Below are 45,733 nucleotides of genomic sequence, written 5' to 3' on the forward strand. Positions count from 1 at the left end.
CCCCCCTGAAATTTAGTTGAAATTTTGTTTATTAAAGATTAAATAAATAGAAATTTTATAAGATTAATCGGACGTGGAATTTTAATCGAAATTATAGATATTTTAAAATGAAATTTAAGGTAGTATATACCCGCGTAGCAGCGGGCAAACGAATAGAATTCTGCCTGCGCGGCGGCAGGCAAAATTCTTTAAAATTTTAAATTGCAAAAATTTAGAATTTTAAAATTTACGACTTAGCGGATCTCTTTTAGCTGTACGACTTCGCCGGCGAGCATCTCCTCGGCGCTCTCTCCGGATTCTGCCGCCAAATCCCTTTTTTTGGCAAGATCGACGTTTTTTATCTGCAGGTCGAGGTCGTTTCGCTTAGAGGCCTTATCCAGCGCCTCCTCACGGGTAATGATACCATCTCTGTAAAGATCGAGCAGGTGCTGATCGAAGGTCTGCATGCCGTAGGTGTTGCGACCATCGGCGATCGCGTCTGGAATTTCATCGTCACGCGCATCAAGTATCATATCCTTAATACGCGTGTTTTTGCGCAAAATTTCAACGACGGCCACGCGCTTGCCCTCGATAGTACGGGCAAGACGCTGAGAGATGACCGCCTCTAGGACGGATGCAAGCGTCATTCGGATACGCTCCTGCTCAGCCTGCTCAAACATCGCGATAATGCGGTTTACCGTCTCTTTTGCGTCGATGGTGTGCACCGTCGAAAACACGAGGTGACCCGTCTCTGCGGCGTGAAGCGCCGTCTCGATCGTCTCTAAATCGCGCATCTCGCCCACAAATATAACGTCCGGATCCTCTCGCAGCGCGGCGCGAAGCGAATCTGCGAAGTTGTTGCAGTCCTCGCCGATAGCGCGCTGATTGATGATGCATTTATCGTCTTTAAATACGAACTCGACGGGATCCTCGATCGTAACGACGTGGCTGGTTCTTTGCCTATTTATACGATTTATCATACTTGCGATCGTTGTCGTCTTTCCGCTTCCCGTAGGTCCCGTAAGTAGCACGACGCCGCGCATAGCCGTGTCGCAAATATCTTTGATCGAAGGCGGCAGACCTAGATCGTCGATCTCTGGAATTTTAACCGGGATCGTTCGGAAAACCGCGCTGATACCGTCGATCTGAAAAAAAATATTAACGCGGAAGCGATAATCTTCGTTTAGCTTGTAGGTAAAATCCACGCTCTTTTTCTCGATAAGCTCCGGAAAGCGCGTGATGAGAAGCTCCTTAGCTAGCGTCATCGCGTCTTCTTTCAAAAATGGCGTTTTGCTAAATTTTACTAGCTCGCCGTGGATACGACCTCTGATAACCGCGCCCGATTTTATATGAAGGTCGCTACCGCCATTTTGGATTAGAAATTCCAAATATTTATTTAGCCTGTCTCGCTGCTTAAAATCCAGCGTAGAAGCGTCAACTTGATACTGCGAATAATCTATAGAACCCGCCATCATTTCTCCTTTTTAAGTGTTTTTATTATCTCTTTAAATGCCTCTTCAAAAGCCGCCAGTCCGTCATCCAGCAGCTTTTTATACGCCTTTTTCATATCGATCTTTGCCTCCGCTACGCGAGCGAAAAATTCCTCTATCTGCGCATCGCTAAGTGGCATTTTGGGCTTTTGATCGCCGCTTATAAAAACCTCTATCGTTTCAAGCGGCGCGGTGTTTACGCAGCTCGGATACATCAGCTCGCTTACGTAGTAATCCTTCGGCAGATCGTCTCCTTTTACCCCCGTGCTCGCAAACAGCGGCTTTACGTAGTTTAAATTTTCTTTAGCGATGATATTGTAGCACTTCGCGGCGTTCATTATGCCGATTTTACCGGTAGGAAGGCCTGCTGAGGCCATTTTTTCATCTAATAACCTATCGAAGCGGCTAACGAAGATGCTAATTACGGTTTTTGGTAAATTTGCCTTCGGGAAGTAGCGACGAAAGCCTGCAATTCCCTCTTTTATCGCCTCGATGCATTTTATGGTCTGCTCAGGCGAAAAAACCAAGGTCGCGTTTACACTGATCCCCTTTTTTAGCAGATCGCGCATCGCTTCGTAGCCCGCCTTCGTAGCAGGGATTTTGATCATTACGTTTGGCATGCCGATCGTGCCGTATAGGTGTTTGCCCTCGCGATACATCGCCTCGGTGTCGTCTGCGAAATATGGATCGACCTCGATACTCACAAAGCCGTCATCGCCGTTAATGAAATTTTTAAGCAGGCTCTCCGCTGCGCTTCTGATATCCGCGGTGGCTAAAATTTCATACAGCTTTTTAGGCTCTTTTTTTCTAAATTCCTCTTTAGCTGCATCGTATGCGGGGGAGCTTAGGATCGCATTTTTAAAGATCGCGGGATTGGAAGTCGCACCGTTAATTATGCCTTTTTTGATCAGCTCGTCGAAATCTTTATCGATAAAATCGCGCTCCAAAAAGTCGCACCAAAGGCTGAAATTTAGGGCTTTATCATACATATTTCATAATCTCCTTCAAATCCTTTTTTTCAATGCAGACGCTCGCGTGCTCTTTTAAAATTTCATTCGCGCAAAAGGCGATTTTAAGCCCCGCCTCGCGAAACATCGAAACGTCGTTCGCGCCGTCTCCCACGCACATTACCTCGCTCGTCTCTAGACCCATCAGCGATTTAAGCTGCGCAAGCAGCGCCCCTTTTGAGTATCCAAACATCATCTCGCCGCCGAAAAGCCCGGTTAAAATTCCGTTTTTTTCATGCAGATAGTTCGCAAAGCTCGCATCAAAGCCCAGTTTTTTCTGCGCGACGTCCGTGGCTAGATGAAATCCGCCGCTAAAGACGATCACTTTTATGCCTTTATTTTTCAGATACGCGATGATCTCGCTAGCGCCGCAAACAAAAGGCAGGCTTTCTGCGATAGCTTTGGCATCGCTAAGCTTCATCCCCTTTATAAGTGCCACTCGCTCGCTAAGGCTCTCGAAAAAATCAAGCTCGCCCGCCATCGCGCGCTTCGTAATTTCGCTAACTTGTCGCTGCGTGCCCATTTTAGCGGCGAAAAAACCTATCGTCTCGCCGTCCATCAGCGTAGAATCAAAGTCGAAAACACAAAGCTTTATCATAAATATCCTCGCAAAAATTTAGGAATTATAGCTAATTTAAGTTTAAGTTTTTTGGAATTAGCATAAATTTTTCGCTTTTTGCGACCTCGTAAATTTTGCTCCTAACCCCGAACGAGCATAAATTTATATATTTTTTTTCGCCAAAATATAAAATTTCATCTTGATGATAATGCCCCTCGATGATCAAATTTGCCGCGTAAAAATCGATCTTCGGCGCGATTATATCCTTAAAATTTGGCATTTTTTTGTATAGATTTTTCCCTTCTTGCGATTTTAAGATTACTTTTGAAATTTTAAATTTTAAAGCGCGATCGAGCAGGTCCATAAATTTCAGAAAAGCTCTGTTTCGCAGCGAAAGCAGCGCAAACTGCATTAGACGCGGCAAAAACAGATCGCCGTGCGCGATCTGTACCGCCTCGCCGCTCTCGCAGATAAGTTTCACGGGCTGCGCGCCGTTTGGATAAACTTTTGCGCGGGGAAAAATTTCGCGCAGATTAAAATCGTGGTTGCCCTCGAAGTAAAAAATTTCGCATTTTCGCGACAGCTCGTTTATTAGCGCGATCTCCTCTTCGTAGAAGCGCTGCACGTAGGTCGTATTTGCCAAAAAATCAAACATATCGCCCATCATAAAAATTTGAGGCGGCGGCGCGGGTTCGGCCTTCAGCGCGCGCAGAAATTTCAAAAATTGCGGCCTGCTCGCACCCGCGTGCGCATCGCCGATAAAGATCGCGCCGGGTTTTATCGTCTGAATTTGATCATTTTGCATCTAGGCTCCCGCGGGTGAGCGCTTTTGCGAAAAAGTTCATCGCTTAAATTCCGTGTGCGATACGCGGCAACGCCGTAGCCTCGGCGAATCCGCACATTAAATTTGCATTTGCGACCGCCTGCGACGATGCTCCGCGCAAAAGATTATCGATCGCCGAGTTGATCCAAATTTTATCGCCGGCAGTTTTTACAAAAATATCGCAAAAGTGCGTCCCTGCGACGTTTTTTATGCTCACGGGCTCGCTTCGGACGCGCACGAAAGGCTCGTTTGCGTAAAACTCCCGCAGCACCGCCTCTGCATCCACGCTCTTTTGCAGTACGCCAAACGCGCTAACTAGCATCCCGCGCGTAATCGGCAGCAAATTCGGCACGAAAAGCGTGCTAAATTCGCCGCCTTTTAAAATTTGCAGCTGCTCTTTGATCTCGTCTGCGTGGCGATGCGAGATCGGCGAGTAGGCGCCCGCGTTTTCGTTCGCGCTTACGAAATGGCTGCTCGTTTTAAGGGTCTTGCCTGCGCCGCTTACTCCGCTTTTTGCGTCGATAAATACGCCGAGGGCGGGATCTAGTAGCCGTATAAACGGCGCGAGCGCCAAAATAGAGCAGGTGGGATAGCAGCCAGGATTTGCCGTAAGGCGCGCGGTGCGGATCTTTTCGCGATTTAGCTCAGGCAGTCCGTAAACGGCGTGGGCTAAATTACGAGGGTCTAAATGCGTGGTGTAATTTTTCTCGTAAAGCTCGCGACTTAGGCGGTAATCAGCCGATAGATCGACTACCTTGACGCTTTTAAATTTTAAAATTTCGCGGGCAAATTCCATCGCTTTTCCATGCGGCAGCGCCAAGAAAATAAGATCGCATCTTTGTGCCGCAACGCGAGCGTCCGCAGCTTCTACGCTCATCTCAAACACGCCGCGAAGCTGCGGGAAAATTTCGCTTATCTCGCCCTGCGTAGAGGCGCCCAAATACGAAATTTCAAAGCCCGGGTGGGAAAGTAGAGCCTTAATCAGCTCAAGCCCTGTATAGCCGCTAACGCCGATGATGCCTACTTTTTTCACGCTAATTCTCAAATTTTATCGGCTTGTATTCGACGCTTAAAATTTCCACATCGCGCGTGCCTGATGGCAGCTGAAGCACCACCTCATCGCCCTCTGCTTTGCCTAAAAGCTGGCGTGCAAGCGGCGTGTTGATGTTGATGAGATGCCTTGAAATATCGACCTCGCTAAGCCCTACGATCGTGTAAACCTCCTCCCGCTCGGTCTCTACGTCCATAAAGGTAACGGTGGAGCCGAATTTTACGCGGTCGTGCTCGTAAGTGGAAGGGTCGATGATTTTACTGCGAGAGACGATGTCGCTAAGCTCGGCGATGCGCGAGAGCAAAAACGCTTGCTCTTCGCGCGCCGCATGGTACTCGGCGTTTTCTTTCAGATCGCCGTGTCCGCGCGCGATGTCGATCTGCTGCACGATGTGAGGCAGCTTCACGCTCTGAAGCTCTTTGAGCTCGGAGGTGATCTTTTCATATCCGTAAAGCGTCATTGGTTCGGTCGTCATAATCTTCCTTTCTTTTTATCAAATTATATAAGCTTTAGCCTTAAAATTTTAGCTCGCAGGCTGCGTTAAAATTTTTGCCACGTTTTCGCTGGAGCCGAATTTCAGATAATCTCGCAGCTTTTCGCTCGCAAGTTTAAATTTCGCGGCGTCGCAGCGCTCATATGCGGCGAGTAGGTTTTGCGCGCTTACTTCGGATTGCAAAAGCTCCTCATGTAGCGGCTCCTCGCCCAAAAAATCAAAAATAATATTCGCAAGCCCCACGTGCTTTAGCTTTACGAGCTTTCGCGCGAGCCAAACGTCAAACGCGCGAGCCTTGTAGCACAGCACGAACGGAGTGCCGATGAGCGCCGCCTCAAGCGTCGCCGTACCCGAGCAGATGAAGGCAAAATCGCAATCCTTAAGCGTGGCGGGAGTATCGTTTGCGATGCTAAAGCCGCCCAGAGGCCCGTAAATTTCATCTCTTTGATCCATCAGATGCGGCGGGATTATTAAGACTCGCTCGCTATTTTCAAATTTAGGCACAAGGGCTCTAAAAATCGGCATCAGTCTTGAAATTTCAGCCCTGCGCGAGCCCGGCATAAAGGCGATCTTGCCCTGTTTTTCGTAGCTTGATTTTTGGAATTTTATCTCATCAAGCAGCGGATGTCCCACGAAAGAGTATTTTGCGGTTTTAGCGCTTTGGCTGCTTTGGCGCGCGGCATCCTCTTTCGGTGCAACGTCTTTATCTTTTGTTTCTTGTAGTACAATGTCTTTGCCCTCCGCTTCTTGCGGCACAGCGCCTTCATCTTCCTCGCAATCCGCGCCGAAAAATTTTGCCTCAAAAGGCCAGATTGAGAGCAGATTATCGCAAAACGCCTTCAGCTTCTCCGCTCTGTGCGGCTTCCATGCCCAAACCTGCGGCAGGATATAATATGAAATTTCCGCGCGCGCGCCGCTTTCTTTGATCGCGCGAGCTAGCGGTAGATTAAACGCGGGCGAGTCAATCAAAAGCACGCGATCGCACTCCGCCGCAAGCCGCGTCATCTGCGCTACCGCGCGCTTGGCTTTTAAAATTAACGGCAAAATTTCTATAAAGCCCATCGCCGAAAATTCGCTGCTTTTGTATATCGGCGAGCCCAGCTTTTCATCGAAAATTCCGCAAATTTTGTAAGCGGGATCGAGCCTTTTAAGATGCGCTAGAACCTCTTTAAAATGCAGATTCGCCGAGGGTTCTAGGCAAGAGATTAAATATTTCAAATTTAGCCTTTTAAATTTTTGTTAATTATAGCAAAATGTGCTAAAATTAAGCCGACAAAGGATTTAAGATGAGAAATTTTAAAATTTTAGCGCTATGTGGCGCGTTCGTGATGTTGCTAGGCGGTTGCGGCGCGGCTAAATACCAAAAGCGTCAAGTCACCGAGGATCCCGCAGTAACGGCGCGTTTTGAGGCGCTTAGTAAGCTAGGCTCGCCCGCACTCGTCGCTAAAGCCGCAGCTAGCGAGATCGCAGCAGACGTAGGCGGCGCCAAGCCCCACGTTAAGGTCGCGCAGTTTGCCTTCCTCGAAGAAATTAGCGCACAAGGAAGCGATCTGATCTATGCCTACTCGCTAAGCCCTGGCTGGGCGAGCCTGAAAAGCTCCGATCGGCAAAAATATCTCAAATTGCTAGCCAAGGATATTACCGAAAATGACTGCAACGCACCTAGTACGCGAGCTTTATTGCGAAACGGAGTGCGTGAAGTGCACCGATTTTTCTACGATTATCCAAGCTCACACCTACTTGATTCGCAGGTGAGCGAGGAGATATGCCGCAAAGCAGGGTTATAGATAAGTCTAGCGTAATTTTATGCCGCGGATTTGCATCGGCGCGAAAGCGAAATTTTTCTATGAATTTTGCGATCTAAGTTTCGTGATGGAATTTTTGCGAAAAAATTTGGCGCGACGGAATTCTACGCCACGCAAGCTAAGTAGCAATTTTTGCATAGTAAAGAATTAAGCGCTAGAATTTTTGCAGATAGAATTCCGCCCTGATAGGTCTGTTGTGAAATTTTAGCTAAAGAGAGAATATGAAAGAAATTTTAATCACTAACGACGACGGATTCGAAGCGCGCGGACTTTTGGAGCTTGCAAGCGCGCTAAGAGGGGTTGCAAACGTCACTATCGTAGCGCCAAGCTCAGAAAAATCGGCATGCTCGCACTCGCTCACGCTCACGCGCCCGCTTAGATTTGTAAAGCTCGACGACGGATTTTTCAAACTCGACGACGCTACGCCCGCAGACTGCGTGTATTTGGCGCTTCGCGCGCTGTATAATCGCAAGCCCGATCTTGTGATAAGCGGCATAAATCACGGCGCCAACGTCGCGGAGGACGTGACCTATTCAGGCACCTGCGGAGGCGCGATGGAGGGGGTTTTGCAAGGCATTCCCGCGCTTGCGGTGAGCCAGTTTTACGTCGCGGACTCGCTGCAGCGATACGGATTTGATCTCGCGTGCGAGCTCGCGGTGGAATTGGTCGAGAAAATCTTTAAAAAAGGCTTTCCTCTGCCGCCGAAGCAGTTTTTAAATTTAAATGTTCCTGCCGTTTCAAAGCAAGATTTCAAGGGGCTAACAGTCGCACCATGCGGCGAGAAGCTCTACGATACCGACGCGCAGCTAAACCGCAATCCGCGCGGAATGGAGTATTATTGGCTAGGCAAATCTACGCTCAGTTTTGATGCAGGCAAAAACGAAAATAGCGACATTTCGGCACTTTTTGAGGGGCGGGCGACGCTAAGCCCGATTAAGTTAAATTTGACCGCGCACGAGCAGATGAGCGCGCTAGAAAGGTGGATGAAAAACGATGAGTGAGGTCGCAGTAGACCGCTTTTCGCGCTCGCGCCTACTTTTCGGCGAGGATTTCGCAAGGCTGCAAAGCGCTAAAATTTTAATCTGCGGCTGCGGCGGCGTGGGCGGAGCGGCGATAGAGGCGCTGTACCGCAGCGGCGCGGTAAGCTTAAGCGTAATCGATTGCGATCGCTTCGAGATCACCAATCAAAACCGCCAGCTTGGAAGCGAGCATGTAGGCGAGCTAAAATGCGAGGTTTTCGCGCGCAAATTTAAAGGCGTAACGCCGATTGCCGCTAGGATCGATGAGGAATTTTTATCTAAATTTGATCTAGCACAATTTGATTTCGTAATCGATGCGATCGACGACGTGGGCGCCAAGATCGCTCTTGCGCTACGCTGTAGCGAGGCGGGCGCGGGCTTCATAAGCTCGATGGGCGGCGCAAAGAGGCTCGATCCCGCTAAAATCGAAATCCGATCAATCTGGCAGACGCAAGGCGATCCGCTCGCGCGCAAGATCAGATATGAGCTGCGAAAGCGCGGCTTTGCGGGCGATTTTGACGTCGTCTGCTCGAGCGAGCCGCCGCGCGTCAAATCGATGGGTAGCTTCATGGGCGTGACCGCGAGCTTCGGGCTTTTCATCGCAAGCTACGTCGTGCGCAGGCTGATAGGCGAGCAGGTTTAACGCTTAAATTTCATAGCGCTTCGGCGCATGGCTCCGCCTAGTCGTGCTTGGCGGTTAAATTTTAGATATTTTGAGCTTTTGATCTGAGCGCGCTTTGCATGCGGTACGGCGCGGCAAGTGCTTCGCGGCGCACGTGCGGTTAAAATTAAAAAGCGGCGAAAGCGGAATTTGTCCGGGCGACGAAGATAAAATTTGCTCGGCACGAAGGTGAAATTTCATTGCTGCGAAGGATAAAATTTTATCCGTAAAGATCGACGCAGACTCGGCGCGAGATGAAATTTAAGGACCACGCGAGTTACACGCGCATGCCGATGTATACGGCGCGCAGTTTTAACAAGCCAGATAGCGGTCTAGGATTAAAATTTAAATACGCGGGTCGCGAGCTTGCTCGTGAGCGAAATTTAAGCAAGCTGAGTTTGAGCGGATGTTCTTTGCGGCGGATTTTCGCAGCAGCGCGATTTGAAATTTTATCGCGACTTTGCGCTTTTTGATGCAAAAAAAGGCGCGCTCAGGCAAGCAAAACCATATCTGCGCGCATCAGCCGCCGCGTAGCGCCTAAATAAGCGTAAAGTGTAAGCAGGGCTCAAGCAAACGCAGCGGCAAGCCTACTTCTAAATTCCATTTTTTGCCGCTCGCAAAAAGCGGAATTTAGAAATTTAATTTAAAGGAGTAGCGATGAATGAAATTTTTACACGCACGAGCGTGCGGAATTTTACTGAAAAAATGCCGAGCGACGATCAGATCGAGCTCGTGCTAAAAGCCGCGATGCAAGCCCCTAGCGCGGGCAACCAGCGCTCATGGGAGTTTTACGTAGTGCGCGACCGCACCACGCTTACGCTACTTAGCAGCGTCGGCACCTACGGCGGCTGCACGAAAGATGCGCCGCTTGCGATCGTGGTCTGCACGCGCAAAAGCGGCTTAAAATTCCAGCCCTACGCTCGCTACGACTGCGCTTGTGCGGCAGAAAATCTCTGGCTGGCGGCGCACCATTTAGGGCTTGGCACCACGTGGCTGGGCGTAGCGCCCGATATTTACGCAATGGAGCGCGTAAGAGAAATTTTGGATCTGCCTGGGCATTTAGAGGCGTTTTGCATTATGCCTTTGGGCTTTCCGTCTCGCGTCACAAAGGCGCATTCACGCTTTGAGCCCGCTAAAATTCACTTCGTAGGCTAGATATGTTTATTTCGCAGAGTAAAATCGATGATCTTATCGCTAGCGACGGCGCGTTTTTGGACCTTACGACCGAGCTTTTGCAAGACTTTGTGGATCTAAACGCGCCCGCGCGGCTTTCGATCGTAACGAGGCAGGATCTGATCTTTAGCGGCGGGCAGATTGCGCGCGAGGTAGCGGCGCGCTTTGGTTGCGAGACGCAGCATCTAGCGCGCGAGGGAAGCGCATTTTGCGCGGGGGATGAAATTTTTAGCGCGCAGGGGAGCTTTGAGAGCCTGCATAAAGCTTGGAAGATCGTTCAGATCGTGTTTGAGTACTCCTGCAAAATTTCGACCTACGCGCACGAGATGGTTGCGCTGATGCGAGAGGCTAATCCGCGCTGCGTGCTGGGTGCGACGCGCAAGAGCTTTCCTTTTGCGAAGGAGCTTTGCGTAAATGCGCTGATAGCGGGCGGCGGAACGATGCACCGCTTGGGGCTGTACGACAGCGTCCTGTTTTTTTCAAACCATATTCGCGCGTTTGCGAGCTTTAGCGAGTTTTGCGCGCAGGTCGCTAAATTTAAAGAGCGCGCGCCCGAGCGAAAGATCATGATCGAAGTGGCGAGCGAGCGCGAATTTAGCGAGCTCTTAAAATACGCGCCGGATGCGATAATGTGCGATAAGATGAGCCCTGGCGAGCTTAGAGCCTGCGTTTTGAGGCGAGATGAGACGGCGTCGCAGATTAAAATTTGCGCTGCGGGCGGCATAAATAAAGCTAACTGCGCCGAGTTCGCGGCTACCGGCGCGGACGTGCTCGTAAGCTCGGCGGTTTGGAATCAGGGCGTGTGCGATCTAGGCGGAAAGATAGAGTTTATCTAAATATTAAATTTTAAATTTAAGGCGCGATACGCTAAGCTAAGGGATTAAAAGTGCAATTTATTAATAAATAAGAGTATATTTTGTAGAATTCTTAAAATTTCAAAAAAAGGATTTTCATGAAAAAAATTGCTTTTATTTTGGCGCTTGCGGCAAGCGTTTCGTTCTGCGCGGATCAGCTGATAATCGCAGCCGGCGGCGGGTACAAAAAGCCCGTCTCGGCCGTGATCGAAAATTTGAAAAAAGAGGGCATGGACGTGGCGGGATCGTTTGCCAACCTCGGCCAGCTCGTCATTCAATCGCGCGAGAATAAAATTTCATTCATCGTGGGCGACGAGGCGTTTTTGAAAAAAAGCGATCTAAATATCACTAAATTTGAGCGCGTCGGGCGCGGCACGCTTGTTTTGGTGACGCCGAAAAATATCAAAATAAACGACGTCTCGGAGATCGAAAAGTTCGATAAAATCGCGATGCCAGATCCTAAAAAGGCGATTTACGGTATCAGAACGAACGAGTTTTTACAAAACGCCAAGATGGATGGGGTAAAAGATAAAATTTTAGCCGTCGCAGGCGTGCCGCAGGTAGTCGCTTACGTCATCAACGGCGAGGTGCAAGCGGGCTTTATCAACAGCACCGAAGCGGTCGCCAAAAAAGATGAGTTCGGCTCGATCATCTACATCGACGAGAGCCTCTACAGCCCCGCATACATCGGCATCGCAAGGCTTAGCGCGTGCAGCGATGAAGCGCTTTGCGAAAAGGTAATGAAGGAATTTCAATCGGACCGCTCAAAAGATATTTTTTCAAAATTCGGTCTTAAATGAGCGACATAGCTTGGCCTTTACTTTTAAGCGTCAAAGCCCTGTTTTGCAGCTTTTTGCTACTGATTTCAATAGGGCTAGCAATTTCGTATTTTTTAGCTTTCAGTAAAGCCAAATTTAAAAAGATCGTCGAAATTTTGATAATTTTTCCGCTCATCTTCCCGCCGATCGCGACGGGATTTCTACTTCTTTATATCTTCGGAAAGAGCGGATTTATCGGCTCTGCGTTAAATTTAGACATCGTTTTTAACTTTTCTTCATTGGTAATCGCCGCATTTTTGGTAGGGCTGCCGCTGTTTGTAAAGCCGGTGTGCGCGAGCTTTGAGCTCTTTCCTAAAAGCCTAATCGAAGCCGCGCAAATTTTGGGCAAAAACAGAGCTCAAATTTTCCTCTTCATTATCCTTCCAAGCTCGCTTAAAACGCTCGGCTCCGCGCTTATTTTAGCGCTCTCGCGCGGGCTTGGCGAAGTGGGTATCACGCTGATGCTGGGCGGAAATATCGTGGGCAAAACCGACACGCTAAGCCTTGCGATCATGGGCGCCGTGTATGACGGCGAGAATGAGCGGGCGCTGATTTTAAGCGTTTTGCTCGTGATTTTTAGCTTGATTTTATTCTTCGCGATAAGTCTTTTAGATAAAAAGCGAAATTTATCTAAATAAGAAAAATTATTTTTTAAGTATTTTTGGATAAAATTGCACTCACATTTCACTTTAAAGGATTTTTCATGAAGAAATTTCTAATTTCATCAATTTTAGTCGCAAGTGCTTTGATCGCTCACGATCACGGCGATATGCAAAATTTCGACCCTAAGACTGGCAAGCACCTCGTCATCGCTATGGAGCAGCTGGGCGAGAAGGGCAACGTAACCGTCGGCGAGGTCGTAGCGGTCGAGACGAACTACGGCGTGGCGTTCTTTCCAAATTTAAAGGGTCTTGCTAGCGGCGTGCACGGCTTTCACGTGCATCAAAACGCCGACTGCGGCGCTACCGAGAAGGGTCTAGGTATGAAAGCGGGCGGCCACTGGGATCCAAGTGATACCAAAAAGCACTCGTTTGCTTGGGACGATAGCGGCCACAAGGGCGATCTGCCTGCGCTTTTTGTCGATGTCGAGGGTAATGCGGTCTATCCGGTGCTAGCTCCGAAGATCAAGAGCCTAGATGAGCTAAAGGGCCACTCGCTAATGGTTCACGTAGGCGGCGATAACCACAGCGACCATCCGAAGCCTCTTGGCGGCGGCGGCGCTAGAATGGTCTGCGGCGTTATAAAATAAGCGCTCGACAAAATACTTTGCGGAGCTTTCGCGCTCCGCAAATCTTTTCGATAAAATCAACCTCGCAAATTCAAGACGAAAGATGATCCTCGCGCTCAATCAGCATAAGGGCGTAAATTCCTGCCGTTACCGCCAAAATCACCGCCGCAATTAAAATCGTATATAAACCCAAGATCTTTTGTAAAAGCGCCGAAGCGATGCCGCCCGCAACGAAACTGATTACGAGGGCTGCGTATATGAAAACCGAGCGCTTATCTTCGCTTTTACGGTGCATTACGTATTCGCCCAAAGAGATCATCGTCTTTTTGAGATTGCCCGTAGTAAAGGCATTGTTATAGCCTCTGCCGGCGACCTCGCTAAACGCCGTCGTTTGCATCGCCATCCCCAGTGCAAGCGGCGGCACAATATAGATATCTGGCATATCCGCAGGCAAAAATCCCACGATGGCGCAAAACGTAATCAGCGGCACTATCGTAGCAAGCCGCCAAAACGCGCTATGAAGTTTTGTATGCAGTATGCTTACCGCAAAAACGCCCGCCATAAAAGCAAGCATCGTAACGCCCTTCGTAAGCGCTCCGTCAAAATTCCGCGTCGCCAAATCCACCGAGAGAAAGGTAACGTTGCCCGTCTGCCCCGCCACTAGCGTGCCGCCGCGCTTTATGAAGGTATAAGCGTCGATAAAACCGCCGCAAAACGTCATCGCGATGCCAAAACCCATGCCCTGATAGATGTTTGCGCCAAGGCTCGTCCGCGCAAAATTTAAAATTTTCATCCAGCTTCCTTAAATTTTTGAAAAATTATAGCGATTTGAAATAATTTTAAAATTTAGCCTACTTGCATATGCTTATAAAATGAGCTTACGCGTGATTTCTATGCGCTTAAAAGCGGCTTCGCGAAAGAACGAATTTGCACGCCCGAGCGCACGTAAATTTAAAATTTACGCATAAATTTAAGCTCGTATGTCAAAGGCAAACTTGTCGGTAGCGCTCGCAAAATTTCAAAATTTAACTCTCTTTGCGACTTTTGCGAGGCTTAACTTTTTCTTCACGACTTTTTATTACAATCACGCCAACTTTCACAAAGGAGAGAGAATGAAAAAGATTGTTTTAGCAAGCGTTTTAGTCACTGGCGTGCTGTTCGCTGCAGATTTTAGCTCAAGCAGCCCCGAGCAGATCAATGCCGCAGTCGCAGGCGCCGATGCCAAGAGCTTAAGCGAAGCGGCGTTTGAGATCGATAAGCGCGCGGGCGAGCTAAGAGCGCAGGCAAGGGATCTCAAGCGCGGATTTAAGACAGAGTTTAAAAAGAAGCTGGACGCTATGAGCGTCGAGGATCGCGAGAAATTCCTAGACGAGTTTAGACAAAACTATAACGCCCAGGCGGGCAAGTTAAGCGTCGAGCAAGCAGATAGGCTGGATATCGAGCTTAAGGATCGCGGTAATTTCGGCAAATTTAAAAGGCCTGCTCACGGGTTCGGCCCGCACGGATCACATGCGGCTCCAGGCGAGCGCGGTCATATGCCGCATAGAGGAATGGGCGACGGTGCGGATCCGGCAATGCCGCCAAGAGGCGAGATGCCGTGCAATCAAAATGCGGGCGCCGCTCCGTGTCCTATGGCGCAGTAGTGCCGCTTACGCGCAAGCTACGTAGTTCCGCGCAACACTTGCGCGGAATTTTGTTTTATCGAAATACGGCGCGAGAATTTTAGAATTTTAGCTTGAAATTTATGCGGCGTAGCGCCGATGAAATTTCGCAAAACCTTATCGGCGCAGGCGAGGTTTTTGAAATTCTGCGCCGTAAAATTTTATGTCGCGGAATTTAGAATTTCGCAGCGGCGGAATTTTAAAGCTTTAGCGTTGCTTTGTAAATTTTAAAATTCTGCGGTATAAAATTTGCCGTGAAATTTCGCAATTAAATTTTACGTGGAATTTTACAGGGTATAATTTCAAAAATTCTACGCAAGGAAATGAACTATGGCAAGGGTTTTGATCGTCGAGGACGAGGGAATGCTGCTAGATATGATGTGCACCTATATGCGCGGCGCGGGGCACGAGGTAAGCGGCACCAAAAGCTACGACGAGGCGCTCTCTTTAGCGTACGAAAAGAGCTTCGATCTGTGGATCTTCGACGTCAAAATCATCGGCGGCAGCGGCTTTGCGCTACTTCGCGAGCTACGCGAGGCGGGGCGCGGCGCACCGTGCATTTTCACGACGTCGCTAAATACTCTGCAAGACGTCGAAAGCGGCTTTAAAAGCGGCTGCGACGACTACCTCAAAAAGCCCTTCGAGCTAAAAGAGCTGGCTCTGCGCGCGGATAATCTGCTAAAGCGCACCTTTGTCCACAACGCCGCTTTGCGCGAAAATATCGGCGGAAACTTTAGCTTCGATATGGCTCAGCACGCGCTTTATCGCGACGGAAGAGCCGTGTCGATGCCGCAAAAACAGGCGAGGCTTCTTGCTCTGCTTTTGAAAAACCGCGATAAATTCCTTAGTAAAGATGAAATTTTCGCCGCGCTGTGGGACTACGACGAGAGTCCGAGCGAGCTTAGCCTGCGCGTTTATATCGCGGAGCTGCGAAAAATTTTAGGTAAGGATCGCATCATAAACGCTTCCAAGCTCGGCTACAAATATCTCTAGGAGCGCGCCGTGTCCAAAATGCGTCAAATTCTACCGATTTTTTTGCTCTATACGCTCACCAGCGTCCTGTTTTTGGCACTGGTAAGCAGTGTATTTTACGAGCGGGAGAAGTTTTTTATCGCGGATCGCGATGCCTTTGCGATCAGGGATTTCAAACACGGCTTAGAGGCTAAGCTCGCACGCGGCGGACGCCTAAACGAGGGCGATTTCGACGCTATGCAGGCATACGCTGCGGATTTGAATAGTAGCGATGAGATCGCACGGGATTTCGAGCCGAAGGATGACGCGCCGCGCGTGTATATGGAGGGAGCCAGCAGGATCGAGCAGTTTAATCTCACCGGCAAGGACGGCACGGAGTACTACGTAGCGATCAAAACGGAGGCGCTTGAGGGCAAGCTAGCGGCGCTGAAGCTTAAAATTTTAGCCGCGAGCGCGCTTGTTTTGGCGCTTATTTTGCTGATCGCATATTTTATCATCCGCCTTTCGCTGCGCCCGCTTTATGAAAAGATCGAGTTTCTTGACGGCTTCATCCGCGACACCACGCACGAGATAAAAACCCCGCTTAGCGTGATTTTGATGAGTATCGAGCTTTTCGATACCGATGCGAAAAAATATCTGAGCAATATCAAGGCGGGCGCAAATACGATAAACGCGCTATTCGAAGACCTAACCGCGTTAAGCTTAAACAAAAGCGGCAGCGGGCGGGAGGTAAATTTAGGCGAGCTACTGCAAAGTCGTATCGAGTATTTCGGCGTCTCTGCGGAGCAAAAGTGCATAAATCTACGCGCCGATCTGCGCCCGGTAGCCTTTTGCGCGGATGAGTTTAAGCTGCGAAAAATCATCGACAATCTGCTTGGCAACGCTATAAAATATTGTGATGAGCTCGGCTGCGTCGAGGTGAGCCTAAGCGAGCGCTCGCTTCGCATCAAAAATAGCGGCGCGGGCATTGCGCAGCAAAATTTGCCGCATATTTTCGAGCTCTACACCCGATTTGACGAGCGCAACGGCGGCTTTGGCATCGGGCTTTTTATCGTGAAAAAATACTGCGACGAGCTCGGGCTTAAAATTTCGTGCAGAAGCGAGCCGGGCGAGACGGAGTTTCGGCTGGAATTTTAACTTTACACAAATGAAATTCTGCGCGAACAAAATTTTAGCAGGCGGGCTTGCTGGGCTTAACCGCGCGGGTTTAAATTTAGCTAGCGATTCCATCCACGAAATTTGCGCCCTATTATAATTTGACGGCGGAATTTACGCATATAATTCGGTCGCGTCCGCAAAATTTCGCCGATCGGTTTGCAGAATACACAGCGTAAAATTCTACGGAATTTCGTGAAATTTTATTTGGATGCGAGCAGAATTACGGCGGCTACGGAAAAAATTTGCAGCATCTTAGATAAAATCGCACGCGACAATCGGCAAAATTCCGCGAATTTCGCCCGCGCACCGGTTGGGTTCGCCCTTGCTCTGTTGCTTCATACACACCGTATTCATAGCTAGTGCAAAAGGCGGTATCGTTTTGGGTTTTGATACTCGAACGGAAGCTATCCCTCCTCCCATTCTTGCCGCTCGGCGAGTTGCGCGGACTACACGCGGATAAATTTTAAAATTTAGACAAGCTCTACTCTGCCGAAGCGAAGCTTTATTAAAACGGGCGGTGCAGCTATTTTAAGCGCATAGCCGTCCTTCAAAATGCACACCGATCTTTTTAAAGCACGCGGCAAATTTTAAAATTTGCGCGGAGGCAAAAGGCAAGCGAGGCAATAGAAGCTAAATTTGAGCGGTGAAGCTAGGTTTTATCGCTTTAAAATTTGACTTCGTATTTATGTATAAAATCAAATTCTGGGATTTTTGAATAAGCCATTAAATTTAACCAAATTTGACCCCGCCCGAATCAAAATAGGCGGGATCAAATTTGATCTTTTCTTGCTAAGCGCTTCTCTGCTTTCTGCGCTATCTGCTAAAACCGATCATTTCTCGCCTAGCGGCCAGTAAACGATCGGTTTGGCTCCGAGCCTTGCTTCGCCGTGATACATTCCGAGCTTATCTTTCGTCCACGCAAAGCCCGTGTGTCCGTGCTTGTCGATAAAGATACCGCCGAGCGCTTTGCCTATCCCCGTATTATGCGGGTGCTTTTGCAAGATATTGCGGCAGCCTGCGCTTAAATCAATGCTGCGGCTGTCCGTGTTTAGCCAGGATCACAAATATCTTGCCGAGATTTGCCTTTGCCCTAAAATTTGCACGATCTCATCTAAGCTTAAAATTTTGCCGTGCGAGTCAAAGCCTACGTTTAGTATGCGCCCCTCTAGGCTGGAAGCGCGGTCGTGCAAGTGTCCGTGAAGCATAAAAGAGCCTTTCGAGGCGCGGTTGTGCTCCTCTACGGGATAGTGAAACATACAGATGCTGATTCCCGCTTTGCCGTCCTTTATTGCGCCCGCGCCGCCGTCAAAATTTAGCTCCTTGTAGTGCAGGATATCGCTAAAGATAGGATTTCCGTCGTCTTTTAGCTCGCGTAGCAGCGCTTCTTTGTTTTGGCTAATGAGCGTATCGTGGTTGCCTAAAATCAGCACATGCGAGCCGTTTAGCCTACGCGCGACGCTTTTTAGATCCTTTAATTTATTACAAAATGCAAAATCGCCCAGATCATAAACCGTATCTTCGGGCCCCACTACGGCATTCCAGAGCTTTATTAGCTTTTCGTTCATCTCGCTTACGTCGTTAAAAGCCCTAAATTTAGGGCAGTATTTCATAATATTGCCGTGATAAAAATGCAAATCGGAGGTAAAAAATATCATCATTTTTCCTTTAAGCTTTAATCGCCGCATCGAATTGCGCTTTACGTTCAAATTTGCGCGGCGCCAAATATTCGCACGGTAAACGTTAAACTTTTTCTAAAAATTCTTTTATAAAGCCTAGCTTGCCCTGCTCGTCAAGGGATTTGAATTCTCGCTCGTTTGCTTTGATATGATCGATCAAGGGGTGAAATTCCTCATCAAGCTTGGTTTTATCGAGTTTGCCGGAAAGCGCCTCGTTTTTACTGCGAGCGAAAAATTTATTCACGAGATAATAAGGCGTTTTCATCTTAAAGCAAAAATCGTTTTGGCTCGGGATATACACCATAAAGCCCTCGAATTTCGCCTCTTTGACTATATTTTTTAGCTCCGCAAAGCTCGTTTTTAGATACTGCTCGCCCTCTTTATAAAAAGGTCTTTTTAGCGCTCCGTCAGTACTTGCGGCGATTTTATCCAGTTCAAATTCGCTCTCTTGCGCGCCAGTTTTAACGTCGATAAGTCCAATAAAAGTCTCGCCAAGCTCCTCTTCTACGATGTGTGGGTCGCTCTCGTCGGTGATCTCAAATAAAAAAGTTTTATTTGGATAGCGTTTGAAAATCTCTTCAAATTTGCAGCAGTGCTCGCGCGCCATCTGTGCAAATCTACTATCGGTCGATCCCGTCGTAGAGTAGATGACGCGGCGGTTAAAGCTCGCGCCGCTTTCGTGGGTATCTACGTAGGTGCAACACCCTAAAAACCCGTTTACCTTTCGCACGGCAAGCACGGGCGTATCGTCTGTGATGTCGATAGGATAAAGACTTTTGTGCGAGGTAAATTCCGAATAGTTATAGACCTTTTTAAACGGACGCACAATGATATTTAAATTCTCGTCCATTATGAGCCCGCGCATCTCAAGCAATGCCTTATCCCAATCGGCTTTGAAAAAGACGCGTTTTGAGTATTTGTAGGTGCGAAGCTCGGGATAAAGCTCGCTTTGACGCGCACTCCAGAGCCTTTTATCCTGCGTGGCGGCGATATATTTTTTCGTTACGTAGGTATTTTGCGCCGCATCAAAGGGCAGATCGCGCCTGTTTAGAGCCGCCGCGTCTTTGATCTTTTGCGCTACACTTTCGCTCATAGGATTGACGGGCGGGATCAAAATTTCGCCCTCTATTTTGTTGTTTGCGACCTTGATAAACATCGCTATCACCGTGTCTTCATCGACGCCGTGCTCGGAGGCGAAGAAATTTTGCATTCTAAAGCATTCGAAAATAAATCCATTTTGTGCGGCTTGCTCTTTTAGGCTTAGCAGCTCTTTGGTGCGCGCACTCACGTTGCTAAGCACAATAAGAACGTCTTTAGCTTTGTTTTCCAGAGCAAATTTATACGCCTGCTTTATCTCGCGGGCGACCTTGCGCTTCGCGTCCTCCAAAAGCTTCGGCGACCAAGTATAAACCCCCGCCTCATCGGTTAGAAACATATCGTTTTCCAGATGATAAATTTGCGCCTGCGGATATTCGTTTTGAAATTCTTTAATTTTCTCTTTTGCGAAAGTCGTTTTACCCGAGCCCGCGTGTCCGCGAACGACTATAAATTTTCTCATTTTACCGCCTTGATTTTATGTGGCGATATTCTACCTGAAATTTGCATATTTTGCTATCATGTGCAAAAATTTAAGGCAAAAGTTAAATACGGATGAAAGTAAATTAAAACAACCGAAGTTTTATTGCCTGAGATAAAATTTAGTATGTAAATTTTCAAATTTAACTCGTATTGTAAAAATTAAATTTACGTTATTTTTTTAGCAAAATAGGCCTATTGGGTTTTATGTGGCATAAAGGCGAGAAATTTTAGTGACTGAATGTAGCTTGTTAGTTTAAAAAAGCAAAGCGTTCGCTAAAACCGTCGCAAATTTACCTCAATCTTCTATCTCAAAGTAGTAAGAAATAGGTAAAATTCGGCCCTTTTTGTTGATAAACACGCTTTTATAGTCTACACTAGCGGCCGTCGCGTTGCCCTCAAAAACAAATATGCTATCGAATTTTGGTTCTATGGCGACCTTGCCGTCTATGCCTAGGCAACCGCTTTTTCTATTTACCTTGAAATTTAACATTCCGCCGTAAAACTCGTCAAATATATAGTCGAATTTTTGTGGCTCAAGGATAAATTTACCGCTTTTATCTATGATACCCCACAGCTCGCCGATCCTCACTACGGCACGTTCTTCTTTAAATTTATTTACTTCGTCAAAACGCGGCTCTATCGCGAAATTTCCGCTTTTGTCTATGAAACCCCATTTACCGCTCGATTTTACGGCCGCTAGCCCTTCGCTAAAGAGCGACGCTAATTCAAATTTAGGCTCTATAACGATGTTTGCGTCCTTATCCGTAAAGCCGTAAAGTCCGTTAAATTTTACGGATGCTAAGCCTTCTGTGAACTTTAATGGGTAGTTAAAATTTAGCTTTGAAACGGTAGCGCCGCTTTTATCTATCACGCTCCATTTATCGCCGGTGCGCACCGAGGCTAGTCCATCGGAAAACGACCTTACCTCGTCGTAGCGCGGGGGAATGATTGTTGTGCCGCTTTTATCCACGTAACCGTATTTCATCCTGCCGTATTTCATCTCACCCACGACTATCGCGCCATCTCTGAAGGCTATACCCATATCGTCAAATTTGGGTTCTACTACGACCTTACCTGTTTTATCTATGAGGCCGAATTTACCGTTTTTGGCGATGCCTGCTAGCCCCTCGGTAAAGCTAGTTTTAAAGCCCGTACCGGGCGCCAAACGCACGACAAGTCTGCCGTTTTCGTCCATAAAAAAGGTCTGTTCGCCTATAAAAACCACGCAAAGACCGTCAGAAAAGGTTCCTGTGACCATAAAATTTTTACCTACGGCTTTTATGTTGCCGTCTTTATCTACGGCGTTACCGTCCGCAAAGACCAACCCGTAGTCCGCTAACTCGCCCTGCCCAATTATCTTAGCTTCAAGACCTAGCAAGCCTAAAAGTAGCATCGCTAAAATTTTTTTCATTTTTGTCCTTTTGTAAATTTGAGGCTAATTTATCCCGCCCAGCAGCTCTTGCGTCTGCTCGAAGCTAAAGCCTTCTTCGGCGTCTTGTTTGAGGAAGTTATCTATAAATTCTTTTTTCGAGATAGCAAGGTCTAGCTCCTTGTCGCTGCATCTTTGATATGAGCCGATGCGGCCGGTCATTTTATTTGTCATGTCGCCGGTGCTGGTCGCCGCGGCTAGGTTACCATTTTTATCCATCGCGACCGCACCCGCTTTTTTGGTCGAGCCGTCCATGATCGAGGCATCAAGCTCGTTAAATCCGTCGGCTGTAAATACCGCGCCCTTGCCCGCGTTGAAATTCGGATCGTCCTCAAGCACCATAATAGCCGCCGTTACGGCATCCATCGCGCTGCCGCCCCGTTCAAGCACGGCTTGACCCGCCAAAAGCGCCCGGTTCATCGGCTCTTCGCGGATTTTAAATTCCTCCTTGGTTAGATCAAGCCCGCTGGTGCCGCCGTGAATGACGATGACGGGGGAAAATTTCTCCTGCGCATTCGCAGCCGTTAGTCCGAGCAGGGCCAAACTCGCCGCCATAAAAACGGTCTTTGAGAGTGAAAAGTGCTTCATATCTCATCCTTTCGAAAAAATTGCAGAATTTTAAGAAATGATATAACTTTGCGCTTTTTGTTTCGCTTAATCAAATGCGAATTCAGCTGGATCTAAATCTAATGCTTTGAGCTTAGGATTAAGCTCTCGCTGTCAAAATTTAACGCGACTCAATTTATGGCACAATCTGATGGATCGATTTAAATTTTATAAATTTGAGTTTGAGCGTCAGTAAAATTTAATTACCGCAGCTCAATAAATTTCAACCGCGCGTCATAAAATTTTAGCGCGCGGCCGTATTTTAAACGGCGCTACGCAAGCAAGCTCAAGCACGCACCCGCAGGCAAAGCAGGCTTTAAATCAAAACGCCTCAAGCTCGCCGTGCGCGATCATTTAGTGTTGCGTCGGAACCGACGCCAGTATGTTTTGACGGCTCAATCGCAGCTTTTTTCTCCGCGGCAAAGGCGCGCCAGGTCGTATTTTAGCAGCACCAAGCCAAGGCCTAGCAAAAAAAGGTCTTTAAAGATAAAGCCGTCGATCTTGCCCAGCTGCGGCAGTAGGCTGAGCGTGCTCAGCGCCATGACGATCACGATGAGATCGCCCACGATGCCCGCCTTCGGCTTGAAAAAGCCCGCGATGAGCGAGAGATAGCCCACGGTCTCCACCACGCCCAAAAAATAGCTCGCGCCGGCGTCCCCGAGCGCTGACGGCAAAAACGAAAGCCACGTCTGCGAAAAGAGCGGCTTTAAAGCCTCCACCTCGAACTCAAACCACTTGTAGTTGCCCATCACGGCAAGCACGATGATAACGGAAAGTCTGGCGAATATAATATCCGCGTCGCCTGCGACAAATTTTTTTACGATCTCCCTCATACGGCTCCTTTGTAAATTTTGTAGCGGTATGATAGCGAGCTTGCGTGTAGGCTACGTGAAGGGGCGAAATTTCAAATTTCAAATTCCGCGGCTTCATAAAATTCTACGCCTCCACAAAATTTCGTAGCTCCGCGAAATTTCAAATTCCATGCCACGCGCCTTAAAATTTAAATCAGTCGCGGTAAAATTTCAAGGAGCGAAGTGATGCGAGCTGCCGTGAAATTCCATCGAGCTTTGCGGCGTGCGCGGGCAAACCTCGGCGATAATATTGATCGCGACGCCCGCCTTAGCGGCAATCGCGTAGATTTTTGGTAAAAACTTTGGCGCGAAGCTAAACAAAATCTCGTACTCCTCGCCGCTTTGCAGCGCAGCCTCGCTAGGGCGGGCGATCCAGCGCGCACCCACGCCGCTAGCCTCCAACAGGCGGGGCAAATCCTGCGCGAGCCCATCGCTAATGTCCATCGCCGCACTAATGAACTTCGCCGCCTTGTAAAAAAACTTATCGCGCAAGACGGGCCTAACGAAGCGCGAATTTTTTGAAATTTTTGCGCGCAGATCCTCGCGCAAGCGATATGAGCCGCTACCCGGCACAGGATTTTCGCCTGCAGAGCTTTGCGACGTAGAATTTTCGCATGCGAGGCTTTGCGCCGTAGAATTCTTGTGATCCTCTCCGCTTCGTGACACGGAATTTTGCGCCGAAGTTTCAGCGTCCAAGCTCTGCGGCTCGGCGCGCGCAGGTGAAATTTTATCGCCCGAGCTTTGCACCTCATCGCTTGGGCCTTGCGCCGATGAAATTTTATCGTTTCGGTTTTGCATCTGCGAGCTAGCGGGCGAAATTTCATCTCTTAAAAGCACCGCCAGATCGCGCCCGACGCTACCTAGCTCGCCAGTATGCGCGATGAGATCTCCCACGCGCGCGCCGCTGCGAAACACTGGGTGTTTGCACTTGCCGATCAGGCTCACGCTAAGCGCGATGCGATCCGAGCCGATCGTGTCGCCGCCGATGATCCGTATGCCCCACTCGCGCGCCGTTTCGCTCACGCCCGCGCACAGCTCGTCGATCTCGCGCGTGCCGATCTCGCGCGGCAACGCAAGCCCCAGCAAGGCGTATTTGGCGCGCGCATTCGTCGCGATCATGTCCGAGGTGTTTACGAGCATCGCCTTTGCGCCGATCTCGCGCAGGCTCAGCCAGCCGCGGCGGAAGTGCACGCCCTCGACGAAAAGATCCTTGCAATACGCTCGTTCGCCGATTACGGCGCAATCATCGCCGTTAAGCTTCGATCTAAATTTCTCAAAAATATACCGCTCTTTATCCATACGCCCTCCGTTAAATTTAACGTTACGCCGCAGCCGTGCGAAAGCCAAGAAGCCCGAATTTGCGGGCCTTTGTTTAAATTTCGTCGCACACGCGCAGCAGGAGTTCTACGCTCCGCTTTGCAAGATTATAGCGTAAATTTAGATTTTCTCCGTGTGAGTTTGGCTGCGGTTCGGTGCGGCTCGATAGCAAAATTAGTAATCGCATGAGCTTTGGGACTTGGGCGCAATTCGGTATGACTTGATGCGGACGGAGACCCGCGATAAAACAGCGCCCGAGGCTATTTTTTGCATGCGCCTGCTACGCACACTCGCGCAGATGACGGCTCTTTAAAACGGCAAGCTTGAAATTTTAAAATTTAGCGTAGCCGCAACGATATTAAATTTAAACGCTGCGTAAGCGCAGTAAGGTTAAAATTTAGCGCTAAATTTAAAGCAATAATGCAAACGTAAGCAAGGAGATAAAATGAACGATACGAAACCGAGCGAGCCGCTACTAATCATAAAAAGGGCGAGGCGTTTTTATGGACCTTTTTATGCGGTAGTTAAAATTTTACAATTTTATATCTCCATTATTTTTATAATGCTCGATAAACCTTATGCGCCTATCGCAGGCTGGGTGATGCTGATCGGTCTTTTTTATACGACGGTTATTCCGAATTGCTTTAAATTTATTGCGTGCTATGATGATCGTATGGTAGTGAAATATTTTTTCTGGGAAAAAGTTATCATGCTTACAGATATAAAGGAATTCACCGCATATAAAATCCCTATATCATTTAAACAAATTTTAGCCATAAGACTTAAGCCGAAGATTTATGATATATTGGTTTATCTAGGCTCAATCTCTATACCGATGGACTACATAGCGAGCGATGATTTTGAAAAGCTGAAAATTCTACTAAAAGAACGCAATGTAAGATATTTCAATTTTAAAAATTTTAAATATGAATAAATTTTATATAAGGAGCGAAAATGGGTTGCTATCGTAGTTATCAAACTATAAAAACAGGCGGGTATTTTAATTTCGCCATGAAATTTCTTGTTGCAATATTTTTTGCGATTATTCTATTCGGCTGCGACGGTAATGAATGCCGCAACGAATACAATAATAAGGCGTTTTCTATTATAACTGATAATTTAAAGGATAAGAAAAATAGAGATTGGACGTGCGGGTCTATTGACAACCATGAATACTTCATAAATTTTTACGGACCTAGCAACGATGATTTAGAAACTTTATTAAAGAATGTAGCAGAAGCGGCACAAATTCCAAATGTCAAAATTACTATATCGGTTTATGAGAGATATTGGAAATGGGGCAGCAAAACTCCGCCACCATTTAGCAAGAATATATTAACCGTAAAATTAGACACAAAATCAAATTAAGGAAAATGAAATGCTGAAATTTACAAAGTGTTTCTTTTTGATAGTCACCGCATTTATATTATTCGGCTGCGACGGTAGGGAATGTCGGAATCAGTATAACGACAAAGCAGAAGAAATAATATTTGAAAGAATAAGAGATTTAAATCATCTAGGCGGTTCTTGGTCTTGTGGAAAAATTACCGATAGATATGAGAGCATAGTAAACATTTATGGCGCTAGAGATGATGATATAAAGTTGCTCTTAAATAATTTTTCAAAAGTTACCGACATACCAAATGTTAAAATCACGATAAATGTTTATAAAGGCATAAGGTTGGCAAATAAAAATTTACCACCAAATGATGAGCCTATATTAATCTTAAAATTAAATACTCAATCGAGTCAGGCAGAATAAAATTTCGGGCGGCATAAACCGCCCGAAATACCACGCTAAGCCTTACTGCTCGTAAAAGCCGCTCGGTTTGGAGATCGTGTCGATGTAGATGTTTTTGGTCTGGGTGTAGTGATCCAGGATCATCTTGTGCGTCTCGCGACCGATGCCCGATTCTTTGTAGCCGCCAAACGGCGCGCCTGCGTGAATCTGGTTGTAGGTATTGACCCACACGCGACCCGTCTCAAGCAGGCGTGCGACCGTGAGCGCTTTTGCGATGTCGCGCGTAAATACGGCGCCGCCTAGTCCGTAGAGGCTGTCGTTCGCCATGCGGACGAGCTCGTCTTGATCTTTAAATTTAATCACGACGCCCACAGGACCGAAGATCTCCTCCTGCGCCACGCGCATGTCGTTGCGCACGTCCACGAGTAGCGTAGGCTCGACGAAAGCCTCTCCCGCGCTATGTCGCTTGCCGCCCACGGCGATCTTAGCGCCCTCTTCTACGCCGATTTTTACGTACTCTAAAATTTTATCGGCTTGCTTTTTGTTGATCTGGCATCCCATCTGGGTGTTCGGATCGAGCGGATCGCCCACCTTGATGCGCTTAAATTTCTCCACGAGCGCCGGTACGAATTTATCGTAGATGCCCTCCTGCACGAAAATTCTACTTCCCGCGCAGCAGACCTGGCCTTGGTTGAAAAGAATTCCGAGCTGCACGCCGTCGATCGCAACGTCGAAATCGCAATCGTCAAAGATAATATTCGCGCTCTTGCCGCCAAGCTCAAGCGTAGCAGGGATGATCTTTTGCGCCGCGGCTAACGCGATGCCTCTGCCGACCTCGGTAGAGCCCGTAAATGCAAGCTTATCGAGCCCTTTGTGAGTGCGGACGAACTCGCCTGCCTTGCTTCCCTTGCCAGTTACGACGTTGATGACGCCCTTTGGAAGTAGCGGCGCGATTAGGCGGATAAACTCCAAAATGCTAAGGCTGGTCTCGGAGCTTGGCTTAAATACGCACGTATCGCCCGCGGCAAGTAACGGAGCGAGCTTCCACGCGCCCATCAAAAACGGGAAATTCCAAGGCACGATCTGTCCTACTACGCCGATCGGCTCGCGCAAGACGACGGATAGATAGCGCTCTTTTAGCATATTGGCGCTGCCCTCCTCGCCCAAGATCACGCCCGCAAAATAGCGGAAATGCTCGATCGACCACGCTACGTCTACCGCGCGCGTCTCGCGGATCGGCTTACCGTTGTCGATAGTCTCTACGGTCGCGATGAACTCGGCGTTTTGCTCTAGGACGTCGGCGATCTTATTTAGCAGCGCGCTGCGCTCATAAACGCTAGTGCGACGGAAGCTCTCAAACGCCTTGCGGGCTGCGGCGACCGCTCTATCGACGTCGGCCTTGCTAGCATCTGCGATCTTTGAAATTTTCTCGCCGGTAGCGGGATTAAAAACGTCTAGGCTCGCGCCGCCTTCGGCACCCACAAACTCGCCGTCGATGAAAAGCTTATAGCTTGGTTGGATTGTAGCCATGCTTACTCCTTACGTGAAATATGACATTCACTATTATATATCCGCGGCGGTTAATGCGGCATAAATTTCGGAGCGAAAATCGGTTAAAATTTCGTAGTGTGTAAATTTAAGAAGTAACGCGGCGCGTGCGAAATTTTAAAATTTGATCTGCGCGCGCGACAGCGGAGGGTTTGAGGAGTTTTGAAGCCGCGTGAAATTTAAGCCCTCGCGAGCGGCGAAATTTCAAAAGGTAACGTTTATGAAACGAGAGCGGAAATTTGGCTACGATAAAATTTCAGAATTCGGCTTTGCTAAATTTTAAAATTCGGTTGCTTTGAAATTTTAAAATTTAGCTCCGTCGGAATTTTGAACTCGGCTTCGTTAAAATTTTGAAATTTTGTAAGGTAAAATTTTAGAAGCATTTTGCGGAATAAATTTCTAAAACTATCTTTAGCGGAGCGGGCGGTTTAAATTTACGGCGCACGGCGATCGAGTCCGCACCCGCAGCCCGAAAGGAAGCCTCCGATAAAATTTTAAAATTTTACGGGATTAAATTTCTAAAGCATTTTTGAGATGAAATTTCTAAAACTGGCTTTCGCGCAAGCTTTACAAGCCTCTTAACGCTCGCCCGTAAAGCTCGCTTGGACACTGGGACATCCGAGCAAGACGAAAGTGCGGCGCCGAAAGTAGCCGCAGCTGTTTTGCAAAAGTAGATACAGGCGGCACAACCCGCTTTTGCTCGTAGCTTCTCGGACGCAGAGGGCGTAATCGCTCTGGCATACAGCCCAAGCTCGTGCGCGTAGTTTGGACGCAGGGGGAGGGATAGCTGTTTGCCGTGGCTCGCACACAACTCAGATGCAGAAGCCTATCACTCTAGCGCACAACTCAGATGCAGGAGTGCAATCGCTTGTGCTGCAACTTAAACGCAGTGATCCAACTGCTCACGCTGCGGCTCGTTCGGGCTGGAAATTAAATCCCGCGTGCGAAGTTTCCGTCGCAGCAAGGCTATGCGCAGGCTTTTATAGCCGAGAGATCAAACCGCTTAAAATTTTAAAATTTAGGCTCGAAAAAGGTCTCTTCGTGGATGTTGGCAAAGGCGGCTTGCAGGCTGATAAAAAACCTCGGATGGGCCTTTTCGTACTGCGCTAAAAGCTCCTTTGTAGCGGCGCGAGCGGTGGGTTCCTTGCCGCCGTATTGCCTCGCGGGACAGACATCCTCCTCGCGCATGATCGGAAGCTCGTTATCTCTGGCACAGGCGGCGATTTGGCGCTCGCGCGTGAGAATGAACGGACGGATGATCACAAGCCCGTTTTCGGCGACATAGCGCGGAGCGAGGGTGCGCAGCGCGCCGTTGAAGGTAAAATTCATAAAAAAGCTCTCCGCGGCGTCGTCGAGGTGGTGGGCGATGGCGATCTTATTAAAGCCGTGCTCAAGCGCGTAGGAGTAGATGTATCCGCGCCTCATACGCGAGCAAAAGCTGCAAAACGTGGTGTTTGCGCGGATCTTTTCCTTGCCGAATTCAAAAATTTTAGTATCGATTATCTCGTAGGGGATCTCGTGCTCTTTAAAATGCGCGCTTATCTCGCGCAGATCCTCGCCGATGCCGTAGGTGACGGTGACAGCTCGAAACTCCCAATCTAGCGGGCTTACGCTTTGGAAGTGCTTCAGCACGTGCGCCAGGCTCATGCTGTCTTTACCGCCGCTAAGAGCTAGTAAAATTTTATCGCCGCGCTCGAACATCTTGTATTTGGCGTTGGTTTGTCCGACGCGGCGAAGTAGCTTTTTGGAGAGGTTTATCATAACCTTTCGATCATTTTTAGGACAAAATTTGCGCTCGTCTGCGCGCTTTTTACCATAAACTCGTCAAAATCGAACTCGGCTTTGTGTCCCGCCTCGTCGCTTATCGCGCGCAGCACGCAAAACGGTACGCTCAGCGCGTCGCACACCTGCGCTACGCTAGCCCCCTCCATCTCGACCGCGCTCGCGTCAAACGTCCGCTCGATCCAGCTCTTGCGCTCCTCGCTGCTTACGAACTGATCGCCGCTAGCGATGATGCCAGATTTTAGCGTGATGCCTAGCTGCTCGGCGACGCTTTGCGCGATGGAATTTAACTTCGCGTCGGTTTGGACTGAAATTTTACTTCCAGGCACGAATCCGTGCGGATGCCCAAATGCCGTGATGTCCAGATCGTGCTGCACGAGCGAGGTAGCGTATAAAATTTCGCCGATCTTAATGCCGCGCTTCAAAGCTCCCGCAACGCCCGTAAAAATGAGCGCGCGCGCGCCGAATTTCTCGATCATGACCGTAGCCGTTAGAGCGGAATTTACCTTGCCGATCTTCGAATATGCGATCACTAGATCGTGACCGTTAAGCTTGGCGGCGTAGAATTTATTATTCGCATGCTCTACGGCCTCCACGCTCACGCCCCGCTCGCGCAGTGCGGACAATAGCGGCTCGATCTCTTCGGGCATAGCCCCTAAGATCGCTACTTTCATCCATTCTCCTTTGCAAATTTCAGAAACTCGTCTAGGCTCGCAAGATCCGTGATGCTAAAGGTCGGCTTTTGCGTGATCTTTTTGTTTATCCCTTTTAAAACCGCCGCGCCGAACTCGACGAAGCAGTCCGCCTCGCCCTCGTAATTTTTGATGCTTTGCTTGTAAAGCACGGGGCCGATAAGCTGGGCTTTAAGCAGTTCTAGCGCTTCGGATTTCGTCGTGTATGCGCGCGCCGTGGCGTTAGCGACGACTGGAGCGAAACTCTCTTTTAACGCGGGGCGTAAAAATTCCAAAAGCTCGTCGCTAGCACTCCCTAGCATCGGGCAGTGGCTCGCGACGCTCATATTCAGTAGCATTGCGCGCTTTGCGCCCGCGGCTTTAAACTCGCCCTCGAGTGCTGCGAGATCATCTTTTTTGCCCGCGACTACGATCTGCCCGTCGCAGTTATAATTCGCCGCCCAAACCTGCTTGCCTGCGCTCGTCGCATCTGCGCAAATTTTTTCGACCGCCTCGTCGGCAAGAGCCAAGATCACCATCATTCCAGCGCCTTTGCCCTCGCAGGCGCTCTGCATTAGCCTGCCACGAATATTTACTAGCTTTAGCATCTGCTTCGGCTCTATTCCTCCCGCAGCGCTTAGCGCGCTAAACTCGCCCAGCGAATGGCCAAGCAAAAACTGCGGAGCGATGCTAAGCTTTTCTTGATCCGCTCTTGCTTGCAGCGCCGCAAGCGCCATCATAGAATTTAATGCAATCGCGGGTTGCGTAAATTCCGAAACGTCGAGCTTGTCGCCGGGCTCAAACAGTAAATTTTTAAAATCGATGCCGGTAAAGTCTGAAGCCTCATCCAAAAGTGCGCGCGTAGAGGCGAAGTTTTCGTAAAACTTCCTGCCCATGCCTACACTTTGGCAGCCCTGCCCCGGGAAGATAAAAGCAAATTTCATAAAAAAGTCCTAATGCTTGTGATGGTGCCCGCCGCAGCACTCGTGATCTTTTTCGTGATCGTGGCCTCCGCAGCATTCATGACCGTCTGCATGTCCATGGCCTCCGCAACACTCGTGATCCTCTGCGTGATCGTGTCCGTGTCCGCCGCAGCACTCATGCCCCTCGTGATGGTTGTGTCCGCAGCCGCAGCTGTACGCACCCTCCGGCTGCCCGGTAAGAATTTCGTCCGCCGTCGCTTCGCGGTTCTCGACGATTTTTACGTTAAATTCCAGCTCCTTGCCCGCGAATGGATGGTTAAAGTCGATGGTAACATCCTGCTCGCCGATAGCTTTGACGCTCACGCGGGTAGTCGCGCCGTCCTCCGCCTGACCGAAAAGCTCCATGCCCACCGCCAGATCGATACCCGCAAACTGCTCTTTAGGCAGGATCTGCACGGCGTCCTGCTTATACTCACCGACCCCGTCGCTCGGGCTTATGCGAACCGTTTTGCTCTCGCCTGCTTGTAGATTTAAAATTTCATCTTCCAGCTTTTGGATGATTTGATCTTTGCCGCTAAGAAAGGCGATCGGGTCGGAGTTTAAATTTGACTCTAAAATTTCGCCGGTTTTACCGTCTTTTAGCTCATAATGCATCTTTATAACTCGGTTGTTAGCCATAGTTTTCTCCTATTTAAAATTTTATTTTTGATTTTGTATTTAAATTTAGGTTATCTAGTGGGCGCGGCTTTAGCTTCTTTGGAATCCGGGTATGAAGCTTTTAGCGCTTTGTAGAATTTATCTGCGCTGTCTTTATCGCCGATCTTATCGAAGCTGATCGCGGTGTGATAGAGTAGCTTTGGGGTGTAGTCTTGGCTCTCATTGTGCGAGATGCTCTTTTTATAGTAGTTTATCGCTTCTGCGTATGAGCCGGAAAAATATGAAATTTCGCCCAGCATATAGTTTGCCTTAGCGGGCTTGTAGTTCTTAGATACTAAATAATTATAGCGCTCTTTTGCGCCGGAATAGTCTTTTTTGGCATATAAAGCGTCAGCCTCTTTCAATACTGAAGCTTGATCTTTTGATTTAAAATCGGAGTCTGATTTTGTACTAGCAGGGACTGAAGCAATACCTGCGTCTAATTCAGCGTTTTTTTTTACGCTGCCGCCGCTACCTAATTTTTTATTGATTTCAGCAATTTGGGCTTTTATAGTTGCGATATCTCGTTTCATCTGATCTAGCTCACTGTTGCCTTGGCTTTTGCCGGTAGCGCGAATTTCTAGATCCGCTACCCTGTTTTCCAGGTTCGAAATTTTAGAATTTGTTCCTTCAAGGACGCTTCGCAAACCTTCGACACTCTCGCGTGTATTATCTACACTAGTTTGCATCTCGCTTATACGCTTGCGGTTATCGCGCAATACTTGTTCGTTTTCAGTTAACCCGTAAGAGCTACCTGAATCAATATTGCCAGCATCAAATGCGGAAGTTTCTGCATTTAAAAAAGTGGCAGCTCCCAAAAGAGCCGCCACCGTGAAATTTTTAAATTTCAAATTAGAATCCAACTTTGAATTCGTCGCGTCTGTTTTGAGCGTCGCACTCTTTAGAATGCTCTGTGCAAGCCATATTGCTCTCGCCGTAGCTTACTACGGAAATTCTGCTCTCATTTACGCCCTGAGCAACCAATGCGTCTTTAGCTGCAGTGGCTCTCTTTAGACCAAGAGCATAGTTGTACTCATCAGAACCCCACTCATCGCAGTTACCCTCAACTTTAACGGTTAGAGACTCTGCGCCTGCTTGGTTGAATAAAGCTGCGTTATTATTGATTGTGCCTTGCTGATCGGCTCTAATATTAAATTTATCAAAGTCGAAATAAACAGTACCAACTTCACTTTGGATCTGAGATGCCAAAGCAGCTAGTCTATCTGCATTACTTGTGCTTGTAGTATCGGCCTCTGGGGTCTTTTTAGAACAACCGCTCAATAATAGAGCAGCAACTGCTATCGAAGATAAAACTAAATGTTTCATTTTCTATCCTTTCAAAAAAAATTGAAGTCATTATATCACGAGATTTTTTAATATTTTACCAATCAACCGATTGAATTTTACCTACTCTTAACGGAAATTGGAAACTTTTATTCTCGTTAACTCTGATAATACCTACCGAGCTTCCGCCACCGTCTTGCTTGATAAACATAATGCTGCCGCCATCGCTAGAAAATCTAGGAAACATATTTTTGCCACTAGCCGTTAACTGGCGAATCATATCGGTTTGAGTAGAGATTAAATATATATTAAATCCGCCCCCGCCGTCGCGACTAGAGTAAGTAACATAATTGCCATTTGTGCTGATGGAGTTATTATTTTTGCCGTGATAGACGAGCTGCTGAACGTTGCCGCCGTTTATGCTAGTGGCAAATACGTTCGGATAGCCCAGACGATCGCTCACAAAAGCCACGCGCGAATCGCCGTCAATAAAATTTCCATTTACATCAATGCCTGCATAATCAGTAATTTGCTTAGCGCTGCCCGAAGCTATATCATATAAATAAATATCGGGTTGATCTTTAGGCGCATTGGTGATTAGAAGCTTTCTGCCGTCGGCGCTTACATCTGAAGCTATCGTCATGCCATGACCGGTAAAAATTTTACTCTTGCTACCGTTGGATAGATTAAATTTATAGATAGCGGGCGTATTTTTATTGACGTAATAGGTATAATAAAATTCGTTCTGCGCCGCGCTTGCCCATTTAGGGAAGATATTTAATCCGCCGCGAAGCACCACCTGCTGGTAGGTAAGCGTATAGTCAGCCACCATGATCTCGCTCTCACGCGTCGAAGTGTAGCGAGAGAGCAAAATCATCTCCTTCATCCAATCGACGTTTGAGTACCCTAGCTGCTTGACGATCTCAGATACCGCCATATGGGCTAAAAACGGATATTTCTCGGCATTTGAAAGCGTAAAGCTCTTCTCGTACATCACCCTGCCGCTGTTTGCCTCAAGCACTTTGGCTTTTAGACTCATCGGCGAGCTTTTATCACTTACCGCGTAGCGCACGATCAGAGCGGCACCGCTAGAGCCTAGATTATCGGAAGCACCCGCATCATAGCTGCTTTGTAGATACTCGTCGCTGACTTCAAAAGTCGCGCCGACCTTTAGATCGCCCACCATAAGTTTAAAGAATTTGTTGCCAAATTCTGAATTTGCAAGGTTCGATGCATCTTGAACGACGATTTTAGGTAGATTTACCCCTTCGTTTACGATAGACATAGTCGCATCTGCCGCGAAAATGCTACTACAAAATGCAAGAATCAAAAGTAGTTTCTTCATCTTTTCTCCTTAATTTGATCTGATTTAACATTATATTTTAAAAAAATCGCAAATTTACGAGGCTTGTTGTCTGGCGCTTTTACAAAGCGTTGTTTCGAAAGCCTCACCAAAAAGTTCTTAAGTTTTTTGCGGAATATTTCATCACCCTCCAAATAATCTGTGCTATAATCAATAACTTCCCCATCAGCACTTAAGCTTACGTTGAGTAGCACGCTGCCTTCAGCAGGAGTCATTTTTTGCGCCCACCACAAATAACCCAGCTGCTTTTTAACATCATTATAATAAATTTTAATTTTATAGGAATTTTGAATTTCAGTGTTTAAATTTGAAGAGGTAGAATTTTTAGCAGAATCCACATCTTCTGCAAAAAGCATACAGCAAAACGCAAAAATACAAAAAAGTCTCTTCACTTTTTTCCTTACAAAATTCTAATTTGTCTTCATTACGTCGGACATCCTAGTATCAATCTCGTGCGACGCTCCGTCGGGAGATTTCGGGAAACTCTGAGTCGATAGATTATCCAAAAAATCTCGCAACTTCTGGTTAAATTCCGTCTCTCGCCCCAGCTCTATAATAGTATAATCCGCTACTCGCCCATCTGCGCTAAAGACTATCTTAATCCTTGCGTCGTCCTTCGCGGTTGCCACATATCTGCTCCATAGAACTTGAAGCTTCTTCTCGATAGCGCCGTAATAAGCGTTATACTCGCCCGTCCTTTGAGTCCTGCCGCCAAGCTTATCGGATTTGACGATAGCATTTTTAGATGCCGCTTTATCCTTAGCACTAGAGGTGGCGGTTTCTTTATCGGATTTTTTATTGCTCTGAACCGCATCGCTAGCCTTGGCGCTTTCCTCTACTTTTGGTATATTAACGCCGTTAAAAAGATCGCTCAAGCTCGGTTTTTCCTCTTTTTTTGGCTCCGGCTTAGTTTCCTCTTTTTTCTCTACTACTTTTTCGGAAGGTTTATCTTCCAACTTAGGCTCAGGCTTGGGCTCCTCTTTTTTGGGCTCAGCTTTAGGCTCGTCCTTTTTAGGTTCCGGTTTTGGCTCTTCCTTCGGCTTTTCGGGCTCTTTCGGCTTTGCCTGCACCGGAGGCGGCGGAACTACTTGCGCCGTAGTCTTAATTTTATCCTCCGGCACGTCCTTAATATTCTTATTTTCAAACTCGCCCTGCTTCGTTTCTTTAGCGATTTCAGGCGCGGACGGAAGTTTATCATCTATTTCGAAATCAAAAGTAACATCCATATAATCGTTGGGATTGTCGGTATATTTTTTAAATTTTTCCTGCGGCTTTGAAATTTGATATAAAAGAACGAAAATCACCAGCAGATAGGCAAAAAGGGCGATTAAAAACGATTTAAAATTATCGTATTTAACCCCCGTAAAATTTGAATAATTAGCCATTTGTTTGAAGCGCGACTTTAGTAAAACCCGCTTGTTTTAAGCTTTTTAAGACAAACATTACATCGTCATAAACGAGTCTCTTGTCGGCTTGGATATAGACGGGTTTTTCCAAGCTATACTTGCCGGTGCCTTTAAGCAGCACGAGATTATCTGGGAATTCAGCTAGGCTCATCGAGCTTTTGTCGATATAAACCTTGCGATCTTCGCCAATACGCACAAGCAAGAATTCAGCGGTATTTTCCGAAACCTGTGCTTTTGAGCCACTAGGCAGTTCGATCTTTTCATCGTAGATAATCGCCGTTTGCGCGACCATTAAAATCGCTAGCAAAACAAGCATAATATCGACGAGCGGAGTGATATTTAACTCTGGATTTTCGTCGAAATTATACATTAAATAGCTTTTCCAGTGTTTGCTTTAAATAGCAAAATATCCGCTGTACGATTTATGATGCTCATAACTTCGTATGCTTTGCGTTTTATAAGTAAGCTAAAGGTGTATGCGGGGATCGCTACAAAAATTCCACATCCTGTGGCAACTAGCGCCTCGCTGATCGCAGGAGCGATAGTATCGATGCCGGAATTTCCGCCACCGAGCTTGGAAAATGTGTGAAGTATACTAACGACCGTACCAAATAGCCCGATAAACGGCGAAGTGGAGGCGACGATAGATAGCCAAGTAAGTCCGCTAGTGGAGTCGCGTTCGGCTTTGCCTTTATAAATTTCCAGGGCTTCTTTTGAAATTTTATCGGTATTTACTTTTTGAAAAATAGAGCCCGAAAGCGAAATCCTACCGCCCATCAGCAAGGATTCGAGTGCCTTTGCTTCGCGGTGTTGCCATGCACTAAGCCCTACAAATCTGGAGATCAAAATCGTAAAGGTTACGATAAAATAGATGGATAACCAAGAAAGCACGAATATCGTAATAAACGTGCTTCTTGAAAAATAACTTAAAATTAGATCTAGCATATTTAACTTTGCCTTGCGAATTCGTCAACTCTAGCCATAATCGCTGCGGAATTTGCCGCATCGGAGCTAATGGACGCAAGCATATCTTTGGCGCGCTGCAAAGACTTCGCTACGGCGCTTTCGCTATCGCCCCCGATAGCCACGGCTTGAGTGGCTAGAATAGTAGTTTTTTCTTCGGTAACTTCCAAAAATCCATCGTTTACCAAAACAAGCTGCTTTTTACCGTCTTTATCTACGATCTCAACGACTCCGCCTTCACTTTTGTCTTTAAGTCCCGTCAGCAAACTCGCATGCCCTGGCAAAATACCCATTTCGCCAGTAATGCCGGGGAGTTGGACGGATTTGACTTCGCCCGAAAAGACCATCCCTTCGGGCGTAACGATATCTAAAAGCAAAAATTCTTTCATCTTAAAATTCCTATGCTTTCATCTTCTCAGCTTTTGCCACTACCTCGTCGATATTTCCTACCATATAAAAGGCATTCTCCGGCAGATCGTCGTATTTGCCCTCTAAAATTCCCTTAAAGCCAGCGATAGTTTCCTCTAGCGAGATATATTTACCCGGACTTCCGGTAAATACCTCGGCTACGAAAAACGGCTGAGATAGGTAGCGTTCGATCTTTCTAGCGCGCTCGACTACGAGCTTATCCTCTTCGCTAAGTTCGTCCATACCCAAAATCGCGATAATGTCTTGCAAATCTTTATATTTCTGAAGCACCGCTTGGACGCCGCGAGCGACCTTGTAATGCTCCTCGCCGATGATTTGTGGATCAAGCATTCTTGAGGTCGAATCAAGCGGATCGACGGCAGGATAAATTCCTTTTTCGGCGATCGCTCTGTTTAAAACGGTCGTCGCATCAAGGTGCGCGAAAACGGTCGCAGGCGCAGGGTCGGTAAGGTCGTCCGCAGGCACATAAACGGCCTGAACGGAGGTGATGGAGCCCTTTTTAGTAGAAGTGATGCGTTCTTGCAGTTTACCCATTTCGCTAGCAAGAGTAGGCTGATAGCCGACCGCCGATGGAATTCGTCCCAAAAGCGCGGACATCTCCGAACCCGACTGCGAGAAACGGAAGATATTATCGATAAACATCAAAACGTCAAGCCCAAGCTCGTCGCGGAAATACTCAGCCATCGTAAGGCCGGTTAACGCAATACGATTTCTCGCCCCCGGCGGCTCGTTCATCTGACCGTAGGTTAAGGCGACTTTATCCAAAACGCCCGATTCTTTCATCTCGTTATAAAGGTCGTTTCCCTCTCTCGTTCGCTCGCCGACGCCCGCAAATACGGAGTAACCGCTGTGTTTGAAAGCGACGTTGTGAATCAGCTCCATGATGATGACGGTCTTACCAACGCCAGCACCGCCGAATAGTCCTACCTTGCCGCCCTTTGCGTAAGGGGCGAGCAGATCGACTACCTTAATGCCGGTTTCAAAAATTTCACTCTTCGTGCTTTGATTTTCAAAGCTAGGCGGATCTCTGTGGATCGACCAGCGGGTTTCAAATTTTTCATCCTCGCCTTCGTCGATCAGATCGCCCGTGACATTAAAAATTCTACCCAAAACCTTCTCGCCCACAGGCACCGTAATAGGCGCGCCAAGAGCCGTAGCCTCAAGCCCTCGCCTAAGTCCATCGCTCATATCCATAGCGATCGTGCGGACGCGGTTGTCTCCAAGGTGCGCGGCTACCTCTAGGATCAGCCTGCGATGAGCGCCCTCGACGTCAAATTTAACCTCGATAGCTTCATTAATCTTCGGCAAGTAGTCCTTGAAATCGACATCGACCACGGGACCCATTACCTGAGAAATTATTCCTTTCATCCATTTTCCTTTCATTTCATTGATTCGACGCCGCTTATGATCTCGATAAGCTCAGTCGTGATAGAGCCTTGTCTGGCTTTATTGTATGCTAAATTTAACTGGGATACGCGCTCCTTGGCGTTGTTTGTCGCATTCTCCATAGCATTCATTCTCGAGCAGTGCTCCGCCGCTAAAGAGTCAATAAGCGCGTAATACATGCTGTAGCTAAGATAGCTTTGGATTAAATTTAACATCAATGTTTCTTCATCCTCAGGACTTTCAACCTCTACTTCCAATGTAGATGTTTTTAAAGCATCCTCACTAATTGCAGGTTCACCGATCGGCACCAGCGTATTTACCCGCATCTCTTGGGTAATCATATTCAAATAGCCGTTGTGGATAAGTATGACTTCATCGGTCTTACCTTCGTTAAAATCCTTAACTGCGGCTTGGACGATCTCGTTAGCTTTCTCGGACGATGGAGATGAGCTCACGCCGATATATCGCTCCAAAAGCTCAATGCCTTGAAAATCAAAATACTCTATCCCCTTTTTGCCGACGGCGCGAAGGCGAACCTTGATCTTTTTCGCTTTAAGCTCCTCGATCAAAGCTTTGATTTTTTTGATGGTATTGATATTAAAACCGCCGCAAAGCCCTTTATCTGCGGTGATAAACAGCAGATCAACCACCTTTACTTCCCGCGTGGTATCAAAAATTCTAAGTTTTTCGTCGTTGCCTGAATTATTGCCTACGTAATTTTTAACACGCGCAGAAATTTCACCCAAGACCTCGTTAATCTTCACCGCATAAGCTCGCGAGCGCATCGCCGCTTCTTTAGTGTTTTTAAGCTTGACGTTGGAGACCAGCTTCATAGCTTTGGTAGTCTTCTCCGTATTTCTGACGCTTTTGATCTGTAGCTTTATATCCTTTAAATTTGCCATAATTTAGCCTTTTTAAGCGGTAAAGGTCGCTTTAAAGTCATTTAGAGCCTTGATTAAATTTTCTTCCAAATCCTTCTCGATGGTCTTTTTGCTCCTGATCTCTTCAAAAATTTCAGGATATTTTGCCTCGATATACGGATAGAGCTCAGCTTCAAATTTACCAATTGAGCTCGTAGGCACGTCGTCTAAAAATCCGCGGCTTCCCGCAAAGATGATGACCACTTGATTTTCGACCGGAAGCGGCGAATAAGGAGGTTGCTTTAAAATTTCGACCATTCTTTGTCCGCGATCCAGCTGCTTACGGCTACTCTCGTCCAAATCACTCGCAAACTGCGCAAACGCCTGAAGTTCGCGGTATTGAGCAAGATCTAGGCGCAAGGTTCCCGAGACCTTTTTGATCGCTTTAATCTGTGCAGAACCGCCGACGCGGCTAACCGAAAGACCCACGTTGATCGCAGGACGAATTCCCGAGTTAAACAAACCAGACTCTAGGAAAATTTGACCGTCGGTGATAGAGATAACGTTCGTAGGGATATATGCCGAAACGTCGCCCGCCTGCGTCTCGATGATAGGAAGTGCCGTTAGGCTGCCGGCGCCCAATGCATCGCTTAGCTTACTAGCGCGCTCAAGCAGGCGGGAGTGCAGGTAAAATACATCGCCAGGATACGCCTCGCGTCCTGGCGGACGGCGCAAGATAAGTGACATTTCGCGATACGCAACCGCGTGTTTACTCAAATCATCGTAGATGATAAGTGCGTGGCGAGAGTTATCTCTGAAATACTCGCCCATGGTGCAGCCCGAATATGGCGCCAAGTATTGAAGCGCAGCCGCCTCGCTAGCACCGGCTGCAACTACGATCGTATAATCCATCGCGCCGTATTCTTCAAGCTTTTTAACGACTTGCGCGACGGTGGATTGTTTCTGGCCGATTGCTACGTATATGCAGATGACATCCTGTCCCTTTTGATTGATGATGGTATCAACAGCAACGGTGGTTTTTCCTGTTTGGCGGTCGCCGATGATGAGCTCGCGCTGTCCGCGACCGATCGGCACTAGCGCGTCTATCGCCTTAAGGCCGGTTTGAAGTGGCTCATGGACGGATTTACGAGCCATGATGCCTTTGGCCTTTTCTTCGACAAATCTAGTATCGCTGGTCTCTATCGCGCCTTTGCCGTCGATCGGCTCGCCTAGGGCATTTACTACGCGACCTATTAGAGCATCACCTACCGGAACGCGCAAAAGCTTACCCAGTCTTTTAACGCTACTACCTTCGTTAATACCGCTAGTATCGCCTAAAATAACGATGCCGACACTGCTCTCCTCTAAATTTAACGCGATACCACGAGCTCCGTTTTCGAATTCGACCATCTCGTTAGCCATTACGTTTTTTAAGCCGTAAACATTAGCAACGCCGTCTGCGACCGAAACGACCTTGCCGGTTTCTTCGATATCAACGCTAAGATCGAAATTTTCGATTCGCTCTTTGATTATACTGCTGATTTCGTCTGCCTTAATTTTCGCACCCACGCTTTACTCCTTTAAATTGCTTTTAAAATATATTCGTTCATTTTTTGTTTCAATCTATCAACTGAAAAACTAATCTCAAATCCAAGATCCTCGACTTCGATCTTAATGCCTTCAAGCTCGCTTTTAACGGGTTGCAGAGTAATATCTGCATTAAATTTCTTTGAAATTTTAGCCTCTAGCTCTTTTATTTTCGCGGCGTCTATTTCAGTAGCGGAATAAATTTTACCTAAGTATTTATTATCCAGCGCCGCAATATTCTTGCGCAGTTCCTCAACTATCTGCGGGATTAGTGTAATACGCCTATTCTTAGCTAAAAGTTTAATAAAATTTACGATTTTTTCGCTTGGATTTTTTATAAACGACGCGATAAGTTCAACTTTGGATTCCTCTTTTAGCGTCGGAGATTTTACAATATCTTGGAATTTTGGAATTCTAAATGCGCTCGCGACGCTCTCGAGCGTCTGCAAAACAGAGCCTAGTTCATCTTTTTTATAGCTCAGTATCAGGGCGTTTACATATCTTTTTGAGGTGTTATTTATCATCATCCGACCTTTTTCTCTACGATTTTAACCAGTTTATCTTGACCAAATTTGATGTCATCCGATGCAAAAACGTCATCCAGTATCTCGCTTACGACCTCTTTTTTGATCTTGCGCGCCTCAAAGCTCTTCTGCTCATCGAAAGATTTTTGCAAATTCGCAATCTCTTGCTCGGTCGCATTTTTTATCTTTTCGGCGGCGAACACGATCTCTTTTTTAGCGGTTTCAATTAAAGCTGCGCCTTGAACCTTAGCATCTTGCAAATCTTTTTTAGCTTGTTCCTTGCGAGCTGCAGACTCTTTTAAAATTTTTTGATTAGCCTCAAGTCTAGATGCGATGCCGTTGATTCTACCTTGATATGCTGCTTTTGCGGGACCTTTTAGAAGATAAAACAAAATTCCGAAAAACAAAATGAAATTTATGCTTCGCCACAGCACGTCGTAGTCTTTGACTCCATCGTGCCCACCGTTTGCTAAAACAAACGCCGGAATGATAAATAAAAATAGATATTTTTTCATACTAAAAACCTCATACTTTAGCCACAGCGCTGCTTAGAGCATTTTTAAATTCCGGAATTTTGGCTTGCAAATCATTTTTTAGGTTGCGCTTTTGCTCATCCAAACCGCCTAAGAATTGATCAAAATCCTCCTCCATCGCGGCTTTTTTCTCGGCTATTTCTCTAGCGGCAGCCTGCTTCGCACTATCCATCGCCTCTTGCTTTATTTTAACAGCTTGCAACTTCGCAGCATCCATGATCCTTACGATCTCTGCTTTATCGGCATCTGCATCCTGTGCGTTTTTCATCGCATTTGCCTCATCTTCTTTAATAATAGCCTCTCGCTTTTCCATATGCAAAAGTAACGGTCTATAAAGCTTGATATTTAAGAAGTAAATCAAGGCTAAAAATACGACGATGGTCGTTATCATGGCGGTCAAACTTACGTCTAGCATCGCACCTCCTCCAGGTTGGTTTTAAACAAGATGCGTATTTTACAATATGAAAAATTAAAATACACTATAAAAGGCTATCCGATTTTCTTTAAAAACTCGGAAATTTGTAAAATTTCGCTAAATTCGATCGAAATTTTACGCTCTTTGATACTTATTTTACCAAATTGATCAAGCTTGGCCTTTAGCTTTAAAAGCTCGGGCTTGAAGCTTTGAAATTCCACACCAGGCTTTTTCTCTTTTGGAACGGTTTTATCTTTGAGCTTTTTTACTAAATTTTCGGTATCTCTTACGCTTAGGCGCTGTCCTAAAATCGTATTTAGAGCTAAAATTTGATCCTCTTTTTCAAGTCCAACCATTATCTTGGCGTGCCCTTGCGAAATTTTATCTGCGCTTATGGCGTCTTGCACTTCGGAGCATAAATTTAAAAGCCTTAACGTGTTTGTAATCTGCGTGCGGGACTTTTTGATGATGTCGGCTAACTCCTCTTGCGTGATCCTGTATTCGCCGATGAGCTCCTTATAGGACTTAGCAAGCTCGATAGGATTTAGATCCTCGCGCTGGATATTTTCGATGAGGGCAAGCTCTCTTAAATTTTGAGATTTTATGTCCGCGACTACGGCTTTGATTTTACTCTCGCCCAAAAGCTTCGTCGCTCTTAGGCGTCGTTCGCCGGCGATAAGGACGTAAGAATCATCTTTTTGAATAACAATGATAGGCTGGATAAGCCCGTGGCGGGCGATGCTTTCGCTCAGCTGCCTAAGTGCCTCCTCATCGAAGCTCTGCCGCGGTTGATATGGATTTGGCTCGATTTTATCGACATCGATTTCGATAACTAAGCTATCGGCATTTCCACTTTCTAGCTCCCTGTTATAGGAGCTTTCTACGTCGTCTAAAATCGCACCGAGCCCGCGACCGAGTGCTCTTTTTACCTTGCCCATTTTTGCTCCATTATGGATTTAGCGAGGTCTTGATAAGCGATGGAGCCAGCAGATTTTATATCGTATAAAACCACCGGCTTGCCAAAACTTGGGCTTTCAGCTAGCTTAATATTGCGCGGGATGATGACTAGATCATCACTCTTGCCGATACGAAAGAGCTTATCGTCGAAATACTCGCGTAAATTCGCGACCGTTTCTTTGGCTAGATTGTTTTGCAAACTATACATCGTAGGCAAAAATCCGCGAATTTTTAAATTTTTATTGAGCGTTTGCTTGACGACTTTTACGGTATTTAGGATCAACGCGACGCCTTCGAGTGCATAGAATTCACACTGAATCGGGATGATGACGCTATCGCTTGCGACTAAGGCATTTACAGTAATGCTACCGAGCGTCGGCGGCGAATCGATGATGATGAAATCATATCTGTCCTTAACCTCGGAAATTTTATTTTTTAGCATTAGTTTGAAGTCTTTCTCTTCGCTTACTTCGCGCTCGATACCTACAAGTCCGATGTTTGACGGCACCAGATCCATAAACTCAAGTTCGGTCTTTTGGATCACTTCGGACATGCTCTTACGCCCCGTTAAGACGTGATAAATATTAAATTCAAAGTCACTGCGGTTAAAGCCAAGCCCGGTCGTAGCGTTCGCCTGAGGATCTACGTCAATCAGTAGAACCCGCTTTTTCTTTATCGCTAGCGACGCAGCGAGATTAACCGCTGTGGTCGTCTTTCCGACGCCGCCTTTTTGATTGGCAATCGTAATTACTTCACTCATCTTAAAGCATAAACCCTTTCTTCATTTATTATGATCGATCCGTCTTCGCAAAGTTTAGCCTGCTCGAGCGAAATTTTTTCGTCGCCTAGATGAACGCTAAATTTTTGCGATTTTTGGAATTGTAACGAAAAATTTCTAAAAATTTGCTTCCACGAGATTTTATTTTCATATAGCGCAAAAAAGCCCTCTATAGCGTCTTCTACGCTGATTTTTATATCTAAAATTCCCGCATATTCGGGCGCACTGACTAGATTGATTCCGATGCCACAAATTAAGTTATCTTTAATCTTATTCGTCATCGCTCCGCCGATTTTACGCTCGCCCAGATAAAAATCGTTGGGCCATTTCAGCCAAAGCTGCGAACCGAGCGATGCGAGAAGCTCCTGCATGATCATCGCAAAATATATGCTCGCCGACTGCAGCGGCACGTCCGCGGGCAGATCCGTTTGGGCTACACAAAACGAAAAAGCAAGATCGCCGCTCGCGCCCTCCCAGTCGTTGCCGCGCGAGCCGATACCGGCGCTTTGGCGATTTGCGGCGATCGCAAAAGGCGGCGTTATCCTGCCTTCGCGCACGGCGCCCACCAAAAACTCCTGCGTGGAAGGCATTTGCTCTACAAATTCTATCTGCAAAACCCGCTCCTTGCATAAGACGAAGTGCTCACCTTACGATATCGCAAGCATTTAAATTCCGCGCTGCGATAGAATTTTGCAATAAGATAAAATTTAACACGATTAAATTTTACGAAGTAGCGGAATTTTATGCGATGAAATTTTGCGATCTTGCTAAACTCTTCGGCAACGTGAATTTTCCTAGCGGCACTGCGATAAAATTTTAAAGCTTTATCTCGCAAAAATTCTGCGGCACAATTATGGAATTTTAAGTGGTGCGTGTTTGGTGCGACGCCGCAAGATCCGTAACCGCGGCGGCGAAATTTTAAGCTCCTGTGAGCGTAAAATTTTAGAGCATAGAAGCGAGGTTTTAAAATTTTATAAAGCCTTGATTTTGGAGCTTCGCTTCGAAATTCCGCGCGGTAAAATTTTACTTCACGATCGCGGCGATACCTAGAACAGAATTCTGTTGTGACGCCAAAAATGCGGTGCAAATAAAATTCCCGCGTAGCATCAAAAGTGCGGCACAAAACGCGAGAATTTAAAATCCTGCTTAACATAGCAGATCACCGATCTTTAGCCGTTTGCCGTTTAGATACGCGCTAGCGTCCACGGGCTTTTTGCCCGGCTCTTGCACCTTTAAAATTTTGATAGCGCCCTCGCCGCAAGAAACGCAAAAACTGGGCTTATCAACGTACAGAATTTCGCCTTCGCGTTCAAATTTGCGCTCGCAAGATTCGCGCAAGATTTCTAAATCCAAAATTTTTAGTCCACTAGCTAGATAAATCCCCGGCCAGGGCGTCAGCGCACGAAATTTATTATAAATTAGCCGTGCGCTTTCCTCAAAGCTAAAAAGTCCGTCTGATTTTGCGATCTTTTTGCAGTGCGTAGCCTGTGCGTCGTATTGCTTTAGCGGCTTTAAATTTACAAAATTTCGCAGCGTTTTTACGATCAGTTCTCCTGCCAGATCCCCGAGCTCGTCAAACAGCTGCGCCGCCGTTTTATCCTCGCAAGGCGTGTAGGCAAAATCAAGCATATCGCCCGTATCAAGCCCCGCGTCCATCAGCATCGCCGTCACTCCGGTCT

The 45,733-nt window shown here is 47.2% G+C and carries 54 protein-coding genes and 2 pseudogenes; 15 read left to right on the forward strand and 41 right to left on the reverse strand.

What is annotated here, in order from left to right; translation table 11 throughout:
* Nucleotides 1-233 precede the first annotated feature (233 nt).
* The 7 genes from Q0144_RS06025 to Q0144_RS06055 are packed head-to-tail and all read right to left on the reverse strand — an operon-like array spanning nucleotide 234 to nucleotide 6,620.
* Nucleotides 234-1,451, reverse strand: coding sequence for a PilT/PilU family type 4a pilus ATPase (locus tag Q0144_RS06025; protein WP_177388521.1), 1,218 nt, complete (start codon nucleotides 1,449-1,451; stop codon nucleotides 234-236).
* Nucleotides 1,451-2,458: a transaldolase gene (locus Q0144_RS06030; protein WP_298062572.1), complete on the reverse strand. Its 1,008-nt coding sequence runs from the start codon at nucleotides 2,456-2,458 to the stop codon at nucleotides 1,451-1,453. Before Q0144_RS06030 ends, Q0144_RS06025 begins: the two co-directional genes overlap by 1 nt.
* Entirely contained in the window at nucleotides 2,451-3,074 is a 624-nt protein-coding gene (serB, locus tag Q0144_RS06035; RefSeq protein ID WP_298062574.1) for a phosphoserine phosphatase SerB, read from the reverse strand. Before serB ends, Q0144_RS06030 begins: the two co-directional genes overlap by 8 nt.
* A 31-nt stretch (nucleotides 3,075-3,105) precedes the next feature.
* Nucleotides 3,106-3,840 (reverse strand): metallophosphoesterase, encoded by a 735-nt coding sequence (locus tag Q0144_RS06040; protein WP_298062576.1) that lies wholly within the window; start codon nucleotides 3,838-3,840, stop codon nucleotides 3,106-3,108.
* A gap of 43 nt (nucleotides 3,841-3,883) precedes the next feature.
* On the reverse strand, nucleotides 3,884-4,891 hold the full coding sequence (gene argC / locus Q0144_RS06045) for an N-acetyl-gamma-glutamyl-phosphate reductase (RefSeq protein ID WP_298062578.1): 1,008 nt from the start codon (nucleotides 4,889-4,891) through the stop codon (nucleotides 3,884-3,886).
* Nucleotide 4,892: 1 nt separating this feature from the next.
* Nucleotides 4,893-5,384 (reverse strand): transcription elongation factor GreA, encoded by a 492-nt coding sequence (greA, locus tag Q0144_RS06050; protein ID WP_298062579.1) that lies wholly within the window; start codon nucleotides 5,382-5,384, stop codon nucleotides 4,893-4,895.
* A gap of 48 nt (nucleotides 5,385-5,432) precedes the next feature.
* Entirely contained in the window at nucleotides 5,433-6,620 is a 1,188-nt protein-coding gene (locus Q0144_RS06055; protein ID WP_298062580.1) for a DUF354 domain-containing protein, read from the reverse strand.
* Nucleotides 6,621-6,688: 68 nt separating this feature from the next.
* Here Q0144_RS06055 and Q0144_RS06060 point away from each other — a divergent pair, with 68 nt between their 5' ends.
* The 8 genes from Q0144_RS06060 to Q0144_RS06095 all read left to right on the forward strand — a co-directional run bounded on the left by Q0144_RS06060 (nucleotide 6,689) and on the right by Q0144_RS06095 (nucleotide 12,981).
* The gene (locus tag Q0144_RS06060; RefSeq protein WP_298062581.1) at nucleotides 6,689-7,189 is read left to right on the forward strand and encodes a hypothetical protein; all 501 of its coding nucleotides are present in this window, start codon (nucleotides 6,689-6,691) and stop codon (nucleotides 7,187-7,189) included.
* Nucleotides 7,190-7,428: 239 nt separating this feature from the next.
* Complete coding sequence (surE, locus tag Q0144_RS06065; RefSeq protein WP_298062582.1) at nucleotides 7,429-8,208, forward strand: 5'/3'-nucleotidase SurE; 780 nt, start codon at nucleotides 7,429-7,431, stop codon at nucleotides 8,206-8,208.
* Nucleotides 8,201-8,869: a ThiF family adenylyltransferase gene (locus Q0144_RS06070; RefSeq protein ID WP_298062583.1), complete on the forward strand. Its 669-nt coding sequence runs from the start codon at nucleotides 8,201-8,203 to the stop codon at nucleotides 8,867-8,869. Before surE ends, Q0144_RS06070 begins: the two co-directional genes overlap by 8 nt.
* 675 nt (nucleotides 8,870-9,544) lie before the next feature.
* Nucleotides 9,545-10,042: a nitroreductase family protein gene (locus Q0144_RS06075; protein ID WP_291938251.1), complete on the forward strand. Its 498-nt coding sequence runs from the start codon at nucleotides 9,545-9,547 to the stop codon at nucleotides 10,040-10,042.
* Nucleotides 10,043-10,044: 2 nt separating this feature from the next.
* Nucleotides 10,045-10,896, forward strand: a complete 852-nt coding sequence (gene modD / locus Q0144_RS06080) for a ModD protein (protein WP_298062584.1) — start codon at nucleotides 10,045-10,047, stop codon at nucleotides 10,894-10,896.
* 116 nt (nucleotides 10,897-11,012) lie between these two features.
* Nucleotides 11,013-11,714, forward strand: coding sequence for a molybdate ABC transporter substrate-binding protein (gene modA / locus Q0144_RS06085; RefSeq protein WP_298062585.1), 702 nt, complete (start codon nucleotides 11,013-11,015; stop codon nucleotides 11,712-11,714).
* Complete coding sequence (locus Q0144_RS06090) at nucleotides 11,711-12,370, forward strand: ABC transporter permease subunit (RefSeq protein ID WP_298062586.1); 660 nt, start codon at nucleotides 11,711-11,713, stop codon at nucleotides 12,368-12,370. Before modA ends, Q0144_RS06090 begins: the two co-directional genes overlap by 4 nt.
* Before the next feature lie 65 nt (nucleotides 12,371-12,435).
* Nucleotides 12,436-12,981, forward strand: coding sequence for a superoxide dismutase family protein (locus Q0144_RS06095; RefSeq protein ID WP_298062587.1), 546 nt, complete (start codon nucleotides 12,436-12,438; stop codon nucleotides 12,979-12,981).
* A 70-nt stretch (nucleotides 12,982-13,051) separates the two neighbouring features.
* On the opposite strand, the gene Q0144_RS06100 is transcribed toward Q0144_RS06095, so the two are convergent.
* Nucleotides 13,052-13,753: a YoaK family protein gene (locus Q0144_RS06100; protein ID WP_298062588.1), complete on the reverse strand. Its 702-nt coding sequence runs from the start codon at nucleotides 13,751-13,753 to the stop codon at nucleotides 13,052-13,054.
* Between the two features lie 319 nt (nucleotides 13,754-14,072).
* Here Q0144_RS06100 and Q0144_RS06105 point away from each other — a divergent pair, with 319 nt between their 5' ends.
* The 3 genes from Q0144_RS06105 to Q0144_RS06115 all read left to right on the forward strand — a co-directional run bounded on the left by Q0144_RS06105 (nucleotide 14,073) and on the right by Q0144_RS06115 (nucleotide 16,730).
* Nucleotides 14,073-14,603, forward strand: coding sequence for a DUF1104 domain-containing protein (locus Q0144_RS06105; RefSeq protein WP_298062589.1), 531 nt, complete (start codon nucleotides 14,073-14,075; stop codon nucleotides 14,601-14,603).
* 348 nt (nucleotides 14,604-14,951) lie between these two features.
* A complete protein-coding gene (locus Q0144_RS06110; RefSeq protein ID WP_298062590.1) occupies nucleotides 14,952-15,614 on the forward strand; it encodes a response regulator transcription factor in 663 nt (220 codons plus the stop codon).
* Between the two features lie 18 nt (nucleotides 15,615-15,632).
* The gene (locus tag Q0144_RS06115) at nucleotides 15,633-16,730 is read left to right on the forward strand and encodes a HAMP domain-containing sensor histidine kinase (protein WP_298062621.1); all 1,098 of its coding nucleotides are present in this window, start codon (nucleotides 15,633-15,635) and stop codon (nucleotides 16,728-16,730) included.
* Between the two features lie 273 nt (nucleotides 16,731-17,003).
* On the opposite strand, the gene Q0144_RS06120 is transcribed toward Q0144_RS06115, so the two are convergent.
* The 9 genes and pseudogenes from Q0144_RS06120 to Q0144_RS06160 form a co-directional block, all read right to left on the reverse strand.
* Nucleotides 17,004-17,171, reverse strand: coding sequence for a hypothetical protein (locus tag Q0144_RS06120; protein WP_298062591.1), 168 nt, complete (start codon nucleotides 17,169-17,171; stop codon nucleotides 17,004-17,006).
* Between the two features lie 410 nt (nucleotides 17,172-17,581).
* Nucleotides 17,582-17,752: a hypothetical protein gene (locus tag Q0144_RS06125; protein WP_298062592.1), complete on the reverse strand. Its 171-nt coding sequence runs from the start codon at nucleotides 17,750-17,752 to the stop codon at nucleotides 17,582-17,584.
* Between the two features lie 57 nt (nucleotides 17,753-17,809).
* Nucleotides 17,810-18,406 carry a metallophosphoesterase gene (locus tag Q0144_RS06130; protein ID WP_298062593.1) on the reverse strand — a complete coding sequence of 199 codons (597 nt, stop codon included), beginning with the start codon at nucleotides 18,404-18,406 and terminating at the stop codon, nucleotides 17,810-17,812.
* Nucleotides 18,407-18,491: 85 nt separating this feature from the next.
* Nucleotides 18,492-19,985 carry an RNA ligase gene (locus Q0144_RS06135; protein WP_298062594.1) on the reverse strand — a complete coding sequence of 498 codons (1,494 nt, stop codon included), beginning with the start codon at nucleotides 19,983-19,985 and terminating at the stop codon, nucleotides 18,492-18,494.
* 315 nt (nucleotides 19,986-20,300) lie between these two features.
* The gene (locus Q0144_RS06140; protein WP_298062595.1) at nucleotides 20,301-21,416 is read right to left on the reverse strand and encodes a WG repeat-containing protein; all 1,116 of its coding nucleotides are present in this window, start codon (nucleotides 21,414-21,416) and stop codon (nucleotides 20,301-20,303) included.
* A 24-nt stretch (nucleotides 21,417-21,440) separates the two neighbouring features.
* Complete coding sequence (locus Q0144_RS06145) at nucleotides 21,441-21,689, reverse strand: isoaspartyl peptidase/L-asparaginase (RefSeq protein WP_366111357.1); 249 nt, start codon at nucleotides 21,687-21,689, stop codon at nucleotides 21,441-21,443.
* Nucleotides 21,666-22,022: pseudogene (locus tag Q0144_RS06150) on the reverse strand (isoaspartyl peptidase/L-asparaginase); the annotation flags it as partial. The gene Q0144_RS06145 and the pseudogene Q0144_RS06150, both read right to left, overlap by 24 nt.
* A gap of 413 nt (nucleotides 22,023-22,435) precedes the next feature.
* Nucleotides 22,436-22,873, reverse strand: a complete 438-nt coding sequence (locus Q0144_RS06155) for a DUF417 family protein (protein ID WP_297904949.1) — start codon at nucleotides 22,871-22,873, stop codon at nucleotides 22,436-22,438.
* A gap of 189 nt (nucleotides 22,874-23,062) precedes the next feature.
* On the reverse strand, nucleotides 23,063-24,190 hold the full coding sequence (locus Q0144_RS06160) for a thiamine-phosphate kinase (protein WP_298062596.1): 1,128 nt from the start codon (nucleotides 24,188-24,190) through the stop codon (nucleotides 23,063-23,065).
* Nucleotides 24,191-24,653: 463 nt separating this feature from the next.
* Here Q0144_RS06160 and Q0144_RS06165 point away from each other — a divergent pair, with 463 nt between their 5' ends.
* The 3 genes from Q0144_RS06165 to Q0144_RS06175 are packed head-to-tail and all read left to right on the forward strand — an operon-like array spanning nucleotide 24,654 to nucleotide 25,970.
* Nucleotides 24,654-25,142, forward strand: a complete 489-nt coding sequence (locus Q0144_RS06165; protein WP_298062597.1) for a hypothetical protein — start codon at nucleotides 24,654-24,656, stop codon at nucleotides 25,140-25,142.
* Between the two features lie 20 nt (nucleotides 25,143-25,162).
* Nucleotides 25,163-25,576 (forward strand): hypothetical protein, encoded by a 414-nt coding sequence (locus tag Q0144_RS06170; RefSeq protein WP_298062598.1) that lies wholly within the window; start codon nucleotides 25,163-25,165, stop codon nucleotides 25,574-25,576.
* Between the two features lie 10 nt (nucleotides 25,577-25,586).
* Nucleotides 25,587-25,970 (forward strand): hypothetical protein, encoded by a 384-nt coding sequence (locus Q0144_RS06175; RefSeq protein WP_298062599.1) that lies wholly within the window; start codon nucleotides 25,587-25,589, stop codon nucleotides 25,968-25,970.
* Between the two features lie 42 nt (nucleotides 25,971-26,012).
* Here the strand turns inward: Q0144_RS06175 and Q0144_RS06180 are convergent, their stop codons facing one another.
* From Q0144_RS06180 to Q0144_RS06290, 23 genes are all read right to left on the reverse strand, one after another.
* Nucleotides 26,013-27,479 (reverse strand): aldehyde dehydrogenase family protein, encoded by a 1,467-nt coding sequence (locus tag Q0144_RS06180; RefSeq protein ID WP_297894493.1) that lies wholly within the window; start codon nucleotides 27,477-27,479, stop codon nucleotides 26,013-26,015.
* 520 nt (nucleotides 27,480-27,999) lie between these two features.
* Nucleotides 28,000-28,308, reverse strand: a complete 309-nt coding sequence (locus tag Q0144_RS06185; protein WP_298062600.1) for a hypothetical protein — start codon at nucleotides 28,306-28,308, stop codon at nucleotides 28,000-28,002.
* A 200-nt stretch (nucleotides 28,309-28,508) separates the two neighbouring features.
* The gene (locus tag Q0144_RS06190) at nucleotides 28,509-29,258 is read right to left on the reverse strand and encodes an ATP-binding protein (RefSeq protein WP_298062601.1); all 750 of its coding nucleotides are present in this window, start codon (nucleotides 29,256-29,258) and stop codon (nucleotides 28,509-28,511) included.
* Nucleotides 29,255-29,953, reverse strand: coding sequence for a 5'-methylthioadenosine/adenosylhomocysteine nucleosidase (locus Q0144_RS06195; RefSeq protein WP_298062603.1), 699 nt, complete (start codon nucleotides 29,951-29,953; stop codon nucleotides 29,255-29,257). The genes Q0144_RS06190 and Q0144_RS06195 overlap by 4 nt, the downstream gene beginning before the upstream one ends.
* Nucleotides 29,950-30,894 carry an ACP S-malonyltransferase gene (fabD, locus tag Q0144_RS06200; protein WP_298062605.1) on the reverse strand — a complete coding sequence of 315 codons (945 nt, stop codon included), beginning with the start codon at nucleotides 30,892-30,894 and terminating at the stop codon, nucleotides 29,950-29,952. The genes Q0144_RS06195 and fabD overlap by 4 nt, the downstream gene beginning before the upstream one ends.
* 9 nt (nucleotides 30,895-30,903) lie before the next feature.
* Nucleotides 30,904-31,551 (reverse strand): FKBP-type peptidyl-prolyl cis-trans isomerase, encoded by a 648-nt coding sequence (locus tag Q0144_RS06205; protein ID WP_298062607.1) that lies wholly within the window; start codon nucleotides 31,549-31,551, stop codon nucleotides 30,904-30,906.
* Nucleotides 31,552-31,601: 50 nt separating this feature from the next.
* A complete protein-coding gene (locus Q0144_RS06210; protein WP_298062609.1) occupies nucleotides 31,602-32,258 on the reverse strand; it encodes a tetratricopeptide repeat protein in 657 nt (218 codons plus the stop codon).
* A gap of 163 nt (nucleotides 32,259-32,421) precedes the next feature.
* Nucleotides 32,422-32,895: an OmpA family protein gene (locus Q0144_RS06215; RefSeq protein WP_291938293.1), complete on the reverse strand. Its 474-nt coding sequence runs from the start codon at nucleotides 32,893-32,895 to the stop codon at nucleotides 32,422-32,424.
* 55 nt (nucleotides 32,896-32,950) lie between these two features.
* Complete coding sequence (gene tolB, locus Q0144_RS06220) at nucleotides 32,951-34,198, reverse strand: Tol-Pal system protein TolB (RefSeq protein ID WP_291938295.1); 1,248 nt, start codon at nucleotides 34,196-34,198, stop codon at nucleotides 32,951-32,953.
* Nucleotides 34,195-34,608, reverse strand: a complete 414-nt coding sequence (locus Q0144_RS06225) for a hypothetical protein (protein ID WP_298062611.1) — start codon at nucleotides 34,606-34,608, stop codon at nucleotides 34,195-34,197. Before Q0144_RS06225 ends, tolB begins: the two co-directional genes overlap by 4 nt.
* A gap of 18 nt (nucleotides 34,609-34,626) precedes the next feature.
* Nucleotides 34,627-35,601: a TonB C-terminal domain-containing protein gene (locus tag Q0144_RS06230; protein WP_298062613.1), complete on the reverse strand. Its 975-nt coding sequence runs from the start codon at nucleotides 35,599-35,601 to the stop codon at nucleotides 34,627-34,629.
* On the reverse strand, nucleotides 35,594-35,992 hold the full coding sequence (locus tag Q0144_RS06235; RefSeq protein WP_005869629.1) for a biopolymer transporter ExbD: 399 nt from the start codon (nucleotides 35,990-35,992) through the stop codon (nucleotides 35,594-35,596). Before Q0144_RS06235 ends, Q0144_RS06230 begins: the two co-directional genes overlap by 8 nt.
* Nucleotides 35,992-36,567 carry a MotA/TolQ/ExbB proton channel family protein gene (locus tag Q0144_RS06240; RefSeq protein ID WP_297894471.1) on the reverse strand — a complete coding sequence of 192 codons (576 nt, stop codon included), beginning with the start codon at nucleotides 36,565-36,567 and terminating at the stop codon, nucleotides 35,992-35,994. Before Q0144_RS06240 ends, Q0144_RS06235 begins: the two co-directional genes overlap by 1 nt.
* 2 nt (nucleotides 36,568-36,569) lie before the next feature.
* Nucleotides 36,570-36,974: an ATP synthase F1 subunit epsilon gene (atpC, locus tag Q0144_RS06245; protein ID WP_291938303.1), complete on the reverse strand. Its 405-nt coding sequence runs from the start codon at nucleotides 36,972-36,974 to the stop codon at nucleotides 36,570-36,572.
* Nucleotides 36,975-36,984: 10 nt separating this feature from the next.
* Nucleotides 36,985-38,382 (reverse strand): F0F1 ATP synthase subunit beta, encoded by a 1,398-nt coding sequence (atpD, locus tag Q0144_RS06250; RefSeq protein WP_295151010.1) that lies wholly within the window; start codon nucleotides 38,380-38,382, stop codon nucleotides 36,985-36,987.
* 11 nt (nucleotides 38,383-38,393) lie between these two features.
* Nucleotides 38,394-39,302 (reverse strand): ATP synthase F1 subunit gamma, encoded by a 909-nt coding sequence (atpG, locus tag Q0144_RS06255; RefSeq protein ID WP_005869637.1) that lies wholly within the window; start codon nucleotides 39,300-39,302, stop codon nucleotides 38,394-38,396.
* Nucleotides 39,303-39,314: 12 nt separating this feature from the next.
* The gene (gene atpA / locus Q0144_RS06260) at nucleotides 39,315-40,829 is read right to left on the reverse strand and encodes a F0F1 ATP synthase subunit alpha (protein ID WP_298062616.1); all 1,515 of its coding nucleotides are present in this window, start codon (nucleotides 40,827-40,829) and stop codon (nucleotides 39,315-39,317) included.
* 11 nt (nucleotides 40,830-40,840) lie between these two features.
* Nucleotides 40,841-41,371 carry a F0F1 ATP synthase subunit delta gene (locus Q0144_RS06265; RefSeq protein WP_298062618.1) on the reverse strand — a complete coding sequence of 177 codons (531 nt, stop codon included), beginning with the start codon at nucleotides 41,369-41,371 and terminating at the stop codon, nucleotides 40,841-40,843.
* The gene (locus Q0144_RS06270; protein WP_297915141.1) at nucleotides 41,371-41,886 is read right to left on the reverse strand and encodes a F0F1 ATP synthase subunit B; all 516 of its coding nucleotides are present in this window, start codon (nucleotides 41,884-41,886) and stop codon (nucleotides 41,371-41,373) included. The genes Q0144_RS06265 and Q0144_RS06270 overlap by 1 nt, the downstream gene beginning before the upstream one ends.
* 10 nt (nucleotides 41,887-41,896) lie before the next feature.
* A complete protein-coding gene (locus Q0144_RS06275) occupies nucleotides 41,897-42,319 on the reverse strand; it encodes a F0F1 ATP synthase subunit B' (RefSeq protein WP_297894462.1) in 423 nt (140 codons plus the stop codon).
* A gap of 74 nt (nucleotides 42,320-42,393) precedes the next feature.
* Nucleotides 42,394-43,257, reverse strand: coding sequence for a ParB/RepB/Spo0J family partition protein (locus Q0144_RS06280; RefSeq protein WP_297943736.1), 864 nt, complete (start codon nucleotides 43,255-43,257; stop codon nucleotides 42,394-42,396).
* Nucleotides 43,245-44,036, reverse strand: coding sequence for an AAA family ATPase (locus tag Q0144_RS06285; protein WP_177389424.1), 792 nt, complete (start codon nucleotides 44,034-44,036; stop codon nucleotides 43,245-43,247). Before Q0144_RS06285 ends, Q0144_RS06280 begins: the two co-directional genes overlap by 13 nt.
* Complete coding sequence (locus Q0144_RS06290) at nucleotides 44,033-44,668, reverse strand: biotin--[acetyl-CoA-carboxylase] ligase (RefSeq protein ID WP_298062619.1); 636 nt, start codon at nucleotides 44,666-44,668, stop codon at nucleotides 44,033-44,035. The genes Q0144_RS06285 and Q0144_RS06290 overlap by 4 nt, the downstream gene beginning before the upstream one ends.
* Before the next feature lie 262 nt (nucleotides 44,669-44,930).
* Between Q0144_RS06290 and Q0144_RS06295 the strand changes: the two genes are divergently transcribed.
* Nucleotides 44,931-45,104 (forward strand): hypothetical protein, encoded by a 174-nt coding sequence (locus Q0144_RS06295; protein ID WP_298043734.1) that lies wholly within the window; start codon nucleotides 44,931-44,933, stop codon nucleotides 45,102-45,104.
* Nucleotides 45,105-45,200: 96 nt separating this feature from the next.
* On the opposite strand, the pseudogene Q0144_RS06300 reads toward Q0144_RS06295, so the two are convergent.
* Nucleotides 45,201-45,733: pseudogene (locus tag Q0144_RS06300) on the reverse strand (methionyl-tRNA formyltransferase); the annotation flags it as partial.

This window comes from uncultured Campylobacter sp., assembly GCF_938045345.1.
In the GTDB taxonomy this organism is placed as follows: domain Bacteria; phylum Campylobacterota; class Campylobacteria; order Campylobacterales; family Campylobacteraceae; genus Campylobacter_B.

Coding starts and splice junctions, on each gene's coding strand:
- Q0144_RS06025 (WP_177388521.1), bottom strand. CDS start 1,451: ATGGCGGGTTCTATAGATTATTCGCAGTATCAAGTTGACGCTTCTACG.
- Q0144_RS06030 (WP_298062572.1), bottom strand. CDS start 2,458: ATGTATGATAAAGCCCTAAATTTCAGCCTTTGGTGCGACTTTTTGGAG.
- serB (WP_298062574.1), bottom strand. CDS start 3,074: ATGATAAAGCTTTGTGTTTTCGACTTTGATTCTACGCTGATGGACGGC.
- Q0144_RS06040 (WP_298062576.1), bottom strand. CDS start 3,840: ATGCAAAATGATCAAATTCAGACGATAAAACCCGGCGCGATCTTTATC.
- greA (WP_298062579.1), bottom strand. CDS start 5,384: ATGACGACCGAACCAATGACGCTTTACGGATATGAAAAGATCACCTCC.
- Q0144_RS06060 (WP_298062581.1), top strand. CDS start 6,689: ATGAGAAATTTTAAAATTTTAGCGCTATGTGGCGCGTTCGTGATGTTG.
- surE (WP_298062582.1), top strand. CDS start 7,429: ATGAAAGAAATTTTAATCACTAACGACGACGGATTCGAAGCGCGCGGA.
- Q0144_RS06070 (WP_298062583.1), top strand. CDS start 8,201: ATGAGTGAGGTCGCAGTAGACCGCTTTTCGCGCTCGCGCCTACTTTTC.
- Q0144_RS06075 (WP_291938251.1), top strand. CDS start 9,545: ATGAATGAAATTTTTACACGCACGAGCGTGCGGAATTTTACTGAAAAA.
- modD (WP_298062584.1), top strand. CDS start 10,045: ATGTTTATTTCGCAGAGTAAAATCGATGATCTTATCGCTAGCGACGGC.
- modA (WP_298062585.1), top strand. CDS start 11,013: ATGAAAAAAATTGCTTTTATTTTGGCGCTTGCGGCAAGCGTTTCGTTC.
- Q0144_RS06090 (WP_298062586.1), top strand. CDS start 11,711: ATGAGCGACATAGCTTGGCCTTTACTTTTAAGCGTCAAAGCCCTGTTT.
- Q0144_RS06095 (WP_298062587.1), top strand. CDS start 12,436: ATGAAGAAATTTCTAATTTCATCAATTTTAGTCGCAAGTGCTTTGATC.
- Q0144_RS06100 (WP_298062588.1), bottom strand. CDS start 13,753: ATGAAAATTTTAAATTTTGCGCGGACGAGCCTTGGCGCAAACATCTAT.
- Q0144_RS06105 (WP_298062589.1), top strand. CDS start 14,073: ATGAAAAAGATTGTTTTAGCAAGCGTTTTAGTCACTGGCGTGCTGTTC.
- Q0144_RS06110 (WP_298062590.1), top strand. CDS start 14,952: ATGGCAAGGGTTTTGATCGTCGAGGACGAGGGAATGCTGCTAGATATG.
- Q0144_RS06115 (WP_298062621.1), top strand. CDS start 15,633: ATGCGTCAAATTCTACCGATTTTTTTGCTCTATACGCTCACCAGCGTC.
- Q0144_RS06120 (WP_298062591.1), bottom strand. CDS start 17,171: ATGGGAGGAGGGATAGCTTCCGTTCGAGTATCAAAACCCAAAACGATA.
- Q0144_RS06130 (WP_298062593.1), bottom strand. CDS start 18,406: ATGATATTTTTTACCTCCGATTTGCATTTTTATCACGGCAATATTATG.
- Q0144_RS06135 (WP_298062594.1), bottom strand. CDS start 19,985: ATGAGAAAATTTATAGTCGTTCGCGGACACGCGGGCTCGGGTAAAACG.
- Q0144_RS06140 (WP_298062595.1), bottom strand. CDS start 21,416: ATGAAAAAAATTTTAGCGATGCTACTTTTAGGCTTGCTAGGTCTTGAA.
- Q0144_RS06145 (WP_366111357.1), bottom strand. CDS start 21,689: ATGGACGGCTCGACCAAAAAAGCGGGTGCGGTCGCGATGGATAAAAAT.
- Q0144_RS06155 (WP_297904949.1), bottom strand. CDS start 22,873: ATGAGGGAGATCGTAAAAAAATTTGTCGCAGGCGACGCGGATATTATA.
- Q0144_RS06160 (WP_298062596.1), bottom strand. CDS start 24,190: ATGGATAAAGAGCGGTATATTTTTGAGAAATTTAGATCGAAGCTTAAC.
- Q0144_RS06165 (WP_298062597.1), top strand. CDS start 24,654: ATGAACGATACGAAACCGAGCGAGCCGCTACTAATCATAAAAAGGGCG.
- Q0144_RS06170 (WP_298062598.1), top strand. CDS start 25,163: ATGGGTTGCTATCGTAGTTATCAAACTATAAAAACAGGCGGGTATTTT.
- Q0144_RS06175 (WP_298062599.1), top strand. CDS start 25,587: ATGCTGAAATTTACAAAGTGTTTCTTTTTGATAGTCACCGCATTTATA.
- Q0144_RS06180 (WP_297894493.1), bottom strand. CDS start 27,479: ATGGCTACAATCCAACCAAGCTATAAGCTTTTCATCGACGGCGAGTTT.
- Q0144_RS06190 (WP_298062601.1), bottom strand. CDS start 29,258: ATGATAAACCTCTCCAAAAAGCTACTTCGCCGCGTCGGACAAACCAAC.
- Q0144_RS06195 (WP_298062603.1), bottom strand. CDS start 29,953: ATGAAAGTAGCGATCTTAGGGGCTATGCCCGAAGAGATCGAGCCGCTA.
- fabD (WP_298062605.1), bottom strand. CDS start 30,894: ATGAAATTTGCTTTTATCTTCCCGGGGCAGGGCTGCCAAAGTGTAGGC.
- Q0144_RS06205 (WP_298062607.1), bottom strand. CDS start 31,551: ATGGCTAACAACCGAGTTATAAAGATGCATTATGAGCTAAAAGACGGT.
- Q0144_RS06210 (WP_298062609.1), bottom strand. CDS start 32,258: ATGCAAACTAGTGTAGATAATACACGCGAGAGTGTCGAAGGTTTGCGA.
- Q0144_RS06215 (WP_291938293.1), bottom strand. CDS start 32,895: ATGAAACATTTAGTTTTATCTTCGATAGCAGTTGCTGCTCTATTATTG.
- tolB (WP_291938295.1), bottom strand. CDS start 34,198: ATGAAGAAACTACTTTTGATTCTTGCATTTTGTAGTAGCATTTTCGCG.
- Q0144_RS06230 (WP_298062613.1), bottom strand. CDS start 35,601: ATGGCTAATTATTCAAATTTTACGGGGGTTAAATACGATAATTTTAAA.
- Q0144_RS06235 (WP_005869629.1), bottom strand. CDS start 35,992: ATGTATAATTTCGACGAAAATCCAGAGTTAAATATCACTCCGCTCGTC.
- Q0144_RS06240 (WP_297894471.1), bottom strand. CDS start 36,567: ATGCTAGATCTAATTTTAAGTTATTTTTCAAGAAGCACGTTTATTACG.
- atpC (WP_291938303.1), bottom strand. CDS start 36,974: ATGAAAGAATTTTTGCTTTTAGATATCGTTACGCCCGAAGGGATGGTC.
- atpD (WP_295151010.1), bottom strand. CDS start 38,382: ATGAAAGGAATAATTTCTCAGGTAATGGGTCCCGTGGTCGATGTCGAT.
- atpG (WP_005869637.1), bottom strand. CDS start 39,302: ATGGCAAATTTAAAGGATATAAAGCTACAGATCAAAAGCGTCAGAAAT.
- Q0144_RS06265 (WP_298062618.1), bottom strand. CDS start 41,371: ATGATAAATAACACCTCAAAAAGATATGTAAACGCCCTGATACTGAGC.
- Q0144_RS06270 (WP_297915141.1), bottom strand. CDS start 41,886: ATGAAAAAATATCTATTTTTATTTATCATTCCGGCGTTTGTTTTAGCA.
- Q0144_RS06275 (WP_297894462.1), bottom strand. CDS start 42,319: ATGCTAGACGTAAGTTTGACCGCCATGATAACGACCATCGTCGTATTT.
- Q0144_RS06280 (WP_297943736.1), bottom strand. CDS start 43,257: ATGGGCAAGGTAAAAAGAGCACTCGGTCGCGGGCTCGGTGCGATTTTA.
- Q0144_RS06285 (WP_177389424.1), bottom strand. CDS start 44,036: ATGAGTGAAGTAATTACGATTGCCAATCAAAAAGGCGGCGTCGGAAAG.